This is a genomic window from Bifidobacterium olomucense, from assembly GCF_012932375.1.
Classification (GTDB): Bacteria; Actinomycetota; Actinomycetes; order Actinomycetales; family Bifidobacteriaceae; genus Bifidobacterium; species Bifidobacterium olomucense.
The window spans coordinates 1-57,671 of sequence record NZ_JAAIIG010000011.1 but is presented as its reverse complement, the minus strand read 5'-3'; the positions used below and the strand labels follow the sequence as shown (position 1 = coordinate 57,671).

45 protein-coding genes, 2 tRNA genes and 7 pseudogenes (1 of these 54 running past the window's edge) are annotated in these 57,671 nt (G+C 60.3%); 39 read left to right on the top strand and 15 right to left on the bottom strand.

Annotation, left to right across the window (positions count from 1 at the left end):
• The 4 genes from G1C97_RS10080 to G1C97_RS10065 form a co-directional block, all read left to right on the top strand.
• Window positions 1-232: the end of an ABC transporter substrate-binding protein gene (locus G1C97_RS10080; RefSeq protein ID WP_240951108.1), read on the top strand. It extends 1,118 nt beyond the left edge of the window; 232 of the gene's 1,350 nt are visible here — the last part of the coding sequence; its start codon lies off the left edge, out of view; the stop codon is at window positions 230-232.
• Window positions 233-405: 173 nt separating this feature from the next.
• On the top strand, window positions 406-1,329 hold the full coding sequence (locus G1C97_RS10075; RefSeq protein ID WP_169241639.1) for a carbohydrate ABC transporter permease: 924 nt from the start codon (window positions 406-408) through the stop codon (window positions 1,327-1,329).
• On the top strand, window positions 1,326-2,210 hold the full coding sequence (locus G1C97_RS10070; protein WP_109057947.1) for a carbohydrate ABC transporter permease: 885 nt from the start codon (window positions 1,326-1,328) through the stop codon (window positions 2,208-2,210). Before G1C97_RS10075 ends, G1C97_RS10070 begins: the two co-directional genes overlap by 4 nt.
• Before the next feature lie 281 nt (window positions 2,211-2,491).
• Window positions 2,492-3,520 (top strand): LacI family DNA-binding transcriptional regulator, encoded by a 1,029-nt coding sequence (locus tag G1C97_RS10065; protein WP_169241638.1) that lies wholly within the window; start codon window positions 2,492-2,494, stop codon window positions 3,518-3,520.
• Between the two features lie 28 nt (window positions 3,521-3,548).
• Here G1C97_RS10065 and G1C97_RS10060 read toward each other — a convergent pair whose 3' ends face one another.
• The gene (locus tag G1C97_RS10060; RefSeq protein WP_205832614.1) at window positions 3,549-4,571 is read right to left on the bottom strand and encodes a LacI family DNA-binding transcriptional regulator; all 1,023 of its coding nucleotides are present in this window, start codon (window positions 4,569-4,571) and stop codon (window positions 3,549-3,551) included.
• Between the two features lie 568 nt (window positions 4,572-5,139).
• On the opposite strand from G1C97_RS10060, the gene G1C97_RS10055 reads away from it, so the two are divergent.
• The 5 genes from G1C97_RS10055 to G1C97_RS10035 all read left to right on the top strand — a co-directional run bounded on the left by G1C97_RS10055 (window position 5,140) and on the right by G1C97_RS10035 (window position 11,820).
• On the top strand, window positions 5,140-6,465 hold the full coding sequence (locus G1C97_RS10055) for an ABC transporter substrate-binding protein (RefSeq protein WP_169241648.1): 1,326 nt from the start codon (window positions 5,140-5,142) through the stop codon (window positions 6,463-6,465).
• A 306-nt stretch (window positions 6,466-6,771) separates the two neighbouring features.
• Entirely contained in the window at window positions 6,772-7,698 is a 927-nt protein-coding gene (locus G1C97_RS10050; RefSeq protein ID WP_169241637.1) for a carbohydrate ABC transporter permease, read from the top strand.
• A gap of 20 nt (window positions 7,699-7,718) precedes the next feature.
• On the top strand, window positions 7,719-8,537 hold the full coding sequence (locus tag G1C97_RS10045; RefSeq protein ID WP_169241636.1) for a carbohydrate ABC transporter permease: 819 nt from the start codon (window positions 7,719-7,721) through the stop codon (window positions 8,535-8,537).
• Window positions 8,538-8,735: 198 nt separating this feature from the next.
• Window positions 8,736-10,715, top strand: a complete 1,980-nt coding sequence (locus tag G1C97_RS10040; RefSeq protein ID WP_169241635.1) for a glycoside hydrolase family 127 protein — start codon at window positions 8,736-8,738, stop codon at window positions 10,713-10,715.
• Between the two features lie 262 nt (window positions 10,716-10,977).
• Window positions 10,978-11,820, top strand: coding sequence for a YggS family pyridoxal phosphate-dependent enzyme (locus G1C97_RS10035; protein ID WP_169241634.1), 843 nt, complete (start codon window positions 10,978-10,980; stop codon window positions 11,818-11,820).
• A gap of 427 nt (window positions 11,821-12,247) precedes the next feature.
• On the opposite strand, the gene G1C97_RS10030 is transcribed toward G1C97_RS10035, so the two are convergent.
• Complete coding sequence (locus G1C97_RS10030; RefSeq protein WP_169241633.1) at window positions 12,248-13,261, bottom strand: ribose-phosphate diphosphokinase; 1,014 nt, start codon at window positions 13,259-13,261, stop codon at window positions 12,248-12,250.
• A gap of 171 nt (window positions 13,262-13,432) precedes the next feature.
• Window positions 13,433-16,261, bottom strand: a complete 2,829-nt coding sequence (locus G1C97_RS12130) for a zinc ribbon domain-containing protein (RefSeq protein WP_205832609.1) — start codon at window positions 16,259-16,261, stop codon at window positions 13,433-13,435.
• 286 nt (window positions 16,262-16,547) lie between these two features.
• Between G1C97_RS12130 and rpsF the strand changes: the two genes are divergently transcribed.
• The 8 genes from rpsF (at window position 16,548) to G1C97_RS09975 (ending at window position 21,539) form a co-directional block, all read left to right on the top strand.
• The gene (rpsF, locus tag G1C97_RS10010) at window positions 16,548-16,838 is read left to right on the top strand and encodes a 30S ribosomal protein S6 (RefSeq protein WP_100496500.1); all 291 of its coding nucleotides are present in this window, start codon (window positions 16,548-16,550) and stop codon (window positions 16,836-16,838) included.
• A gap of 74 nt (window positions 16,839-16,912) precedes the next feature.
• Window positions 16,913-17,569: a single-stranded DNA-binding protein gene (locus tag G1C97_RS10005; protein ID WP_169241632.1), complete on the top strand. Its 657-nt coding sequence runs from the start codon at window positions 16,913-16,915 to the stop codon at window positions 17,567-17,569.
• A gap of 97 nt (window positions 17,570-17,666) precedes the next feature.
• On the top strand, window positions 17,667-17,915 hold the full coding sequence (rpsR, locus tag G1C97_RS10000) for a 30S ribosomal protein S18 (RefSeq protein ID WP_033890661.1): 249 nt from the start codon (window positions 17,667-17,669) through the stop codon (window positions 17,913-17,915).
• A gap of 20 nt (window positions 17,916-17,935) precedes the next feature.
• Window positions 17,936-18,382 (top strand): 50S ribosomal protein L9, encoded by a 447-nt coding sequence (rplI, locus tag G1C97_RS09995; protein WP_169241631.1) that lies wholly within the window; start codon window positions 17,936-17,938, stop codon window positions 18,380-18,382.
• A 172-nt stretch (window positions 18,383-18,554) separates the two neighbouring features.
• Complete coding sequence (locus G1C97_RS09990) at window positions 18,555-18,758, top strand: hypothetical protein (RefSeq protein ID WP_169241630.1); 204 nt, start codon at window positions 18,555-18,557, stop codon at window positions 18,756-18,758.
• Window positions 18,759-18,763: 5 nt separating this feature from the next.
• Window positions 18,764-18,837: transfer RNA gene (locus G1C97_RS09985), tRNA-Lys, on the top strand.
• Between the two features lie 167 nt (window positions 18,838-19,004).
• Window positions 19,005-20,633, top strand: coding sequence for a phosphoenolpyruvate--protein phosphotransferase (gene ptsP, locus G1C97_RS09980; RefSeq protein ID WP_169241629.1), 1,629 nt, complete (start codon window positions 19,005-19,007; stop codon window positions 20,631-20,633).
• A 171-nt stretch (window positions 20,634-20,804) separates the two neighbouring features.
• Window positions 20,805-21,539 (top strand): MIP/aquaporin family protein, encoded by a 735-nt coding sequence (locus tag G1C97_RS09975; protein ID WP_100496497.1) that lies wholly within the window; start codon window positions 20,805-20,807, stop codon window positions 21,537-21,539.
• 101 nt (window positions 21,540-21,640) lie between these two features.
• Here G1C97_RS09975 and G1C97_RS12580 read toward each other — a convergent pair.
• Window positions 21,641-23,845: pseudogene (locus G1C97_RS12580) on the bottom strand (HAD-IC family P-type ATPase); the annotation flags it as partial.
• Between the two features lie 113 nt (window positions 23,846-23,958).
• Window positions 23,959-24,340: pseudogene (locus G1C97_RS12570) on the bottom strand (cupredoxin domain-containing protein); the annotation flags it as partial.
• Between the two features lie 187 nt (window positions 24,341-24,527).
• On the opposite strand from G1C97_RS12570, the gene G1C97_RS09965 reads away from it, so the two are divergent.
• The 16 genes and pseudogenes from G1C97_RS09965 (at window position 24,528) to G1C97_RS09900 (ending at window position 40,120) form a co-directional block, all read left to right on the top strand.
• Complete coding sequence (locus G1C97_RS09965; protein WP_169241627.1) at window positions 24,528-24,809, top strand: metal-sensitive transcriptional regulator; 282 nt, start codon at window positions 24,528-24,530, stop codon at window positions 24,807-24,809.
• A 69-nt stretch (window positions 24,810-24,878) separates the two neighbouring features.
• Window positions 24,879-26,282: a DNA recombination protein RmuC gene (locus tag G1C97_RS09960; protein ID WP_169241626.1), complete on the top strand. Its 1,404-nt coding sequence runs from the start codon at window positions 24,879-24,881 to the stop codon at window positions 26,280-26,282.
• 25 nt (window positions 26,283-26,307) lie between these two features.
• Window positions 26,308-26,937: a type I phosphoribosyltransferase gene (locus tag G1C97_RS09955; RefSeq protein ID WP_169241625.1), complete on the top strand. Its 630-nt coding sequence runs from the start codon at window positions 26,308-26,310 to the stop codon at window positions 26,935-26,937.
• 4 nt (window positions 26,938-26,941) lie between these two features.
• Window positions 26,942-27,458: pseudogene (locus G1C97_RS12565) on the top strand (RNA methyltransferase); the annotation flags it as partial.
• 119 nt (window positions 27,459-27,577) lie between these two features.
• A pseudogene (locus G1C97_RS12560) lies at window positions 27,578-27,853 on the top strand (TrmH family RNA methyltransferase); the annotation flags it as partial.
• Between the two features lie 172 nt (window positions 27,854-28,025).
• Window positions 28,026-28,976 (top strand): ATP-binding cassette domain-containing protein, encoded by a 951-nt coding sequence (locus G1C97_RS09945; protein ID WP_169241623.1) that lies wholly within the window; start codon window positions 28,026-28,028, stop codon window positions 28,974-28,976.
• Complete coding sequence (locus G1C97_RS09940) at window positions 28,973-29,923, top strand: permease of ABC transporter system (RefSeq protein WP_169241622.1); 951 nt, start codon at window positions 28,973-28,975, stop codon at window positions 29,921-29,923. The genes G1C97_RS09945 and G1C97_RS09940 overlap by 4 nt, the downstream gene beginning before the upstream one ends.
• Window positions 29,924-30,042: 119 nt before the next feature.
• A complete protein-coding gene (gene gatC / locus G1C97_RS09935; RefSeq protein ID WP_033890649.1) occupies window positions 30,043-30,342 on the top strand; it encodes an Asp-tRNA(Asn)/Glu-tRNA(Gln) amidotransferase subunit GatC in 300 nt (99 codons plus the stop codon).
• A 5-nt stretch (window positions 30,343-30,347) separates the two neighbouring features.
• Window positions 30,348-31,889, top strand: a complete 1,542-nt coding sequence (gene gatA / locus G1C97_RS09930; RefSeq protein ID WP_169241621.1) for an Asp-tRNA(Asn)/Glu-tRNA(Gln) amidotransferase subunit GatA — start codon at window positions 30,348-30,350, stop codon at window positions 31,887-31,889.
• Window positions 31,890-31,917: 28 nt separating this feature from the next.
• Window positions 31,918-33,417: an Asp-tRNA(Asn)/Glu-tRNA(Gln) amidotransferase subunit GatB gene (gatB, locus tag G1C97_RS09925; protein ID WP_100496489.1), complete on the top strand. Its 1,500-nt coding sequence runs from the start codon at window positions 31,918-31,920 to the stop codon at window positions 33,415-33,417.
• Window positions 33,418-33,592: 175 nt separating this feature from the next.
• A pseudogene (locus G1C97_RS09920) lies at window positions 33,593-34,397 on the top strand (GNAT family N-acetyltransferase); the annotation flags it as partial.
• Between the two features lie 146 nt (window positions 34,398-34,543).
• A pseudogene (locus G1C97_RS12555) lies at window positions 34,544-34,666 on the top strand (GNAT family N-acetyltransferase); the annotation flags it as partial.
• Between the two features lie 6 nt (window positions 34,667-34,672).
• Entirely contained in the window at window positions 34,673-34,987 is a 315-nt protein-coding gene (locus G1C97_RS09915) for a DUF2469 domain-containing protein (RefSeq protein ID WP_003828150.1), read from the top strand.
• A 127-nt stretch (window positions 34,988-35,114) separates the two neighbouring features.
• Window positions 35,115-36,728 carry an NAD(P)/FAD-dependent oxidoreductase gene (locus G1C97_RS09910; protein ID WP_169241619.1) on the top strand — a complete coding sequence of 538 codons (1,614 nt, stop codon included), beginning with the start codon at window positions 35,115-35,117 and terminating at the stop codon, window positions 36,726-36,728.
• Between the two features lie 404 nt (window positions 36,729-37,132).
• Entirely contained in the window at window positions 37,133-39,262 is a 2,130-nt protein-coding gene (gene rho / locus G1C97_RS09905; RefSeq protein ID WP_169241618.1) for a transcription termination factor Rho, read from the top strand.
• 468 nt (window positions 39,263-39,730) lie between these two features.
• Window positions 39,731-40,120 carry a chorismate mutase gene (locus tag G1C97_RS09900; protein WP_169241617.1) on the top strand — a complete coding sequence of 130 codons (390 nt, stop codon included), beginning with the start codon at window positions 39,731-39,733 and terminating at the stop codon, window positions 40,118-40,120.
• 213 nt (window positions 40,121-40,333) lie between these two features.
• Here G1C97_RS09900 and valS read toward each other — a convergent pair whose 3' ends face one another.
• From valS to G1C97_RS09870, 6 genes are all read right to left on the bottom strand, one after another.
• Window positions 40,334-43,111 (bottom strand): valine--tRNA ligase, encoded by a 2,778-nt coding sequence (gene valS / locus G1C97_RS09895; RefSeq protein ID WP_169241616.1) that lies wholly within the window; start codon window positions 43,109-43,111, stop codon window positions 40,334-40,336.
• 102 nt (window positions 43,112-43,213) lie between these two features.
• A complete protein-coding gene (locus G1C97_RS09890) occupies window positions 43,214-44,839 on the bottom strand; it encodes an ABC transporter substrate-binding protein (protein WP_169241615.1) in 1,626 nt (541 codons plus the stop codon).
• 237 nt (window positions 44,840-45,076) lie between these two features.
• Entirely contained in the window at window positions 45,077-45,745 is a 669-nt protein-coding gene (nth, locus tag G1C97_RS09885) for an endonuclease III (protein WP_169241614.1), read from the bottom strand.
• Between the two features lie 14 nt (window positions 45,746-45,759).
• Complete coding sequence (locus tag G1C97_RS09880; protein WP_169241613.1) at window positions 45,760-46,566, bottom strand: winged helix-turn-helix transcriptional regulator; 807 nt, start codon at window positions 46,564-46,566, stop codon at window positions 45,760-45,762.
• 325 nt (window positions 46,567-46,891) lie between these two features.
• Window positions 46,892-47,602, bottom strand: a complete 711-nt coding sequence (locus G1C97_RS09875; RefSeq protein ID WP_169241612.1) for a hypothetical protein — start codon at window positions 47,600-47,602, stop codon at window positions 46,892-46,894.
• Between the two features lie 113 nt (window positions 47,603-47,715).
• Window positions 47,716-48,294, bottom strand: a complete 579-nt coding sequence (locus tag G1C97_RS09870; protein WP_169241611.1) for a manganese efflux pump MntP — start codon at window positions 48,292-48,294, stop codon at window positions 47,716-47,718.
• A gap of 179 nt (window positions 48,295-48,473) precedes the next feature.
• On the opposite strand from G1C97_RS09870, the gene G1C97_RS09865 reads away from it, so the two are divergent.
• Both G1C97_RS09865 and G1C97_RS09860 read left to right on the top strand, forming a co-directional pair.
• On the top strand, window positions 48,474-49,217 hold the full coding sequence (locus G1C97_RS09865) for a ThuA domain-containing protein (RefSeq protein WP_169241610.1): 744 nt from the start codon (window positions 48,474-48,476) through the stop codon (window positions 49,215-49,217).
• A gap of 47 nt (window positions 49,218-49,264) precedes the next feature.
• Window positions 49,265-50,185, top strand: coding sequence for a sugar phosphate isomerase/epimerase family protein (locus tag G1C97_RS09860; RefSeq protein ID WP_169241609.1), 921 nt, complete (start codon window positions 49,265-49,267; stop codon window positions 50,183-50,185).
• Window positions 50,186-50,612: 427 nt separating this feature from the next.
• Here the strand turns inward: G1C97_RS09860 and G1C97_RS09855 are convergent, their stop codons facing one another.
• The gene (locus tag G1C97_RS09855; RefSeq protein ID WP_169241608.1) at window positions 50,613-51,107 is read right to left on the bottom strand and encodes an inorganic diphosphatase; all 495 of its coding nucleotides are present in this window, start codon (window positions 51,105-51,107) and stop codon (window positions 50,613-50,615) included.
• Between the two features lie 66 nt (window positions 51,108-51,173).
• Window positions 51,174-53,435, bottom strand: coding sequence for an alpha-1,4-glucan--maltose-1-phosphate maltosyltransferase (locus G1C97_RS09850; RefSeq protein WP_169241607.1), 2,262 nt, complete (start codon window positions 53,433-53,435; stop codon window positions 51,174-51,176).
• A gap of 294 nt (window positions 53,436-53,729) precedes the next feature.
• Between G1C97_RS09850 and G1C97_RS12345 the strand changes: the two genes are divergently transcribed.
• Complete coding sequence (locus G1C97_RS12345) at window positions 53,730-55,844, top strand: cell surface protein (RefSeq protein ID WP_240951107.1); 2,115 nt, start codon at window positions 53,730-53,732, stop codon at window positions 55,842-55,844.
• 274 nt (window positions 55,845-56,118) lie between these two features.
• Here the strand turns inward: G1C97_RS12345 and G1C97_RS09840 are convergent.
• Window positions 56,119-56,221 (bottom strand) — tRNA-Met (locus tag G1C97_RS09840).
• Window positions 56,180-56,551 (bottom strand): helix-turn-helix domain-containing protein, encoded by a 372-nt coding sequence (locus tag G1C97_RS09835; RefSeq protein WP_240951106.1) that lies wholly within the window; start codon window positions 56,549-56,551, stop codon window positions 56,180-56,182. The genes G1C97_RS09840 and G1C97_RS09835 overlap by 42 nt, the downstream gene beginning before the upstream one ends.
• Window positions 56,552-56,634: 83 nt before the next feature.
• On the opposite strand from G1C97_RS09835, the gene G1C97_RS09830 reads away from it, so the two are divergent.
• From G1C97_RS09830 to G1C97_RS09820, 3 genes and pseudogenes are all read left to right on the top strand, one after another.
• Complete coding sequence (locus tag G1C97_RS09830; protein ID WP_169241605.1) at window positions 56,635-56,904, top strand: helix-turn-helix domain-containing protein; 270 nt, start codon at window positions 56,635-56,637, stop codon at window positions 56,902-56,904.
• Entirely contained in the window at window positions 56,901-57,311 is a 411-nt protein-coding gene (locus G1C97_RS09825; RefSeq protein WP_169241604.1) for a hypothetical protein, read from the top strand. The genes G1C97_RS09830 and G1C97_RS09825 overlap by 4 nt, the downstream gene beginning before the upstream one ends.
• Window positions 57,312-57,408: 97 nt before the next feature.
• Window positions 57,409-57,671, top strand: a pseudogene (locus G1C97_RS09820) (prohibitin family protein); the annotation flags it as partial.

Below are 57,671 nucleotides of genomic sequence, written 5' to 3'. Positions count from 1 at the left end.
CATCATGAAGGACGTCAAGACCCCGGGCACCGTGCCGCAGGCCCAGCTGGACGCCTTCGACGCACTGAAGGACGCCGTCGGCTCCATGCAGTCCCAGGCCGTGGCCAACCCGGACCTCTACCTGAACCTCGCCAACATGGTCAACGGCACCATGACCCCGGAGCAGGTCGCCAAGACCACCCAGGACCAGTTCGCGCAGATCGCCAAGGCCCAGGGCGTCAAGGGATTCTGATCGGCTGACCGGCCGGCCCCGGCGGGGAATCTCTCCTCTTCCTCCGCACAGGGCCGGATGGCACCGAGCTTCCAATACAGGCATCCGGCCGGGCAACGCCCGGGATGCGCGCAGCCTATCGCACGCCACCCGGGCCCCGGCCGCCCAGCCATAAAACATAAGGAAACGAAACAATGACGACGACTCATGTCTCGAAGTCCGCCAAACCAGTCAAGGGCACTCGGACTCTGGAGCGCAAGAACTACCCGTTGCGCTACGTCGTTCCCGCGGGCGCAATGCTGTTGGTGTTTTTCTTCCTGCCCACGGTAATGAACTTCATCTATGCGTTCACCGACTGGTCCGCATTCAAGAAAACCATCGACTTCAACGGCCTGGAGAACCTGCAGCAGCTCTTCGAGAGCGGCACCCTGATGGCCGACATCAAGGTCACCCTCATCTACGCCGTTCTGGTGGCCTTCTTCCAAAACACTTTCGGCTTGGCGCTTGCCGTGCTCCTGGAGAAGGACACGCCGCTCAACCGCTTCGCCCGCACGATGTTCTTCATCCCCGTGATCATGTCCGCCCTCGGCGCCGGCTACATCTGGCAGGCCATCCTGAAGACCGACGGCGTGCTGAACCAGATCCTCGGCTTCTTCGTCGGCCATACCGTGGACATCCAGTGGCTCGGCTCCACCACATGGACCATCGTGATCGTCACCATCATCCACGGCTGGAAATGGATGGGCTTCGCAATGCTCACCTACCTCGCCGGATTGAAGACCATCGACTCCGAGGTGCTTGAGGCAGCCTCCATCGACGGCGCCAACGCATGGCAGACCTTCTGGCAGGTCAAGTTCCCGCTGATCGCCCCGGCCATGACCTTCAACGTGGCCACCGCCCTTCTCGGCTCGATGAACTCCTTCGACATCGTCCAAGCCACCACCAACGGCGGCCCTGGCGGTTCCACCGAAATCCTGAACCTGTTCATCTGGCGTACCTTCGGCAAGGGCCTGTACTCGCAGTCCACGACCATGAGCCTCGTGCTCTTCGTAATGGTGATGGTCATCGCCATCCCGCTTGTCATCTACCTGCGTAAGCGTGAGGAGAAGATCCTATGAGTAGCGCAACCTACAGCGAATCCGGCGTCAAGACCAACAACCTCACCGTCGTACGCAAGAAGTCCAAGGCCGGCGACATCATCCACGCCGCGATTGTCATCCTGTTGATGCTGGTGTTCCTGGCGATCCCGTTCTGGATCCTCATCGTCACCGCCGGCAAGACCCAGGCCGAGGCCGTGGTGCCGAGCATGGCGCTGCCGAGCCAGTGGCACCTCATCGACAACATCAAAGAAGTCATCGTGGAGGGCAAGGTGTTCCCCGCCCTGCTCGGCTCGCTTATCGTCACGGTCCCCTCCGTGTTCATCTGCCTGCTGTTCGGCTCGATGGCCGCGTGGATCTTCGGCCGCCGCACCTCCAAGGGCACGGCCATGCTCTACGCGCTGTTCATCTCCGGCGTGATCCTGCCGCCGTCCGTGGTGACCATCATGATGCTGCTCAAGATGATCGGCCTGTCCGGCACCGCACCCGGAATGATCTGCGTGTACGTGGGTATCTACCTGTCCGTGGTGATCTTCTTCATCACCGGCTTCATCCGCACGATTCCGCCCTCGCTTGAGGAGGCGGCCCGCATCGACGGCGCCAGCCCGATGAGGATCTTCTTCACGATCATCTTCCCGCTGCTCGCCCCGACGCTCGCGTCCTCCACGATTCTGGTGGTGCTCTACATCTGGAACGACATCTTCTACTCGCTGTTCATCCTCTCCGGCAAGATGAGCACCCTGCCGCTCAACCTCTACAACGTGGCAAGCGCAGGCCTGTACCTCAACAATTGGCACCTCATCTTCGCCTACATCATCCTGATGACCCTCCCGCTCCTGATCGTCTTCGTCATCGGCCAGCGCAAGATCATCTCGGGTATCACGGGCGGCGCCGTTAAATAAACAGCGCAGTGTGCTGTTTATAGGCGCCGCCGAGCGGCTATGCCGCGAGGTAACAAAGAAGCCATCGCGAAGCGATGTCCGCAATTGCTGCCCGGCGCGGTCAAGTGAACAGCCCCACCAAAATCCATCCATCCCATCCTCTCCTCCTCCTGAAAGACACCCCGGCTCCCATAAGGTTCCTCTCCTTCCCTATGGAGGCCGGGGCGCCCCCTTTCCCGATCATCCATCGCGTATGCCGTATGCAGTTATACTGAGCCATGATGGAAGATAGACAGGTACATATGCCAAGGCCCAAGGAAAAGCGCGCTCCGGTGATCAAAGATGTCGCCGCGCTCGCCAATGTATCGGTGTCGACGGTGTCCCGATACCTCAACGATTCGCCCCGCATCAGTGACGAAAGCCGGGAGCGCATCGCTCATGCCATCAAACTGCTGGACTATCACCCGAGTCGTGTGGCCCGTGGCTTGGTGAACGCCGCGATGAAGTCCATCGCCGTGATGACCAGTGACACCACGCTCTATGGTTCCGCCATGACGATTCAGGGTATCGAGGATGAGGCCCGCGCGAACAACTACCCGGTCAGCATTTCGAAGCTCGACGACGATTCGGCCGAGGGACTGCGGGCGTCCATCACCATGGTGATGGACCAGAACCCCAGCGGCGTGATCGTGATGAAGTACGACGAGCTCGCCGCCAAGGCCCTGCACATGCTGCCGGATACGGTCACCAAGGTGGTCATTGCCGGCGACCGCGAGCCCGATCTCGATCAAGTCGATCTGCGCGAGAACCAGTCCGGCCGTGAGATCACCGAGTACCTGCTGTCCCTCGGGCATTCGAACGTCTACCACGTGACCATTCCGGGCGGTGGCGGCGGCTACAGCCGTACCGCCGGTTGGGAGGCCGCCCTGCGTGCCAACGACAAGCCCATCCCGGATATGCGGCACTGCTCGTGGCTGCCCAGCGACGCCCGTGAGCTTGGGCACGCCATGGCCGGCATCGAGGGGCTGAGCGCGATTTTCGCCGGCAACGATGAGATTGCGATGGGCCTTATCCGCGGTCTGGAGGATGAAGGCAAAAGCGTGCCGGAAGACATCAGCGTGATTGGTTTCGACGATCACCCACTCGCCTGCGTGTGGACGCCGCCGCTGACCACTTACCGGCAGGATTTCCCCGCCGCGGGCCGCAAGGCCGTGGAACTGCTGCTGTCTCGTCTTGAGGCGCGCGAGCAGGGTGAGGAATTGCCTCCCCGTTTCGTGGAACTGCAGGGTGAACTCGTCGTGCGCAGCTCCGCCGCCGCTCCACGGGCGTGATGTCCGTCAGTCCAACATCAGTCCGTCGTCAGTCCAGCGGCAGCGTGGACTCGCGCTGGATGAGGCGGCAGGGCATGTAGTCCGTACCGTGATGGGGGTTGCCGTCGATGGCGTCCATCAGGTAGCGGGCGGCGCGGCGGCCGATGAGTTCGGTTTCGTTGTCGATCGAGGTCAGTGCAGGACGTGAGCTTTTGGTGAGTACGTCCCAGTTGTCGTGTCCGATTACGGCCACGTCGTCCGGGATACGCAGCCCATGCTGCTTGAGTACGTCAATGCAGCCGCGGGCCAACTGATCGCTCTGGCAGACTACGGCATCGAACTTGACGCCCTGATCGAGCAGCAGACGGGTGGCTGCGCGGCCCCAGCCTTCGTCCCACTTGCCGTAGCGAATTGGCCCGGCCGGCTCGATGCCCAGTTCGGACAACGCCTCAAGCGCGCCTTTGGTGCGGTCGGTGGCGGCGGTGTAGGTTTCGTCGCCGCCGATGATGGCGATATGCCGGCGGCCGCAGGAGATGAGATGGTTGACGGCCATACGCCCGGCGTCCACGTTGTCGCAGGTCACGGAACAATCGTCGGCATCGGTGGAGGGGCCGTAGACGTAGACCAGCGGCACGCCCCAGTCTCGGCCGAGCGAAGGTCGGGGGTTGGTTTCTCGCTGTACGATCAGCAGTCCGTCTACCTTCAGCGAGAGCAGCTTCTCCACATGCTGGCGTTCGAGGGCCGCATCGCCGCGGGCGTTGGCCAGCAGTACGGATGTGGATTGTGCGCGCAGCTCGTTTTCCGCGCCAATGAGAATAGGTGTGGAGAATCGGCCTTGCAGGTCGGAAGTGACCAGGCCGATGAGTCCGGATGTGCCGCGGACCAACGATTGGGCCAGTTTGTTGGGGGAGTAGTTGAGTTGACGGGCGGCGTCCAGCACGCGCTGCTTGGTCTCTTCGCTGATGCGAGGTTTGTTATGCAGTGCCTTGGAGGCGGTGGCCAGTGAAACGCCGGCCAGCGCTGCGACATCCTCAAGTCGCGCCGAACGTCCGGTAGGTGCCTGAGCCATCATCATGCCTCGATTCCTCGTTGTACTGCTGTCACTTCAGCGCGCGTGGGGTATTCGCCGTGCGCTGGTTCGGGGCATTCCAAGAATACCGGATGCGCCGTGTAAGGCCAGTCGTGCGGCGAGGTGCCGTTCAAGTACATCGCTGTGCTGCATTGCGTGCTGTATTGCATTGTAGCGCAGAGTGCGAAAACTTTTCGCAAAGTGTGTTGTTGGGGTGTTGTTTATAACGAAACGATAACAGAAATGTTTGGTTTTACAAGAAATGAATGAAAGCGTTTGGTTTCTGTAAGGTTTTGTTTGCATTGTGGGACACGCCGATAAAACGTTGGAAAGAAGCCGATTTACGACGTCAGAATCTGGAGGGCTGCTGTGTTGAACCCGTTCGATATGCGAAAGAAAGCGAAAATGCGAAAGCGTTTTTGCAAAAACGGCCAAGTTCGTTTATATTGAGAAAAGGCTTTCGCAGAGTTTCGTTCTACCGAGGAGGATGGAACGGATGAGCGAAGGACCGGAGGCGGAAACTCCGCCACCGCCTCTCAGAGATGAGCGGAACATTTTAGAGAAAGAAGCGATTATGTCCTTCAACAAGGTCACTCGTGCACTCGCCGGCATCGCTGCCGCCGCAATGCTGATCCCGCTGGCCGCCTGCGGCGGTTCCGGCAACAGTGGCACCGCATCCACCGAAGGCATCCCGGCCAAGGGTACCGACGACGGTACCGAAATCACCCTGTGGACCCGTTCCCCGCTGGAGCGCCAGGCCAAGAACGTAGTTGAGGCCTACAACAAGAGCCACAAGAACCAAGTCAAGCTGGAGATCATCCCGAACGACGATATGGAAGGCAAGGTCGGTGGCGCTTCGCAGACCGACTCCCTGCCTGACCTCCTCGCCGGCGATGTGGTTCGTATTCCGTACTGGTCCTCCGAAGGCATTTTCGCCGACCTCACCAAGCAGATCGACGGACTTGACAACCTCAAGGATCTTCAGCAGGGCCACATCGAAGCCGGCACGGTGGACGGCGTCAAGCACACGCTGCCGTTCATCACCGATGTTTCCGTGATGGTTTGGAACAAGAACCTCTACAAGGAGGCCGGCCTCGACCCGGAGCAGGGCCCGAAGTCCATTGACGAGTTCGTCGAGCAGGCCAAGAAGGTCGCCGCTCTGAACAAGACCGACGTCGCCGGCTCCTACCTTGCCGGCCAGTCCGGTGGCGCACTGGTCTTCGACCTTTTCCCGTCCGTCTGGGCCGATGGCGAGTCCGTCATGAACGATGACGGCACCGAGGCCACCCTGAACAACGACTCCATGAAGGCCGTCCTGGACGCCTACAAGGAGCTGGCCAACACCACCAACGGCCTTGGCGCAGGCTCCAAGGAAGAGACCGGTGCAACTTGGACCGCTCCGTTCGCCAACGGCAAGATCGGTGTGATGCCGTACCCGAACACCGCCACCACCGCGCTGTTCGAAGCTGAGAAGGATGGCGGCTTCGAGGTCGGCGTGGCCCCGATCCCGGGCACCAAGGAAGGCTCGTCCTCCACGTTCCTCGGTGGCGACGCCATGGGCATCTCCAAGGACTCCAAGCATGTCGCTCAGGCCTGGAACTTCCTCTACTGGCTGATGCAGGCCGACACCCAGAAGGAGGTCTTCGCCGATCAGGGCGACACCGCCTCCAACGTCGAGACCCTGAAGACCGCCTACAACGACGCCGATCCTCGCATCCAGACCATCAACTCCGTGATCATCGACGGCAACGGCAAGACCCCGAAGTCCGCAGCCTTCAACGAGGCCTTCAACGCCGCCGGCTCCCCGTGGCAGCTGCTCGTCCAGAACGCCGTCTGGGGCAGCGGTGACCTGAAGTCCGACAACCAGGCTGTGACCGACGTGCTGTCCGCCCAGTGATTCGGCTGAATCGCATCCAACAATCATCAATAAATAATCAATAAATAACTGAACAACGGTTCCTCTCGACCCGCTTCAGGCGAGATTGAGGGGAACCGTCACCCACAATCACCAGTGTTGGTTTTCTGACTGTGGTCTGCTGCCAAGGTCGATTCCGGTTTCCTGTAGTACTCTCCTTCCTTTCTCCTTCACAGGAATCGGCCTTGATAACGGATTGCATTCACCTTCCATCATGCGAATCGCATCCGAATTATCGATCAACGTCCGATCGTTTGATTCCAACCATTTCCCACAAAGGAGTGAAACATGTCGAGTGTTTCCAAGTCCGCCGCGGCCGTGCCTGAGCACAAGTCCACGGCAAAGGCCCAGGCATTCCGGCGCGGCATCCTGTACGCGCTGCCTGACTGGGTGATGATCATTGTGCTGTTCTTCGTGCCGATCGTCCTGCTCGTCGTCATGGCCTGCTCCCGCTGGAGCCTATTGGGCGGCAACAGCGGCACCAATTTCCCGGACAACTTCACCAAGGTATTCCAGCACAAGCTGTTCTGGCCGTCGATCGGGTTCACACTTGAGTACACCGTGATCGTGACGATCTTCCTGCTGGTGCTGGGCCTCGGCATGGCGCTGATCGTGCAGGAATCCACCAAGTGGAACAACGTGCTGAGGACCTGCTTCCTGCTGCCGTCCGCGACCGGCCTTGCCTCCGCGTCCCTGCTGTTCTACGCGCTCTACTCGCCGCAGGTCGGACCTGTGACCAAGATGCTGTCCGCGCTGGGATTGATGCAGGACGGCGGCTCAGTGCTCGCCACCGGACAGTCCGCGCTGTGGGCCACGATTATCGTCATCGTCTGGCGGTTCTCCGGCTATTACATGCTGCTCATGATGATCGGTCTGCAAGCCATCCCCGGCGATCTGTACGAAGCCGCCCGTATGGACGGTGCCGGCACTTGGCGCATCTTCCGCTCCATCACCCTGCCGCTGATGAAGCCCACCATCGTGATGTGCCTGGTCTACTGTGTGACCGGCTCCATCCTCGCCTTCGATCAGTTCTTCATTCTGACCAAGGGTGGCCCGAACAACTCCACCATGACCGTGGTGCAACTCATCTACAACTTCGCCTTCGATTCCAAGAAGGACCTCGGCATGGCCGCGGCGCTCTCGCTGATCGTGCTCATCGCCCTGGTGATCATCAACTCCATCCAGATGCGCGGCATGCGCGACAACACCAAGTGAGAAAGGGGAGGTAATTCATTATGACTACCCCATTGTGGAAGCGCGTCATCGCTCGTGTGCTCGAAGGCCTATTGGCCCTGATCTTCATCAGCCCGCTGATTTGGGTGGTGATCTGCTCCTTCAGCCCGCAGCCGGGTTCCGCCCAGTCCAAAGGCTGGGGCGTGGCCAACTACCTGACCTTGTTCGGCTATCAGGAAGGTCTGCCGAAGTACCTGTTCAACTCCATCGTCGTCTCGCTGGTCGCCGTGGTGTTCTCCGTGGTGGTGTGCACCTTGGCCGGTTACTCCTTCTCCCGCTTTGATTACCCGGGCCGTAACCTCGGCTTTATGGTGACCCTGTCCATCCTGATGGTGCCGTACGCATCCCTGCTGATCCCGCTGATGGTGTGGTTCAAGGACATCGGCCTGAACGATACGTTGCTTGGTGTGGGCCTGGTGATTACGCTGTTCCAGCTGCCGATGAGCACCTTCATCATGCGCAACGCGTTCGACGCCATCCCGAAGGATATGGAAGAGGCCGCCATGGTCGACGGCTGCAACTCCTTCCAGGCACTGTTCAAGATCCTTGTCCCGGTGGTGAAGCCGTCCATGGTGACCGTTGGCCTGCTGGCTTTCCTCGAGGCATGGAATAACTTCATGATTCCGCTGTACTTGAGCTCCTCCGCCAAATCCACCCTGCCGCTCGCGATGGTGAACATGCGTCAGCAGACCATGGGCGTCATCGACTACGGTGCCACCGAAGCCGGCGTCGTGGTCCTGCTCATCCCCTGCGCCATCCTCTTCCTCGCTCTGCAAAAGTACTACGTCAAGGGCTTCATGGCGGGCGCGGTCAAGGGCTGAGCTTGGCTCAGCCCTGATATGGGAAGCCCGGTGGGCTTCCCATAGCGTCCGCCTGAGCGAGGCGGTAGCCGAGCGAAGGTGATATTGAGCCTCGCCGCAGGCGAGTCCGTAATTGCAGGGCCGAAGGCGGAGCCGTGAAGGACTTGACTGCTCATACAACTCCAAACTTTCATCACAAGAACTTGTGAAAGGTTAATCATGAAAGTAACGATTACCTCCCCATTCTGGAAGCAGCGTCGCGACCAGGTTGTCGAATCGGTGATTCCGTACCAGTGGGGCGTGATGAACGACGAAATCGATACCGTCGTTCCGGACGACCCCGCCGGCAATCAGCTCTCCGATAACAAAAGTCATGCGGTCGCCAACCTGAAGGTTGCGGCCGGCGAACTTGACGACGAATTCCACGGCATGGTGTTCCAAGATTCCGATGTCTATAAGTGGCTGGAGGAGGCCGCCTACGCGCTGGCCTACCATCCGGACCCGGAACTGCGGGCCTTGTGCGACAAGACCGTGGATCTTATCGCACGCGCACAGCAGGAAGACGGTTATCTGGACACCCCGTACCAGATCAAGTCCGGCGTCTGGGCTGATCGTCCGCGCTTCAGCCTTATCCAGCAGAGCCATGAGATGTATGTGATGGGCCACTACATCGAGGCTGCCGTGGCCTACCATCAGGTCACCGGCAACGAGCAGGCTTTGGACGTGGCCCGTCGTATGGCCGACTGCCTCGACGCGAACTTCGGTCCCGAGGAAGGCAAGATTCACGGAGCCGACGGTCATCCGGAAATCGAGCTGGCTCTCGCCAAGCTGTATGAGGAGACCCATGAGGAGCGCTATCTCAAGCTCGCCCTCTACCTCATCGACGTGCGCGGCCGGGATCCCGAGTTCTACGCCAAGCAGCTCAAAGCCATGCACGGCGACAACATCTTCCCGGACCTCGGCTTCTACAAACCCACCTACTTCCAGGCTGCGCAACCCGTACGTAGCCAACAGACCGCCGACGGCCATGCCGTGCGCGTCGGCTACCTGTGCACCGGCGTGGCGCATGTCGGCCGTCTGCTTGGCGACGAGGACCTCATCGCCACGGCCAAGCGTTTCTGGAAGAACATCGTCACCAAGCGTATGTACGTGACCGGTGCCATCGGCTCCACTCACGTGGGCGAGTCGTTCACCTACGACTACGATCTGCCGAACGACACAATGTACGGCGAGACTTGCGCCGCCGTGTCCATGAGCATGTTCGCCCAGCAGATGCTCGACATCGAAGCCAAGGGCGAATACGCTGATGTGCTGGAGAAGGAGCTGTTCAACGGCTCCATCGCCGGCATCTCCTTGGACGGCAAGCAGTACTACTACGTCAACGCTTTGGAATCCACTCCGGACGGACTGGCGAATCCGGACCGTCACCATGTGCTCTCGCATCGCGTGGATTGGTTCGGCTGCGCCTGCTGTCCGGCGAATATCGCACGACTCATCGCCTCCGTGGATCGTTACATCTACACCGAGCGCGATGGCGGCGCGACCGTGCTGAGCCATCAGTTCATCGCCAACACCGCATCGTTCGATTCCGGCCTGAGCGTTGAACAACGTTCCGACTTCCCGTGGAGTGGCCATGTGGAGTACACGGTGGGGCTGCCGACTTCCGCGGCGCTGAGCTCGGTACGTTTCGGTTTGCGCATCCCCGGCTGGTCGCTGGGCTCCTACGCGCTGACCGTGAACGGCAAGCCTGCCACCGCCGAGGTCGAGGACGGATTCGTGTATCTGGTGATCAACGCCGGTGACACGTTGGAGATCGCACTTGATCTGGACATGTCCGTGAAGTTTGTGCGCGCCAACTCCCGTGTGCGTTCCGACGCCGGTCAGGTGGCCGTGATGCGCGGTCCGCTGGTCTACTGCGCTGAGCAGACGGACAATCCCGGCGACCTGTGGAACTATCGTCTGGCCGATGGCGTGCGTGCCGCTGATGCCAAGACCGAGTTCAAGGCTGATTTGCTGGGTGGCGTGGAGACGATTGCGCTGTCTGCCGTGCGCATGAGCGAAGACGCAGAGGATGCGCCGTTATATGCTCCGGCCGATGACGATGAGGTTGCCTGTGAGCCTGCAACATTGACGCTGGTGCCGTACTACTCATGGGCAAACCGCGAAGTAGGACAGATGCGCGTGTGGCTACGCCGTTAAGCGAAAAACCCGGTGGGCTTTTCGCAGGCGTAGCCTGAGCGAGGCGATAGTCCGAGTGAAGGTCGGATTGAGTCTCGCGCGTCAGCGCGAGTCGGTTGTCGCGGGGCCGGAGGAACGCCGTTAAGCGAAAAGCCCGGTGGGCTTTTCGTAGGCGTAGCCTGAGCGAGGCGATACAAACAAATAGGAGCCTTCCGTGAACGTTCACGGAAGGCCCTCGCATATCCGGGGTAAGATGGGGTCTCGATTCAGCGGGGAGAACACTATGACGGCTTATATGGACCACAAGGATCTCGCGAACGAGGTCATTGATCAGGCGCGCGCACAGGAGATTGCGGACGGCGTGCATAAGGTATTGGATCGCATCGCACAGGCAGAGGCGTCGGCTGGCCGTGAGCCCGGTTCGGTCAAACTGCTGGCGGCCACCAAAACCCGTGATGTGGGCGAGATCATGGCCGCGATCGACGCCGGCATCCATATGATCGGGGAGAATCGTCCGCAAGAGGTCACGGTGAAGGCACCGGGGTTGACGCGTCTGCTGGCCGAGCGTGGCATTGCGTTGGGTGTCGGCGGCGACGATGCAGTGGCGGCGGCCGGTCATGCGGTTGCCGAAGTGGCGGACCATATCCCGTTCCATCTCATCGGCCAGCTCCAGTCCAATAAAATCGGCAAGGTGCTGCCGGTGGTGAACACCATCGAATCCGTGGACTCGATTGAGCTGGCGGAGAAGATCGCTCGCCGAGCCACCATGCATGGCATCACCGTGGGCGTGCTGCTGGAGGTCAACGAGTCCGGCGAGGAATCCAAGTCCGGCTGCGCGCCGAGCCACGCCATCGATTTGGCCCAGCGCATTGGCGCCATGGGCGGTCTTGAATTGCAGGGTCTTATGACTATCGGTGCCCATGTGGACGATGAGCGCACTATCCGCGAAGGATTCGCCCATCTGCGCCGCACGCGCGACCAGATTCTGGCCTCGGGGGCTGAAGGTACCGCCAACTGCAAGGAGTTGTCGATGGGGATGACTCAGGACATGGCCTACGCCATCGAGGAGGGGTCCACCATTGTGCGCGTCGGTACCGCTATCTTCGGCGCGCGTGCGTTTATCTGAGGTTTGCGTGGCTTGAGTGCTGCCCGGGAACGTTGGGGCACATTGAATTGCGTTGACTCGCAGCGTACCATGCCGGATCGCGTTGGATAATGCCAGATTTGGATGTATCTCGCTTATAAGGGGTTGATTTCCGCGGTGGGGAACACCTATCTGCGTTACAAGGGGCGGTTCGTTTGCCGCGTTCCTCACTCCGTGCGTCCTATGCCAACGAGATTTGGCCCTTGTAAGGGCATATTCACTTGAGGAACAGCCCCTCGTAACGCGGATAGGTGTTTCGGTAACCGGTGTATCAACCCCTTGTAAGCGATTTAGGCGAGAGTCTGCACTCTCACAAGCGGTCTGCGGTCTTTTTGTTGTTACGACAGCAACAAAAAAATGCCGCCAAGCTGAACTCTTGGCGGCATTGTCATCACACAATTGCGTGCGATCACGCGTAGATGTTGCGCGGACGCATATCCTCCGGCAGGCCTTCCAGCAGAATGGCCACGGATCCTTCCTCGAATACGGAACGAATGCCGGCGGCCAGCAGGGGTGCCACGGACAGCACCGTCATATTCGGCAGACGCTTGGATTCAGGAATCGGGACCGTGTCCATGAAGACGATTTCATGCGCGCCGCAGCCCTTGAGCCGCTCCACGGCCGGACCGGAGAGCAGACCGTGGGTGGCCACAAGCGTCACCGACTTGGCACCGGACTCGTTCAGAGTACGCACGGCCTCGCAGATGGTGCCGGCGGTGTCGACCATATCGTCGATGACCACGCAGTCGCGTCCGTTCACGTCGCCGATAATGCCATGCGCCTCGGCATGGTTCGGTCGGGTGATGTCACGCTGCTTGTGGATGAAGGCCAGCGGCAGATTGCCGAGCTTGGCAGCCCACTGCTCGGATACTTTGATGCGGCCGGCATCCGGGGAAACGATGGTGGTGTTGCTCAGATCGAGTGCAGTGCGCACGTAATCGAGCAGCACCGGCATGGCGGTCAGATGATCGACCGGGCCGTCGAAGAAGCCCTGCTCCTGGGCGGCGTGCAAATCAACCGTCATAATGCGGTCTGCGCCCGCGGCGCGGAACAGGTCGAAGATCAGGCGGGCGGTGATGGGCTCGCGGCCGCGGTGCTTCTTGTCTTGACGGGAATAACCAAGGAACGGTGCCACCACCGTAATGGAGCGTGCAGAAGCGCGCTTCAAGGCATCGATCATGATGAGCTGTTCCATGATCCACTTGTTGATGTCCTCCGCGTGGCATTGCAGCACAAACACATCTGCACCGCGCACCGGTTCGGTGAACCGTACGTACATCTCCCCGTTGGCAAAGTCGTATGACGTGGTCTCCAGGATTTCCGTTCCCAGACATTCGGCCACTTTCTGAGCCAGCTCGGGGTAGGCACGGCCCGTGACCAGAACGAGTCGTTTATCCGGAGTGCCTTCAAGAATCGCCGACATGCGTTCGCATCCTTTTTCAGTCGCTGTGTTGATTTACGCCTTACCCAGTGTACAAGCACCCCGCCGCAGACGGTGCCGCGGCGGGGTGCTTGTGTGTTATGGACGTCGGTATGTCGAGGAGGCCGATCGTTTGGCCGTCTCAATTCCGCCGACGTTTATCGGTAAGCGGGATCAGTACGAGCTGCTGCCCAGGTCCACGGTCACCTTGCCATCCTTGATGGTGAAGTTGCCGTTTGCCGAGAAGTAGTTCCAGTCGTCCTCGGACTCCCAGCCGTCGTAGTAGTGGTACTCGTACTTCACGGTCACCTTGCCGTCGTAGTCGGTATCGTAGCTACCGTCCGAAAGCGAGATGTAGTTCACCTCAGGATAGGTGTCGATGGACCAGGAGAAGTTGCGGTACTTCTGGGAGTTGTAGGTGGAGTAGCTGAACGGGCAGCCGGACGGTTCGGCCTCGGTGGACTCGGCGCATTCGTCCAGCTTGGCGTCCACCGCATCCTGGATGGCGGAGGTCAGCTTGTCCGTGGGCTGAACGTCCAAGGTGCCGCTGTTGCCGTCATTGGTGTTGACGGACACGGTCTTGGCGCTGTAGAAGTCGGACTTCGGTACGCCGACCTTGTAGATGCCCGGGTACACCTTGAGCTGGTAGGTGCCACTGTCCTCGGCGTCGTTGTTCGTCGCGTTCTTGGCGGTCACCTTCACACCGTTGACGGTGATGCCGTCGGGAGCGTCGGAGGCGTAGACCGAAATGGTCTTGACCAGCGGCTCGGCAACGGTCCAGTTCTTGAAGATCAGGAACTTGCTGCCGTTGGCCACCATCTTGATCGAATCGGTGGAGACCTCCTTGCCGTTCAGCGTGTAGGTGAGCTGAGCGGTGACGGTGCCGTCGGAGTTGTTGGTGGTCTGGGAGATGCGCGCATTGGTGATGCGTGTGTTCTCGCCGGTGGAGGCCTTGGAGGTCAGCAGCACGCTCTGGGCGGCGTCCACATGCGGGTTGGCGATGGAGCTGGCCTTGTCGTAGTCACCCGAGGCGATGGCTGCAACATAGTTGTTGGCCACGCTCTTCGCGCTGAAGAGCGAAGAGGACAGCACGCCGTAGACGATGCCGAACACCACCAGAAGACCGGCGATCGCGCCGCCGATGATGAAGTACTTCTTCTGCTGGTCGGTCATGGCCGTGGTTCCGGCGCCGGGAGCGGCCATCGGAGCCGCGCCGGGAGCCGTGGGAGCCGCCATCGGGGCGGCGGGGGCACCGGGAACGCCGGGAGCTGCCGGCGCAGCCGGAGCGCCGGGTGCAGCCGGAGCCGCGCCGGCAGACGGCGCGTTGGTGCCGCCGGCGTATGGCTGGGCGGTCACTCCGGCGGACGGAGCGCCCCAAGTGGGCCACTTGCCGAACATGCCATCGCTGGCATGGATGTAGTCGACCACCTGCTGCGGAGTGGTGCGGACGGTTCCGCCCACGAGCACGGGCCAGAAGCCCGGCATGGAAACCACCATGGTCGGGCCGAAGGTCAGCGCCACGACTTCGACCAGGAATGCCCAAATGCCCATGACCAGGAAGTACCACAGGGCAGGTCCGATGGACATGGTGTGAGACATGGTGTAACGCTCGGAAAGCGGCTCAAACAGCAGGCTGGCGATCAGCCAGAACACCATCACGGCCACCGGGGACTTCCAGCTGTGAATCCAGCCCATGTAGGCGCGATCGTAGAGATTGCGGGCAGAGGTGCGCAGCGCCACCACGAACGTGACCAGCACGAACGCGACGAACAGCAGCCAGATCGGCCACACGGTCATGTTGAGGTTCACGCTGAACAGGCTGGCATCCTGAGGAAGCTGGCCGGACTGCGATATGGTCATGGCGCCGAACGTGGCCCACGTGAAGTAGAAGCTGCCGAGCATCATCAGCGTGACGGGGAAGGTCAGGATCATGATGCCCTCTCCGCCGGAGAAGGCGGTGACGAACAGGGCCACCAAGCCGGCAAGGAGGAACAGCGCCAGCTGGAAGGCCAGTACGGCGGTCACGGTGCGGACGAAGCCGCGCACGCGATGAGCCCACTGCCAGGCCGCGCCGAACACGGTCTTGGAATCGGGGGCGTACTGGGCCAGTGCGTAGCCGGCCAGCGCGCCGAGGGCGGAGAGCAGATAGGCCATGAAGAAGGTGCGGATCGTAGCGCCGGAGTACTTGGCCACGATGGTGGAGCCGTCGGCGATCGGTGCCGCCGCGATGGCCGCGAGCAGTGTGATCACCACTGCCGGCAGCAGTGCGGTGATGAAGCCGGAGATCAGTCCGGTGTACTTGAAGCGGGTGCTCTTGGCGCGTGCGAACATGTATGCGCCGAAGGCGGTGCCCACCAGCAGCGCCACGCCGGTCAGACCCAGCGGGAAGGAGGTCATGTTGGAGGCGTCCAGGCTGGTGTAGCTCGTGTCGATGATGCCGTAATGCAGACCGCCACCCAAGCCCATGGCCAAGGCCAGGAACAGGAAGTGGAAGAAATTGATGCCGTTGCCGGAGACGAACATGCCGTTGAGGGCCTGACCGATCGAAGAATCGGAGGTCACCGAGAACGACGACGAATTGTAGGAGTTCATCGCGATGGCCGGGAACAGCGACAAAACGAGCGCTGCGCCGAAGCCGATGGCGGCTGCGATGCCGATGGTCTGCATGTTCGACGCGCTGAACAGCTCCTTGGCCAACGGGCTGGCGGCAACAGGCTGTGCCGGGCCGGGCTGTGCCGGAGCTCCCGGAACCGGGCCGGGCTGACCTGCGGGAGCCGCGCCTGCGGCAGGCTGCACAGGAGTCGGAGCCGGGGCGGCGGGAGCGCCACCCGGCATCGGAATCGAGGCCGTGGGCGCAGGTGTTGGGGCCGCGGAAGGATTAGGAGTAGGTACGGGCTGTGCCGGGGCAGTCGTTGCCGCCGGAGCAGAGCCAATCCGACCACCGCAAGCTGCGCAGAACTGCGCACCCTCGCGGACGGTCGCACCACAGTTAGGACAGAACATAAGTCCCCCTTCTTGGTATTTTCTTCTTTCACGCTCCATCATACGAGCAAACGCATCCTAAATGTCGAGTTTGTAGTCATAAATGGGGCGGCCTGTTTGTCGCGGCTCCAACCACGCGATGCATCGTGTCCCGCCCTATATATAGGCTGTTCAAGTTGCCCGAAGAGCAGCACATGGTGTGAGGAGTGCGTTTTTTGCGCATAATTCGGCCGATTGCTGGGAGGGCACACGCATACACACTCCTGCCACGGAAGGTCCGTGGCCGATAGTCCGAAGGAGGTGGGTGATGTCTGCGCACAAGTACGAACTGATGTTCATCGCCGATCCTGAGCTGGATGAGCGCGGTCTGAAGAAGCTGACCGAGCAGTATCTGGAACTCGTCACCAAGGAAGGCGGTTCTTACGATGAGCCCGATTACTGGGGCCGTCGCAAGCTCGCCTATGAGATTGCCGGTAAGACCGAGGGCAACTACGTCGTCGTGAAGTACACCGCCGAGCCCGCTACCAGCGATGAGCTCGACCGCGTGCTCAACCTCAACGAATCCGTGATCCGTACGAAGATCCTTCGTAAGGGCTGAATTCAAAGCGTTTAGTCAGCTGAACAGCTGGTATTCAAGGCATTAGGCACAAGCAAGGTATAAGAAGGACCGTCATGGCAGGCGAAACCGTCATTACCATCGTGGGCAACCTCACCGCGGACCCCGAGCTGCGAACCATCGGCAGCGGGGCTACCGTGGCAAGCTTCACGATTGCTTCCACTCCGCGTAACTGGAACCGTCAGACCAATCAGTTCGAAGATGGTCAGGCGCTGTTCATGCGTTGCTCGGCGTGGCGAGATTTGGCCGATCACTGCGCTCAGTCCCTGAAGAAGGGCATGCGTGTGATCGCCACCGGTCGTCTGCAACAGCGTTCCTATCAGGCTCAGGACGGTTCCCAGCGAACCGTCGTTGAGCTGCAGCTCGATGAGATTGGCCCTTCCCTGCGTTATGCCACCGCACAGGTGTCCCGTACGTCGTCCGGTCAGGGCGGTTTCCAGGGGCGCAATAACGGCGGATTCCAGAGCGGTCAGGCCAATCAGGGCTATGGCAATGCTCCGGCCGCTCAGAACGGTGGATACAACGGTGGCCAGGGCGGTTACAACGGTGGGTATCAGGGTGGCGCTGGCTATTCCCAGCAGCCCGCCCAGACCACACCGTCCGCGCCTGCAGCCGATCCATGGAGCAACGCCGGCGCATCCGATGGCGGCAGCTTTGCGACGTTCGGCGCCTCCTCCGACTTTGGCGGAGACGACAACGATCCGGAATTCTGATCCATCGTGCGATCATTGTGATCGCGTGCCGATGCTGAACCTGTCTGCAACCTGCTGATCAGCAGCAATCATCATATTTACTTTTAAGGAGAACATCATGTCACGCAAGAGGCCGCAGCCGCCGGTCAAGCCGTTCAAGAAGAAGCCGAACCCGCTGAAGGCTGCCAAGATTACCGAGATCGATTACAAGGACGTTGCGCTGCTGCGCAAGTTCATCTCCGATCGCGGCAAGATCCGTTCCCGTCGTATCACCGGTGTGACCGTGCAGGAGCAGCGCGAGATCTCGAAGGCCATCAAGAACGCCCGCGAGATGGCTCTGCTGCCGTACGCCACCTCGGGCCGCTGAGTTTAGGGAGGCTTTGAACAATGGCTGAAACTAAGGTTATTCTCACCAAGACCGTGTCCAACCTGGGTCACTCCGGCGATGTGGTGAACGTGAAGGCCGGCTACGCCCGCAACTTCCTGTTCCCGCAGGGTCTGGCTTTCGCTTGGACCAAGGGCGCTGAGGCTCAGATCACCGCTATGAAGCGCGCTCGTCTGGCCAAGGCCGTCGCCACCCGTGAAGACGCCGTGGCTGCCAAGGCTGCTATCGAGGGCACCACCGTCGAGATCACCGCCAAGGTGTCCGAGTCCGGCAAGCTGTTCGGTGGCATCTCCAAGGAAGCCATCGCCATCGCTCTGTCCGACAAGGCTCCGGTTGATCCGAAGTCCATCGAGGTCGAGACCATCAAGACCACCGGCGATTTCCCCGCCAAGGTGGCCCTCCACCCGGAGATCACCGCTTCCTTCTTCGTGAAGGTCGTGGCCGAGTGAATCATTCCGGCATAATGCTGGAATCTTTCAGACTGGAAGTCTGAGCTTAAGCATTGAAAGCCCCGCGCGCGTGTCCGCACAGCGCGGGGCTTTCGTATTTCCATGAGCACTTCCATAGAGGTTTCCATAAGCGCGCAAGCGTGTAAGGACGCGAGTGTAAGGACGCGAGTGAGTGAGCCGCGCGCATGATCCGCAAGAATGTGTGTATTTTGTGAAGCTGTCGTGTCGGCGCGGTTATCTCGATCGCAAAGTCGATGTGCCGCCGCAAAATCACGATTTTCAAAACGTTGAAATTCCGGGCGACACGCCGAGGGTTGCGCGTGAGACAAATCTGAGTATATTTATCACTCGTTGCAAGGAACACTTCAACAGCTAACCAACGCCCCTGTAGCTCAGTTGGTTAGAGCAGCTGACTCTTAATCAGCGTGTCCAGGGTTCGAATCCCTGCGGGGGCACAGACAACCGGAATCGAAAGATTCCGGTTTTTTGTTTTTCGCTCGCATTATGACTAATTATTGAATCTGGCGGGGCCTGTACCAAGGATGGTGGCTTGAAGGCTCAGCGCATGGTGCAAATACTGCCCCGAAACCGAGTTCGAGCAGTTCCTCAAGGAGAACCTGTGATGAAAACAATACAAGGCATTGGGGTTTCCGCCGGCATCGCCGTCGGCGCGATCCGCGTGCCGGATACCGCCGACCGGGCTGTGGAACGTCATGTGGTCGACGACCCGAATGCTGAGGTGGAACGTTTTCGCACGGCCCGCGACACGGCCGTCGTTCAATTGAAGCAGCTGCGCGACAAGACCGCGGCCGAGTTCGGCGAAGACATGGCGGAACTGTTCGACACCCACCAGCTCATGCTCCGGGACCCGGCCTATGCGGAAAACATCGAAGACCTGATCGCGTCTCGCAAGGTGAACGCCGAATACGCGGTCAGCGATACCGCCGAACGGTTCGCCGCCATGTTCGCCGGGATGGACAACTCGTACATGCAGACGCGCGCAGCCGATGTCAAGGATGTCTCGCGCCGCGTGATCAACGTGCTCATAGACGAGCGCGGTGGCGTTGCGGCGGACGAAGGAAGCAGCGAGGGCCATATCGTCCTTGCCGAGGACTTGGCTCCCAGCGAGACCGTGCAGCTCGACCGCGCCAAGGTGCTGGGTTTCGTGACCGCCAAGGGCTCCGCGAACTCGCACACCGCGATTCTGGCCCGCACGATGGGTCTGCCCGCCATCGTCGGCATCGGCGACGCCTTCGAGCCGGCTGACGACGGCCATACTGCCGTGATTGACGGTACCAGTGGTCTGGTGTTCATCGACCCGGACGCGGCCACGCTCGCCGAATACCAAAGCAGGAAGGCCCAGTACGAGGAGCATCTGCGTCTGCTGCAGGAGCTCAAGGGCAAACCTACCGAAACCAAGTCCGGCCAAAGGGTTCGCCTGTATGCCAACATCGGTCGTCCTTCCGATGTGGCTGCGGTGCTGGCCAACGACGCCGAGGGCATCGGCCTGTTCCGCAGCGAATTCCTGTACTTGGAAAGTGAGGACTGGCCTACCGAGGAGTTCCAGTTCGAGGCATACAGGCAAGTCGCGCAGAAGATGGGCGACCGGCTCGTCGTCGTCCGCACGCTCGATATCGGCGCGGACAAGCAGGTCGGTTACTTCAATCTGGAGCATGAGGGCAATCCCGCCCTCGGCTACCGTGCCATCCGTATCTGCCTGACCCGCCCGGAGATTTTCAAGGTGCAGTTGCGTGCTCTGCTCAGGGCCTCGGTGTACGGCAACATCGCCATCATGCTGCCCATGATCACCTCGGTCGAGGAGGTACGCGACGCCAAGCGGATTCTCGAAGAGGTCAAGGAGGAGCTGCGCGGCGAGCACATCGACTTCGACGAGCGCATCCAGGTCGGTGTCATGATCGAGACGCCCGCCTCGGTGATCATGGCCGACGAGCTGGCCGCCGAAGTCGACTTCTTCTCCATCGGCACCAACGACCTGACCCAGTACACGCTGGCATGCGACCGCCAGAACCCGAAGCTCGGACGTTTCGCCGATCCGCACTCGCCAGCCGTATTGCGCATGATCAGGATGGCCGTCGAGGCCGCGCATCGCCACGGCATCTGGTGCGGCATCTGCGGCGAACTCGGCGCGGACCTGAACCTGACCGACACGTTCCTTGCAATCGGAGTCGATGAACTATCGGTCCCGCCCACCAGCGTCCTGCCCCTGCGCAACGCCATACGCAACTGCTAATCCCCGAAACAATCATCACTGATCTTGCCAAACGTACGCCGAGAGGCCGGCGGCGTACGTTTGACGAGTGTTCCACGTTCAGCCCTCGGCGTACACTTGTTCCGTTTGCGTGACTTGGCCATTCGGCCATTGCGGGTCACATCATTCACTAGAACGAGAAAAGAAGAAGCAGTGGAATACTCCCTCTTTACCAAGCTGGCTGCCGAATTCTTCGGTACCGCCATCCTGATGATCTTCGGCAACGGCTCTGTGGCCAACGTCGAGCTCAAGAACACCAAAGGCCATCACGCTGGCTGGCTGAACATCGCCATGGGCTATGGCTTCGGTGTGATGTTCCCGGTGCTGATGTTCGGTGCGGTCTCCGGCGCGCATATCAACCCGGCCATGACCCTCGCCCAGGCCGTCAACGGCCTGTTCCCGTGGAACGAAGTGCTGCCGTACATCATCGCGCAGCTGCTTGGCGCCGCTCTGGGACAGTTCATCGTCTACCTGACCTATTATCCGCACTACAAGGAGACTGAGGATCCCGAGGCCATCCTCGCCACCTTCTGCACCACCGATGCGGATAACAAGAAGCTCAATTACTTCATCAACGAGATGTTCGGCACCCTCGTGCTCGTCTTCGGTGCACTGTGCTGCCTGATGGACCCGTGGGGCGAAAAGGATCCGGCCGCTGCCGCGATCGTCGTCGGCTTCATCGTGTGGGGCTTGGTCACCTCCATGGGCGGCCCGACCGGACCGGGCCTGAACCCGGCCCGCGATCTCATGCCGCGTATTCTGCACGCCGTCCTGCCGATTCCGTCCAAGGGCACGTCCCGCTGGAATGAGGCATGGATTCCGGTCGTGGCCCCGATCGTCGGTGCCATTATCGGCTGCTGGATGTTCGTGTTCTTCTTCGGCGCCTGATTCGCTGGTTCCCGGACGAGGTTTTCGGACGAGGTTTCCGGACGCGTATGAAATGGCCTCCATCGCAATGATGGAGGCCATTGTTGTTGAGAAGGTTCGACTTACTTCTCCAAGAAGATCTGCGGGGCCTTCATGAAGTTATTGGCGCAGTGCTCGCCGCAGAAGTAGTAGGTTTTGCCATCGTGCTCGCGCGTGACGGCGTCCGCGTTCACGGCCACGGTCATGCCGCATACCGGATCGGTGGCGGTTTCACCATCGGTCGGAGCGGCGTGATGCATGTGCATGTTCATATCCATGGGATTCTCCTTGGTGTTTGGATGGTTGTTGTCCGTATCTGCGGACAAGTGCAATGAAGTGTGATCGTCGATGATGACGGTCGGTTCGCCGGCGATGGCGGTGCTTTGCGGGGCGGCGCCGGCATCGAATCTGCTGATGCTCACTCCATGCAGACGATTCGCATTGAGCACCAGACATACTGAGCTCAGCGCCATCGCAAGCCCTGCGATCATAGGGCTGAGCAGCCAGCCGGTGAACGGGAACAGCACGCCGGCTGCGATCGGAATGCCGATCACGTTGTATCCAAACGCCCAGCCGAGGTTCTCCCGAATGTTGCGCATGGTGGCCTGCGAAAGATCGATGGTTTTCAGTACGCCTCGCAGGTCGCCGCTCATCAGCGTCACGTCGGCGGATTGCATGGCCACATCCGTACCGGTGCCGATGGCGATGCCGAGATCGGCTTGGGCCAGCGCCGGAGCGTCGTTGATGCCGTCGCCCACCATCGCGATAAGGTCGGCTTTCGAGCGATTCCTGACGGTGTTTGCCGTCGCTGTATCGTGGGCGGCATCGCTGCCCTGCCGTGCTGTGGCGGATTGGGAATCACGTGGATCCTGGGTGTCGCGTTCGTGCTGAAGTCGCTGAATCCAGTACGCCTTGCCGTCGGGCTTGACCTCGCAGATCACGGTGTCGATGCCGACTTCGCGCGCGATGCGGCCTGCCACGTCGGCCTTGTCTCCGGACAGCATCACCGTACGTATGCCGCGGGCGCGCAATGCTGCAATCGCCTCGACCGACCCTTCTTTGACGGTGTCCTGTTCGTAACTCGGACGGTTCCAGTCGGCATTATCATCGACTACGCCTCGGGTGATGGTGCCGGTCTTATCGAAAACCACCGTGCCGATGCGTCTCGCCTGCTCCAGAGCTTTTGCGGATGTGACCAGTACGCCGTTGGAGGCGCCGAGGCCGAGCGCCACAGTCACGGACAGTGGCGTGGCGAGTCCCAGCGCACACGGGCATGCGATGATGAGCACGCTGACGGCCGTGACCAGAGCGTGCGCGAGCTTCGGGCTGGGACCCAGCGAGACCCAGATCGCAAAGGTCCAGATGGCGATAATCATCACTGCGGGCACAAAATAGCGCGCAATGCGATCGGCGAGTTGCTGTATGGGGGCTTTGGTGGCCTGCGCCCGTGCCACCATGGCCGTGATCTGCGCAAGTACGGTGTTTGCGCCGACTTGGGTGGCGCGCATCACGCAGTCGCCTTTCATAAGCACCGTAGCGCCGGTCAGCGATGCGCCGGTCGATTTGGACACCGGTCTGGATTCGCCGGTGATCATGGATTCGTCTACCGTGACCTCACCTGCCACGATGACGCCGTCCGTGGGGACTCGCTCGCCGTTGCGCACCACAAGGAGGTCGCCGGTGCCGATGGAGTCGACGTCGACGTCCGTGCTGTTTGCGGGGTCGCGCCATGGGAGGCTGGCCGTCGCGGTTGCCGGCAACGCAGCGTTCGTTGCGGTCGTCGGTACGCCGTTGTGCAATCGGTGCGCGGTGCGTGGGCGCAACTTGATCAACGCCTGTACGGCCTGCCCGGTGCCTTCGCGCGCCTTGTTCTCCAGCAGACGGCCGACCAGCACCAGGGTGATGACCACGCCGACCGATTCGAAATAGGGTTCACGTGAGCCTTCCGGAAATATCCAGGGGGCGACGCACGTCGCCAGACTGTAGAGATAGGCGGCCGAGGTTCCCAGCGACACCAACGAATTCATGTCCGGAGAACGGTGGGCGAGTGCCGGGAATCCGACGGTGTGGATGGGGTGGCCGCAGTAGAACATGACCGGGGTGATCAGCATGGCCTGCAGCCAGGGGTTGACCATCCAGTGCGGCACGAGTGAGGGGTCGGCCATGTGCAGCATGGTCGTGGCGAAGACCGGAATCGTCAGGATCGCGCCTATGGTTACCAGTCCAGCCAGTGACTTGATTTCCGCGCGGCGTTCCTCAGCTTCGCGGCGTTCGGCTTCGGCCGCGTTCGGTGTTGCCGGTGCGGCTGGTGTGACGGATGACGGCAGTGGTTGTGCGGCGGGCTGCGCGGCGGGCTGTGCGGCGGGCTGCACAACCGGTTGCGCAGCTGCTCCTGCTGTGTGTCCTTCGACGCGCAGCAATCCGTGCACCATGTTCATGCCGCAGGCAAACGGGTATTCGCCGGGCTGAAGAGGCGGCAGCTCCACGGCGGTTGACGTGTTTCCTGGCAGCATGACGTCCATTCCCAGATCGGCAAACACCACATGCGAGGTGCATTCGCCGGTTTCCTTGCGGTCGAAGGTCAGCGTGATGGGCATGCCGGGACGCATGGTCACCGTGGCGGGGGAGTAGCCGCCCTTGACGGTGATGGTCGCACGTTGATGGCCTCCGTCGATGATGCCTTCCTTGCCGTGTTGCGGGGCGAAGAAGAATCGAAGAACCAGCCATGTCAGTGCTGCTGCGGCCAAGAGTGCCACGGTGATGGGAAAGATGCTGAATGTCATAACCCCTCCTCCTATGCTCTCCTATTGTATCCGAGGCACAGTGTATACCCTATACCCCTAGAGGGTATATAATGATGGCGTGTTCGGCTGATGGCGTATCGAGGCGCGGATGGCCGGATTCGGGCGTGTACGTATGCTGGCATGTCGGTTGTATCTGGCGTGCCGGGGATGCAGGAAAGGTGTGCCGATGCATGGTTATGGCGGAGACAAGGCGAAGATTATTGCGCGTTTGCGTCGCATCGAGGGACAAGTGCGCGCCATCGAACAGATGGTGGAAGACGACAAGTATTGCATTGACGTGCTCACGCAGATTTCCGCGTCGAATTCAGCGTTGAAGTCGGTGGCGTTGCTGTTGCTTGACGATCACTTGCAGCATTGCGTGCGTCAGGCGTCGGTTGAAGGCGGCCTGGTTGCGGATGAGAAGCTTGCCGAGGCCTCTGCGGCCATTTCCCGTCTGGTGAAGTCCTGAAAACGGCTTGATTTCGTCGAGGACGGTAAAATTTTACCGGCTCAAGTGTCTGGTGTCATACTGGGGAACATGTCTGAACAACTGGGAACCGTGATCATCGTAGTCGTTGTGCTGGTGGTGGGGCTCATGCTGGGTCTTGCCGCCGGATTCCAACTCGGGCGGCAGAAGGGGCAGGAGATGGCCCGAGGTGCCAAGTCCGAGGAACTTGGCGAGGCGCAGGGCGCCCTGGCTTCCGCCAAGGAGGAGATTACCGAGTTGCGTGCGCAGCATGCTGCGGCTCGGGCGCAGATCGAAGGTGCCGGGCGTGAGCTTGCGTTCGTGAAATCGCAGTTGGCGCAAGCGCAGCAGGCCGAGCAGATCCGTATACAGCATGAACGGGAACGTGCGTCCGCCGAGGCCGAACGTCAGCGTGAAATCGAAGCGCGTGCCGCCGAGGCCAAGCGTCGTGAGCAGGAAGAACGCCTCAAAGAACAGAGTAAAGTGCTGGAAGCTCTGGCTCCGGTGGCCAAGAATCTGGATGCCTTGCAACATAAGGTCACGCAGATCGAAGAGGGACGCAAACAGGAGATGGGTGCGCTCGGAGCCCAGCTCAAAGGGCTGAACGATCAGCAAGCCCGGCTGGATAAGGAGACCAGCTCGCTTTCCGCTGCCTTGCGTAACAATAAGGTGCGCGGCGCATGGGGCGAGGCTCAGCTGAAGAACATTGTGGAATCCGCCGGCCTTCTGGAGCATGTTGATTTTGATACGCAGGTAGTGGTCGCCGGTGCCGATGGCCGTACGCTGCGTCCGGATATGATTGTGCATTTGCCCGGTGGCAAAACTATTCCGATCGATGCCAAGGTGCCATATGCCGATTATCAGCGGGCATGCGAGATTCCGGAGACCGCGACTCCCGAGGAATTGGCCAGACGAGATGAGTTGCTGCGCTCGCATGCCAAAGCGTTGCGCGAGCATGTGCGCGCCCTCGGGGAGAAGGCGTATTGGAATGCTTTCGACACTGCTCCCGATTTTGTGGTGGCTTTCATCCCGAATGAGGCGTTGTTGCAGGCGGCGCTTGAGGCGGATCCTACGTTGATGGATGATGCGTTCTCCCGCAAGGTGGCGCTCACTTCTCCGGTCACGCTCTGGGCCGTGCTGAAATCCGTGGCGTATGCATGGCAACAGCAGTCCCTGACCGACGATGCCAAGCAGCTGTTCGATCTGTCACGCGAACTGTATGAGCGCTTCGCCGTGCTGGGCGACTACGCCACCAAGCTCGGCGCGCAGATTTCCAAGACAGTGGGCGCATATAACAAATTCGCCGCCAGCCTGGAGAAGCGCGTACTGCCCACGGCGCGTAAACTGCAGAAGATCGAACCCACCAAGGTCATTGGGGAAGTGCCGCTGATCGAGTCGGAGAAAGGCAATATCAACGAACTTTCCGCACCCGAGGTGGTGCCGACGGACGATGATTCGTCCACTGTCCGCTCCTGACCCCCTCAGGCGATAGGCTGTGCATATGACTGAATCTGGATTCCGCCCTACTGGTACCCCGGACCTTGCCGTTGCCAAGCATGCCACCTCATTCGCCATGCTGGATCCGCGGGAACAGCTTGCTACCTTGCTCAAAGAACATGTGGTGGGCCGTCCGTTCTCCGAGTTGGCGGCGGTGACCTTTGATCACCGCGCGGCTGTGGTGATGGGCCATGTGCTGCTTGATGCCTTGGAGGATGCCGGCTATTCGGTGGACGATTTCGATGCGGTTGGTGCGCTGACGGCGGCCGCTGTGCCGATGGTGTCCGCGATGATGCAGGCTGCCGCCTCTCGTGGGGAGGATCTGGACGGATTCGTGATGGACTTCGTCTATCCCTCCATCAAGGGGCCGTCCATCGCCGGGCGTCGCGTACTGCTGCTGGACGCATGGCTGTCCGAAAAGTCGTATGTGCAGACCAGCTCGTTGGTCACCTTGCGCAATGGCAACGAGCTGAGTCTGGATTTCGGCGTGGTGGAGCAGTTGGGAGCGACCGTGGTAGCCATTGCCTCGTTGGTAGGCGGCGGTGCGAAGACTATTGATGTCATCAATCCGTCCACCGGAGACGAGCATGAATTGCCTTTCGTCCAGGTCTTTGACGAATCCGAACTGCGATAGATATATGCACGCACCCAATCCGATTTCTTTAGCGGCCAAAGCATCCGGTGAACCTGAATTCCGTGAGATCGGCTTAGGCCCATGGAGCGAGACCCACCCTGGCGAGACCCGCCCGGACGATGCCTCATCCGCCAATTATGATTCCCGTTTCGATACGGAACTCTTGAACGAGGGCGATCGACGCAACGTGCTCGACCGATATCGGTACTGGTCCGTATCGGCCATCAAGGCCGATCTGGATGCACGCGGCCGTCATGATTTTGAGGTTGCAGTAGAAAACTGGACCCACGATTTCAACATCGGTTCCATAGTTCGTACCGCCAACGCCTTCCAAGCGAAGCGCGTACACATCGTCGGCCCGCATAAGTGGAATCGCAAGGGCGCTCTGATGACTGAGCTCTACCAGCATGTGGAGCATCATCCTTCGATCGCCGAGCTGGTGGAATGCTGGCGCAACCGGATCGGCGGCGAGATCGCATACGAGCGCGCCCGCGCCGCCGCGGCCGCCATCCATATTCACGAATATGGCGCCCGTGCCGCTGCAGTTGGCGGACAGTCATTGATTCCTGATTCGTTTGACGGACGGGACACCGGTACCGCCAATGCCGTTTCCCCCATGCAGCGCGCCATGGCGGAACTGGCCGATGCAGACAGCCGCATCAAGGGACTGCAGGCTGCCCGAGTCATCGCCCTTGATATCATTCCGGGCGCAGTGCCGATGGAAACCTACCGTTTTCCCAGGCGATGCCTGCTTCTGTTCGGCGCGGAAGGCCCGGGCCTCAGCCAAAAAGCGCTTGACCTGGCCGATGACGTGGTCTACATCTCCCAGTTCGGGTCCGTGCGTTCCATCAACGCCGGTGCCGCTGCCGCCGTGGCGATGCATGCGTGGATTGCGCAGCATGCGGTTATCGCCTGAGCCGAGGGTGAGCGGCTGCGCGATTGACCAACCGCATAGCTATACGGCGATGCGCATCTGCCCGGGCAAATAGCATGGGCCATATGTAGTCAGTGGCCATACTCGGTAGCCATACGTTGACAGCGTGCCATGACTGCTGGCGGGGCGGCGCATCGCCGTCTACAGTTAAAGCATGATTGAGGTTGAGGGGCTCAGCAAACGCTTCAAATCCAAACAAGCATTGAGCAATGTGACGTTTACGGCCGAAGACGGCAAAGTTACGGGTTTTCTAGGACCTAATGGTGCCGGTAAATCCACCACTATGCGTGCGATGCTCGGTTTGATCGCTCCGGATGACGGACGTGCGCTGATCGATGGCACACCATTCGTTAAGCTCCGTGCGCCGATGCGCGCCGTCGGTGCGGTACTGGACGCCAAGTCGGCGCACCGGTCCCGTTCCGCGCGGGACCACCTGCTTGCGTTGGCCTATACCAATGGCATCCCCCAACGCCGAGTGGACGAGGTCATCGATATGACCGGGTTGACAAGCGCGGCGCGTACCCAGGCAGGGCGCTTTTCCCTCGGTATGAGCCAACGTCTGTCCATCGCCGCCGCGCTGCTCGGCGACCCGCACAATCTGGTATTGGACGAGCCGATCAACGGACTTGACCCCGAAGGCGTCAAATGGGTACGTGAACTCTGTCGTTATTACGCTGCACAAGGACGTGCCGTGCTGCTGAGCTCGCATCTGATGAGCGAAGTGGCGCTCACCGCAGACAATCTGGTGATCATTGGCCAAGGACGTATTTTGGAAACCACCACGGTTGGCAAGTTCGTAGCCGAACATTCCATGCGCTCCATCCGTGTGGTGACTCCTGAACCAGACAAGCTCCATGCGATTTTCGCTAACGCGTCACAAGTCCAAGTCGTGCCAGATCAACGGACGCCTGCAGATCCGCCCATCGGCGAGGTATTCCGCATCATCGGTGCCGACCTGGTGACGGCAGCCCGTGTATTCGCCCAAGCTGGACTCATTACATATGAACTCGTCGAGGAACATGCCTCTCTGGAGGAGGCATATATGGCTTTGACGCATAACCAAGTCGAATATCAGGCCAAGTCAGCCGCGGAGGTGACGAAATGAGCGTACCAACCACGAACGCCGAAGCCGCGAGTGCTGCCGTAAACCGATCTGCCGGCCGTCGCGCCAACCGTTGGAACCGCCGTATCCGACTGTCTTTCCTCGGTTCGCTCAAGGCCGAGCTGCTCAAACTCAAGTCGTTGAAGTCCACTTGGATATTGCTCGGACTGGCCGCCGCGCTCATGGTAGGCATGGCCGCACTGAGCGCTTGGACCATAACGTTCATGACTACCGTTGACATCACCACCGGCAAAACGCTTGATCATCCCAAGCCTCTTGCCGCAGTCGATCTATGGGCGGTGCTGGCTTCATCGGGCAGCACCGCAGCGCTGGTGATCGGCATTTTCGGCGTTATGGCCATCACCAGCGAATACACTACATCCGCTATACAATCCAGCCTGACCGCCAATCCCAGGCGCATCATGTTCTATACCAGCAAATCGCTCGCCGTGGCGCTGTATGCGCTCGCGTCGGGCATTGTGGGCATCCTTCTGGCCTCCGGCGTACTTTGGCTGTTCGTCCACGGACATGACGTCACCGCGCTGAAGGGCGACCAGTGGCGCATCATCCCCATCACCGTGGCGGGATTCCCTCTGATCATCACGCTTATCGCCCTGCTGGCGGTGGGCTTGGGTGCCTTGACACGCTCCACGGTAGGAGGGGTGAGCATCGTGGTCGTGCTGCTTATGGTGCTCTCCTCCATACTGGCCATTGTCTCCATGGCGGTCAGCCAAGTTTCATGGCTTGGCACGTTGGCATATCTCACGCCTGATATGTCTATGAACAACTTCCTTGGTGCCAGCATCAGAAGTGATGCGGTTTCGTCTGTCACCTCGCAGCAGAATTATTGGATTCCCGAATGGTGGCAGTCCGGTCTCATCCTGTGTGCGTGGGTCACCGTGGCGTGGATTGGCGGCCTGACCGTCACCGCAAAAACTGACGTCAAATAATATGCGTGATGCCGCATATGAGGCCAAGTCGGACTTTTGCCGCGCCGAGGTGTCCAATGGGCGTCGGAACGAGCCATTCCGATAACCGCGTGTCACAAACCGCTCGTATAGTAAGGCGCATGCCAACATTTTCACGCGAAGAAATCGTGCATTTGGGCGATCTTGCCCGAATCGCGCTCACCGATGAGGAAATCACCCGTCTGCAGGGCGAACTGAATGTCATCGCAGACTCCATCAACAAGGTTCAGGAAGTCGCCTCCGACGACGTCGAGCCCACCGCAAACCCGGTTCCGCTTGAGGCCTACATGCGTCCGGACGTCGCCGAAACCCCGCTCACGCAGGAGGAGGCGCTCGCCGGTGGTCCGAAGACCGAGGCCGGTATGTTCGTGGCACCGCGAATCCTGGGAAGCGAGGAGTGAACCCGATGAGCAACGAAACCGCAACTCTCGTCAAGCTGTCCGCCGCCGAGCAGGCCGCCGCCATCAAGAAGGGCGACGTCACCTCCCGCGAGCTGGTCGAAGCGCACCTCAAGGTGATCGAGGCCGCCGAGCCGTCCATCAAGGCCTTCCTCAAGGTCTCCGGCGATGTGGCTCTGGAACAGGCCGACGCCTTCGACAAGAAGTCCGCCGAAGACAAGGCCGCCCTGCCCGAGCTGGCCGGCGTGCCGATCGCCATCAAGGACATGATCGTCACTAAGGGCATCGAGACCACCGCAGCCTCGAAGATCCTCGAAGGCTGGGTGCCGCCGTACGACGCCACCGTCATCGAAAAGCTCAAGGCCGCTGGCATGCCGCTGCTCGGCAAGACCAACCTGGACGAGTTCGCACAGGGCTCCTCCACCGAGCACTCCGCCTACCAGACCACCCACAACCCGTGGGATACCGAGCGTGTGCCCGGTGGCTCCGGCGGTGGCTCCGCCTCCGCAGTGGCCGCATTCGAGGCTCCGCTCGCCCTCGGCACCGATACCGGCGGTTCCATCCGTCAGCCGGGTGCCCTGACCGGCACCGTGGGCGTCAAGCCCACCTACGGTGGCGTCTCCCGTTTTGGCGCCATCGCCATGGCCTCCTCGCTCGACCAGATCGGCCCGGTCTCCCGCACCGTGCTCGACTCCGCCCTGCTGCAGGAAGTCATCGGCGGCCATGATCGCCGCGACTCCACTTCGATTCCGGAAGGCCCGCGCCCGATGGTCGCCGCAGCCCGCGAAGGCGCCAAGCGCGATCTCAAGGGTCTGAAGGTCGGCCTCATCAAGGAGCTCGGTGGCGACGGCTTCCAGCCCGGCGTCGAAGCCCGCTTCAACGAGGCTGTCGACAAGCTCAAGGACATGGGCGCCGAGGTCGTCGAGGTCTCCGTGCCGCACATCGGCTACTCCCTGGGTGCCTACTACATCATCATGCCGTCCGAGGTGAGCTCCAACCTGGCTCGCTACGATGGCATGCGCTACGGCCTGCGCGTGATGCCGCCGGCCGGCGTGCCGCAGACCGCCGCCAACATGATGGCCTACACCCGTGAGGCCGGCTTCGGCGACGAGGTCAAGCGTCGTATCATCCTCGGCACCTACGCGCTGTCCGCCGGCTACTACGATGCTTGGTACGGCTCGGCTCAGAAGGTTCGCACCCTGATCATCCAGGACTTCAAGAAGGCTTTCGAACAGGCCGACGTGCTGGTTTCCCCGACCTCCCCGTCCACCGCCTTCAAGTTCGGCGAGAAGATGGACGACCCGCTGGCCATGTACATGAACGACATCGCCACCATTCCAGCCAACCTCGCCGGTGTGCCGGCCATGTCCATTCCGGCTGGCCTGTCCGACGACGGTCTGCCGGTCGGCTTCCAGTTCATCGCCCCACAGCAGCGTGACGAAGTCATGTACAAGCCGGCAGCTGCCCTTGAGGCTGCCCTTGAGGAGAGCTGGGGCGGCCCGATCTGGAACAATCTGAAGACCCCGTGGCTCGACGGACTTGCTGAGTAAAGCATCGGAAGGAAAGAAAAGCAACATCATGGCTGAAAAACTGATGAAGTACGCCGATGCCACCAAGAAGTACGATGTGGTCTTCGGCTTGGAAACCCACGTTGAGTTGAGCACGAACACCAAGCTGTTCTGCCCTGCTCATATCGAGTTCGGCGGCGAGCCGAACACCCAGCTGACCCCGGTCTCCCTGGGTCTGCCGGGCAGCTTGCCGGTGGTCAACAAGACCGCCGTCGACTACGCCATCAAGCTGGGCCTCGCCCTGCACTGCGAGATCGCCGAATGGAGCCAGTTCGCCCGCAAGAACTACTTCTACCCGGATATGCCGCGCGACTACCAGATCTCCCAGTACGACAAGCCCACCAACGGCAACGGCTATCTGGACGTTGAGCTGGAAGACGGCACTGTGTTCCGTGTGCCGATCGAGCGCGCCCACATCGAGGACGACGCCGGTAAGAACACGCACGTCGGTGGCGCCGATGGCCGTATCGAAGGTGCCGATCACTCCCTCGTGGATTACAACCGCGCCGGTGTGCCGCTGATCGAGATCGTGACCAAGCCGATCGAAGGCGCGGGCGACCGTGCTCCGGAAATCGCAGGCGCCTACATGCGCGCCATCCGCGACATCGTGCGTGCGCTGGGCATCTCCCACGCTCGTATGGAGCAGGGCAACATGCGTGCCGACGTGAACGTCTCCCTGCGTCCGTCCGCCGATGCCCCGTATGGCACTCGTTCCGAAACCAAGAACGTGAATTCCTTCCGCGGCATCGAGAAGACCATCCAGTACGAGATTCGCCGTCAGGCCGCTCGCCTCGACGAAGGCAAGGACATCCTGCAGGAGACCCGCCACTGGGATGAGGCCACGCAGACCACCGCCGGCGGTCGCGTGAAGTCCGATGCGGACGATTACCGTTACTTCCCGGATCCTGATCTGGTGATGCTGCACATCACCAAGGAGCACATCGCCGAGATCCAGGCCCAGATGCCGGAGATGCCGCGCGAGCGTCGCAACCGCCTCAAGAGCGAGTGGGGCCTGACCGACCTGCAGATGCGTGACATCCTCAACGCCGACGCCCTCGATCTCATCGAGGAAACCGTCAAGGCTGGTGCTTCCGCCGCCGGTGCCCGCAAGTGGTGGCTGGGCGAGCTCAGCCGCGAAGCCAACGCCAAGGGCGTCTCGCTTGAAGAGCTGCCGGTCACCCCGGCGGATGTGGCCGAGGTGGAGAAGCTCATCGCCGACGGCAAGCTCAACGACAAGCTCGCCAAGCAGACCGTCGCCGGTGTGCTGAAGGGCGAAGGCACTCCGGACGAGGTAGTCGCCAAGCACGGCTACAAGATCGTCGAGGACAACGGTGCTATCGAGGCTGCCGTGGACGCGGCGTTCGAAGCCAACCCCGACGTGGTCGAGAAGCTCAAGAGCGGCAACATGAAGCCGATGGGCGTGATCATCGGCGCTGTGATGAAGGCCACTCGCGGTCAGGCCGACGCCAAGGCCGTGACCAAGGTCGTCATGGGCAAGATCAAGAACTGATCGGGCAATACACCAGTACAGGCAACAGGCCGTAACCGCGCGACATTACCAATGGTCCGCGCGGTTACGGCCTGTTGTGCTGTATGCAGCGTTCACAGTCGCTTTTCAGCGTTCACCCAGTCGAGTAATATATGTTCGGCACTGAATCGTGAGCCGAAACAGGGGACAACTAGCAATGACTGACACCAACGAGACGCTGAGTATGGCAATGAAAGCGCAAGCGGCGCGCGATCTGCCGCGTAGCATCGTTATTCCGCCGATTGCCGGTGAAATGGTGCATCTGCGCCCGGCAACCGTTGACGATCTGCCTCGTTTGGATGAACTTGACGCCTTCTACGGTGCCTCCAAAATCACCGGCAAGGACCCGGCCACCGAACGTGCGGTGGTGCATACGTGGGTTCGTCGCTCCCAGGCATGGGAAGCCGGTCAGGCGCCGGCGGAATCCGGTGTGGGAGACCCGGAATCTCGCCGCACGATCGCATGGGCGGTGCTCACCGACGCCGATCACGACGATGACGGCAAAGTGGATGCCGCGAAAACCGACAACGTCATCGGCATGATCTTCCTGATCGATATCGATGGTTGGTCCCGCTCCGCCCGTATCCAGATCGTGCTGGGTCGGGATTATCGCGGTCGTGGCTATTCGCGTGACGCCATGCCGCGCGTTATGACCTATGGTTTCGCTCCTGAGCCGGCCGGCCTTGGCATGCACCGTATTTGGGTTGGTGTGCCGGAGAAGAACAGCCGCTCCATTTCCGTGTACCAGTCGCTCGGTTTCGTGCCGTCCGGCACCTCGCGTGATGCGCTGTGGGATGCGGAGAACGACAAGTATCAGGATTTGATCGTCATGGACACCTTGGTGGACGAATACGATCCGATTCGATCTCTTGACGCGTTCGGCATGCATTTGATCGAGGACAATCCCGGTGTCAAAGAGGCGTTGTCCGCGCGTGAGCACTCCATCGCCATTCAGGTGAATCAGGAACGGACGGGCGCATCGGATGGATCCGGCGCCGATCAGGTGGAATATACTCAACCGGGTACGGCGGGCGAGTCCGAAAACCATGAGGATGCGGCCAAGGAAAAGCGGGCTGGCGACGACAAGCAGGATGGCAAGCACGGCACCACCCGCCGCAGCTTGGAAGAGGAAAGCAACTGGCCGTACGGGCAGGGCGAGCGCAAGCCTTCGAAGGAAGCATGGTGGCGTACGCTGGGCCGCGGCCGTAAGCGTGAAACGGAAGGTGAATAATCAGGCATGAGCGCCGAGGATCTTGACAATTACGAAACCGACGCCGAACTTGCTCTGTACCGGGAATACCGCGACGTTATCAAGCTGTTCACCTATGTGGTGGAGACTGAACGTCGCTTCTATCTGGCGAACAAAGTGGATTTCAATGTACGTTCCGCCGGACAGGATGTGTATTTCGATGTGCAGCTGACTGACGCATGGGTGTGGGATGTGTACCGTTCCAGCCGTTTCGTCAAATCCGTGCGTATCGTAACGTTCAAGGACGTGAATGTAGAGGAAGTCCAGAAAACCGATATCGACATCCCGGACGATATCCATTAGGCAATCCATTAGGCACTCTGGAGCACAGGCGATTGCCGAAGAGAAATCGTGATGAAATGCACAATCAGAGCGTGCGTTTCCAAGGCTTAAGGTAAGCTATCGCTGATTTGGTTATAAGGAGATGCAAGTGAGCGAAAAGCAATCCGTGGTGATTATCGGCGGTGGTCCCGCCGGTCTGACCGCCGCATGGGAGCTCGTCAAGGACGGTGGCTCCGAAAAGTATGACGTGACCGTGTTGGAGGAGACCCGCGAATTCGGCGGCATTTCTCGCACCGTCAAACATAACGGCAACCGCATGGATATCGGCGGTCACCGTTTCTTCTCCAAGGACGATCGCATCATGGAGTGGTGGAAGACCGTGCTGCCGCTGCAGGGCGCTCCTTCCTACGATGACAAGAAGCTTGGCCGCGAACACGACATGGAACCGGGCGGCCCGGATCCTGAAGTGGAAGACAAGGTGATGCTCAAGCGCCACCGTGTGTCCCGTATCTACTGGAACCGTCGTTTCTTCGATTATCCGATTTCGCTGAGTCCCAACACGTTCAAGGCCATGGGCTTCAAGCTCACGCTGGTGGCCGGCTTCAGCTACCTGAAGTCCATGTTCCACAAGCTGCCGGAAGACAATCTGGAGAACTTCTACATCAATCGTTTCGGCCGCAAGCTCTATTCGATGTTCTTCGAGGGCTACACCGAGAAGCTGTGGGGCCGTCACCCCTCCCAGATCTCCGCTGATTGGGGCGCTCAGCGCGTCAAGGGCCTGTCCATCATGGGGGTGTTGAAGAACGCCTTCCAGAAGCTGCTGCCGAAGAAGCGCTCCAACGCCGAGGTGGAGACCTCCCTCATCGAGGAATTCTGGTACCCGAAGTATGGCCCCGGCCAGCTGTGGGAGACCGTGGAGTCCAACTGCGAGGCCGCGGGCGTTAAGGTGTTGACCGACGCCAAGGTGGTGGAGCTTCGTCAGACCAACGGTGCCGTCTCTTCCGTGGTGTACGAGGATTCCGAGGGCAACCGTACCGAGCTCGCCGGCGATCAGTTCATTTCTTCGATGCCGGTGAAGGATCTGGTCAATGCGATCGACGCCGCCGGTGCCGATCCTGAGGCCACCGACTCCAAGCCGGCCCCGACCGATATGACCGCCGTGGCCAACGGTCTGCCGTACCGCGACTTCGTGACCGTGGGCCTTCTGGTCAAGCATCTGAAGCTCAAGAACACCACCGACATCCCCACTCTCGGCAACCCGCCGATCGTGCCGGATTGCTGGATCTACGTGCAGGATCCGGGCTACAAGGTCGGCCGTCTGCAGATCTTCAATAACTGGAGCCCGTATCTGGTCAAGGATGTGGACGACACCGTGTGGGTCGGCCTGGAGTACTTCTGCGAGGAAGGTGACTCCTTCTGGAACATGAGCGACGAGGACGCCACCAAGTTCGCCATTTCCGAGCTCACCCGCATGCGTGTGATCAGCGGCCCGGACGATGTGCTCGATTCTCATCGTGAGCGCGTCAAGAAGGCCTACCCCGCCTACTTCGACACTTACGAGCACATGGACGAGCTCATCGAATACCTCGATGGTTTCGGCAACCTGTACTGCGTGGGCCGTAACGGTCAGCACCGTTACAACAACATGGATCACTCCATGGCCACCGCCATGGAAGCCGTGGACAACATCAAGACCGGCAAGACCTCCAAGAAGAACGTGTGGTCTGTCAACACTGAAAAGTCCTACCATGAGCAAAAGTAAATAATGGAGCGTCATCAGCCTTTCTCCACCTCTCGGCGTACCTTTGTGTGCCTTCGGGTTCAGACGGCTGCTGCAACGTGACAAAGCCCTCTCAAGCGGAATCCCGCCTGAGAGGGCTTTGTCTGTTATGTGCTTCTTCGCGTCTTCCGGCACGTCTGGCACGTCCGTATCTGCTGAGGCTGTGCGCCGAATCTGATTGGATTGTGCGATATATGACTGTCGATATGCGTTTGATGGGGCCGTTCCACAGTCGTTTTGCGTTGGTCTGGCTGACGTTGTAAAGTGTTCAACGTTCGTTCAGGCACCAGAGACGCAGACGGACATTCGTTGGCGGGTGAACCCGCAAATATCACTCTTAACGCCGTGGCGGCCGTGGGCTTGCGCGGTACGGAAAGGGCATACCAGTGGCAAATAGCCAAGATCTTGAGAGTATGAAACTGCCTGAGCTCAAAGAGCTCGCCAAGCAGATGGGATTGCGCGGCACGTCGACCATGCGCAAGCCCGAACTCATCGCCACTCTTCAGGCCGCGCGCAGTGGCGGTCAGGCGCCGGCTGGTGTAACCGTACGTGCGCCTAAGGGTGCCAAAGCCAGCAAGGATGCCGAAACCGCTGCCCAGATCGCCACCCAGCCGACCGAGTCCGAGCCTATCGCCGCGCCTGCAGACATTGCGGATGCTCCGATTGTTTCTGCCGAGTCTGTTGCAGATGCTTCCGTTGCCGTCTCCGACAATGCCGATACCCGCGCTCAGGATGCGGCTGACATCGTTGCCGCTGCGGTGGAAGCCGTCTCTGAATCCGCAGATGGCACCGAATCGGAAGCTCTTCGTCGTCGGACTCGTCGCAAGTCGGACGCTGCAGATTCCCGTCGTTCCGCACGACGCAAGAACGCCGATGGTGAGGCCCCGCGCCGCAAGTCCCGTAAGCAGGACGATATTGCCGATGATCTGCTTGCTTCGCTTGACTTGGGAGAAGGCGATGACGGCGATCGTGCCTCTCGTCGCACGCGCCGTGAGGAGCCTGCCGAGCCGATTATCCGTCGTGTTCGCAATGATGAGGGTGATCAGGAGCGTCGTCGTGATGAGGATCGTGACGACAATGTGCGCGATCTTGATGATATTCTGGCCACCTTGCCTACGCAGAAGCATGTGGAGCCGGCCGACGGTGAAGACAACGGCGAAGAACGTGAATTTGTGCGTCGTAACCGCAACCGTGGCGACCGTGCCGATCGCGATGCTCACAATGACCGTTCCGATCGCGCGGATCGTCGCGGTCGTCGCGTGCGTGGCCGCGACGCCAACGGCGAGGACGATCGTCGTCGTGATGATCATGAAGCACGTGCCGAACGCGCGGATCGTGACGCCCGTCGTGAAGAGCCGGCCGAGGATCTGGTCCCCGTGGCGGGCATTATCGACGTGCTTGATTCCTACGCTTTCGTGCGCACCTCCGGTTATTTGCCCGGACCGAACGATGTGTATGTTTCCATGGGACAGGTCAAGAAGTACGGCTTGCGTAAGGGCGATGCGGTACATGGCTCCATTCGCGCCCCGCGTGAAGGCGATCGCCGCAACCAGCGCCAGAAGTTCGTGCCGTTGCAGTCCATCGATTCCATCAACGGCCAGAGCGTCGAAGAATCGTTGAACCGCCCGCAGTTCTCCAAGCTCACCCCGCTCTACCCGCAGGAGCGCCTGAAGCAGGAGACCGTGCCGAACAAGCTTACCGGCCGCATCATGGATATTGTGGCCCCGATCGGCAAGGGGCAGCGTGGTCTGATCGTTTCCCCGCCGAAGGCAGGCAAGACGATTACGCTGCAGAACATCGCCAATGCCATCGCCACCAACAATCCGGAAGTGCATCTGATGGTGGTGCTCGTGGACGAGCGTCCTGAAGAGGTCACCGACATGGAGCGCACGGTGCAGGGTGAGGTCATCTCCTCCACCTTCGATCGTCCGGCCTCCGACCACACCACTGTTGCCGAGCTGGCCATCGAACGTGCCAAGCGTTTGGTGGAGCTGGGACAGGATGTAGTGGTGCTGCTTGACTCCATGACCCGACTGGCCCGCGCCTACAACATTGCGGCTCCGGCCTCCGGGCGTATCCTCTCCGGTGGTGTGGATGCTCAGGCATTGTACCCGCCGAAGAAGTTCTTCGGTGCCGCGCGCAACATCGAAAACGGCGGCTCGCTGACGATTATCTCCTCCGCACTGGTGGAAACCGGCTCCAAGATGGACGAGGTGATTTTCGAGGAGTTCAAGGGCACCGGCAACATGGAACTGCGTCTGTCCCGCGAGTTGGCGGACAAGCGTCTCTTCCCGGCCATCGACATCAATGCGTCCGGTACTCGACGCGAAGAGCTCATCACCAATCCTCAGGAATTGCCGATTATTTACCGTCTGCGTCGTCTGCTCGGCGGCATGGAGCCCGAACAGGCCTATCAGACGCTGGTGCCGCGTCTCAAGAAAACCGCCACCAACCGCGATTTCCTCGCGGCCATTGTGCAGCAGGCCAATACCGGCAATGCCACCAACGGCAACTGACGCTGTAACGTGCGCTTAGGGCTGTATTCCATGTCATGTGGAATGCAGCCCTTTTTATCGTATTGGGTATCGTATTGGGTGGTTGCTGGGCGCTGCACTGTGGACCCGGAGAGGATGCTGTTCACCGTCCAACTGTGCGATGGTTGCTCCGTGGCAGCTGAAATGCCGGATATCTGCCCTACAAGGGGCTGATTTCCGCTTCCCGCAACGCCTATCTGCCCTACAAGGGGCTGCGACGGAACGATAACACCCATATTGAGCCCTATACACCAACGCCGTTATACCGCTTTGTAGGGCCTGTCTACCTGATGGACCGCCCCTTGTAGAGCAGATAGATGTTCTGAAAAGCGGAAATCAGCCCCTTGCAAACGAGATAGCTGGCTTATTGGACCATAAAGAGCATCATGCGAAGTCGCAAGGAACACGAAGGCTCGCAAAAAACCGTGGTGGGGGAGTATTCTCGAATCTATGAGCGAAACGAGCAGTGACTGGCAGAGGACCACCATTGATTCCGCCCAGGCGGCGGCCCATCCGGAAACCGCACAGGCGGTGGCGCGTATCAAAGCGCTTCGTCAATCCATCGACAACATTGACTCCGCTGTGATCTCATTGCTTGCCGAACGGTTCAAAACCACTTCGCAGGTGGGTGTGCTGAAAGCCAATGCCGGATTTGCTCCTGAAGACATGAAGCGCGAAGATTATCAGATCGAACGTCTTCACCGCATCGCCATCGAAGCGGGCCTAGACCCGGAAATCGCGGAAAAATACCGCGAATTCGTGGTGACCGAAGCGAAGAAGCGTCATCAGCGTATCGCCGACGCCGGAGGGGATCCGGGCGTGCTCGACGTATTCGCATAATAAAGGAGGGGCTTGTCCGACTGATTCAACCAGTCGGACAAGCCCCTCCTTGTTATAACTATATAGCTTGCCGGAACAGTGGTGACGCGGCAGACGTCACTTCTTCTTAACCGGCTGAGCCGTATAGCGAGAAGCCCAGCGGGCTTCCCGCAGGCGAGGTGAGTGGCTGCACTATAAGCAGCCGCGAAGGCCGCCTGTTAAGAAGAAGTGGAATCACTTCTTCTTAACAGGCGGCTCGCCGAGCTCGCTGTCCTCAACGATCACGCTGATAGCGTTCTCGGTTTCGGCCTTGGCGTTCTTCGCGGCGTCCACAGCGGCTTCAGCGGTCTCATGCATGGCCTTCAGCGCAGCGGTGGTACCCACGAAGGAAATGCGGCCCACCACACGACCGGCCTCGGCGATATCGCCCAGAGCGCTCTCCAAGGAGGCACGCACTTCGTCATCCACACCGAGCTTGACGGAGAGGATCGGGGTCTTCATGGACACCTTGGCCTTGGACTTGATGCCGCGCAGCGCAGCCAGTGCCTCGCCGGCGTGAGCCAACAGCTCCGGATTCACCTTGAACGCGGCAGCGGCATACACATCCGGCGTAGGCCATGCAGCGCGGTGGACGGAACCGGAACCGGCGTGCATCCAGCTCCACACCTCTTCCGTGGCGTACGGCAGGTACGGGGCCAGCAGACGGGTGAAAGCATCCAGCCCCAGACCCAGAGCCGTGCGAGCGGACTTCACGGCGGCCTCAGACGGCGTGTGGCCGGTGGCGTCCGCGGTGCCGTAGGCACGGTTCTTCACGAGCTCGATGTAGTCGTCGCAGAACTGCCAGAAGTAGCTTTCGATGACCTCCAAAGCCTTCGAGTGCTCGTAGGCTTCCAGAGCCTCGGTGGCCTGACGCACCACAAGGGCCATCTTGGCCATGGCGGCGCGATCCAGCGGCTCGGTCACATCGGCCGGGTTCCAAGCAGCCACAGCAGAATCACCCACATGATGGTTCTCGTCCTCACGACCGATCGCCAGAGCGAACTTGGTGGCGTTCAGCAGCTTGATGGCCAGTCGACGGCCGATCTTCATCTGACCGACGTCATAGGTGGCATCCAGACCCAGACGGGCGGCCGCGGCCCAGTAACGCACGGCGTCGGCACCGAACTTCTCGATCGGCTCGTTCGGCACCACCACGTTGCCCTTGGACTTCGACATCTTCTTGTGGTCCGGATCGAGGATCCAGCCGGAGAGAGTGGCATGAGCCCACGGCAGGCACTTGTTCTCAAGGTGGGCGCGGTCCACGGTGGAGAACAGCCAGGTGCGGATGATGTCCTGACCCTGCGGGCGCAGATCCATCGGGAAGGTGGCCTTGAACAGCGCCTGAGAAGCCTCGTCCGGCTCGGCCCAGTGGGTCACGATCTGCGGGGTGAGCGAGGAGGTGGCCCAAGTGTCCATGATGTCCTTCTCGGCGGTGAAGCCACCGGGCACATCACGCTGGGACTCGTCGTAGCCTTCCGGCACGTCGATGGTCGGGTCGATCGGCAGACGATCCTCGGACGGGGTCAGCGGGTGATCGTAGTCCGGCTCGCCGTCGGCCTTGACCGGGTACCACAGCGGGAACGGCACGCCGAAGAAGCGCTGGCGGGAGATCAGCCAGTCGCCGTTCAGGCCATGCACCCAGTTCTCGTAACGCACGCGCATGAAGTCCGGATGGAAGTTCAGCTCCTTGCCGCGCTCGATGAGTTCGGCGTTCAGCTTGGCGTCCGTACCGCCGTTCTTCAGGTACCACTGACGGGAGGTGACGATTTCGAGCGGCTTGTCGCCCTTCTCGTAGAAGTTCGTCATACGCTTGGTGGGAGTCGGCTCGCCGTCCAGATCGCCGGCCTCGCGCAGCTTGTCCACAATCACCTTACGTGCGGAGAAGGTGGTCTTGCCGGCGGTTTCGGCGAAGATCTCACGACCGGCCGGATCGGTGATCCAGTCTGGGGTATCCATCACGATGCGGCCGTTGCGCTGAATGATCGGGCGGGTGGGCAACTTCAGGTCGCGCCACCACTGCACATCGGTCACGTCACCGAACGTACAGCACATGGCGATGCCGGCGCCCTTGTCCATTTCGGCGGCCGGGTGGGCCAGAATCGGCACCTTGACCTTGAACAGCGGGGAGTAGACTTCCTGGCCGAAGTACTTCTTGTAGCGGTCGTCATCCGGGTTGGCGATCAGCGAGGTGCAGGCGGCAAGCAGCTCCGGACGGGTGGTCTCGATGTAGATCGGGGTGCCATCCTCGAAGCGGAAGGCCACCTTGTGGTAGAAGCCCGGGTATTCGCGGGATTCCAGCTCGGCCTGAGCCACGGCGGTCTGGAAGGTCACGTCCCACAGGCCCGGGGCATCCTGCTGGTAGGCCTCGCCGCGGGCGAGGTTGCGCAGGAAGGCCTTCTGGGCCACGCGCTGCGGATGCTCGCCGATGGTGTGGTAGGTCTGGGACCAGTCGATGGACAGGCCCAGCTTGCGCCACAGCGCCTCGAACAGCTTCTCGTCCTGAGCGGTCAGCTTCTCGCACAGCTCGATGAAGTTCTTGCGGGAGATCGGAACCTGATCCTTGGCATCGATCTTCTTGCCGTCGGTGCCCTCATACGGCGGCTTGAAATCCGGATCGTACGGCAGGGAGACGTCCACACGCACGCCGTAGTAGTTCTGCACGCGGCGCTCGGTGGGCAGACCGTTGTCGTCCCAACCCATCGGGTAGAACACGTCGTAGCCGCGCATGCGCTTGTACCGTGCGATCACGTCGGTATGCGTGTAGGAGAACACGTGGCCCACGTGCAGGGAACCGGAGACGGTGGGCGGCGGCGTATCGATGGAGTACACGGCCTTGCGGTCACGGGTGTTGTTGAACTTGTAGGTGCCGTTCTCGTCCCAAACGGCGCGCCACTTATCCTCAAGACCGTCCACGCCGACCTTGTCGGGCAGCGGGGTGAGGTTGGCGTTGATGATGGAATTGCCTTCAGTCATAAGGCCAAAGTGTATGCATGTTGTATGACAAGGCCTATTATTTGGCCCCTGCCGCACTCCCCGCATGAATCTGGGCGGGGAGCTGCGGATTCACGCTCGAATTCATGCGCCCTGCACGTGGCTGAGGTCCATCCGCTGATCGGTCATCTCGGTCGGATATCCGCTGACTCCGTCCCGTGCCACCGTGAAACAGGCCCGCGTATACAGCCAGTCCGCCGCCGCATCGTCGCTGACCAGTCGGGCGTACGCTTTCATCCGTGATTCGTAGTCGGTTTCATTGGTGGCTGCCCGTGCCGCGGCCCATGCCTGCTGCGCTTCGCCGTGATCGTAATGGAACATCGAATCCGGGTCCGCGAACAGGCCGGCATCGCCTGTGCCGTTCATGCTGACCACGGTCATGGCCCATGTTCCCGCTGCGATGCGTTGCGCGTATTCGGCTTCGGGCAGGACCTCCAGTTGCACGGGCGGCAGCGAGAGCTGGCCGGCTTGCTGGGCGATTGCCTCGCCAATGGATCGATACTGTTCGCTGACCACCAGATCCACGGTGGTCAGGTACATCGGATCGAAATAGGCGAACATTTCCTGCGTTTTGGCCACATCATGCGGGAACAGACCGGTCAAGTCCTCGTAGCCTGGTTCCGTCTGACTGATCGGACCGGACAGAAGCCCGGCCGAATCCGATTGCGCGTCGGCAATAGCGCCTGCGTCGAATAGATACCTGAACGCCTTTCGCGCCTGTTCGTCCGAAAGCAGGGAATCATTGCCGTGATTGTAGGCCAGCAGCACCTTGCTGGCGGTGGTGCCTTTGCTCACCGTCACGCCGCTGCCGTTGCCGTCACCGGTGAGCGTGGCTGCCTGCTTTCCTGACAGATTGGCGGCCAGGTCCACGGTGCCGTCCGTAACTGCCTTGGCCAGGGCGGCGTCGTCAGCAAAGTTGGTGATCGCGACGGTCGCGCTCGCCGCCTTGGTGCCGTGATAGGTGTCGTTGCGGGCGAGCGTCAGGGATTTGCCGGCTTTGAAATCGACTACGGTGAAAGGCCCGGACCCCGCGGCTTGGGTGGCATAGTCGAAGCCATCGCCGAGTTCGGCGTCGAAGACTGCGCCGAGCGGACCGCCGAGGGTGCGCAGCAGTGTGGGATTCGGTTGCGTCAGCGTGATGGTTACGGTGGCGGCGTCCGGATTGGTCACCGATGCGAGACTGCCGAGGGTTTCGGAAGGATTGGTGACGGTGCCGTCCGACTTGTTTTCGGCTGACTGCGCCTGTTGCAGTGACCACACCACATCCGTGGCGTCGAGCGTATGTCCGTTGGAGAATTTGACCGCTGACGGAAGTGTGAAGGTGTAGGTCAGGCCATCGTCGGATACGGTCCACTTGGTGGCCAGCCCCGGCTGCAGCTGATTGCGCTGGTCAATGGTGACCAGTGTTTCGTAGACGTTGCCCAGCAGAAGACGATCGGCGGCCGGGGTGGCGTTGAGATCAGCGACGCTTGCCGCGTTGCCGGCGGATGCGGCTGCTGTACCGCCGGGCCGGATATCCAAGGACTGCGGCAAATCGGTAACACCGATGTTGACCTGTTGAGCGCTGGATGCATTGCCGGTCGGCAATATCGAACGATGTTCAAGTATGGCCCAGCCGGTCCAGACGAGTGCGCCGAGTGCCGCCGCGACCCCAAAGAAAATCCCCCATTGCGCCCATACGTTGGGCTGCCTGTTATGCCTGCTTCGCATGCCGCCCAGTCTAGCGGTGGAGAGCGATGAGATGCGTAAGACGGCGGCGGATGTTTGCCATACGTTGGCTATCCGACTTCGCTAATGGTGCTTCTGGTGCAGTTGTCCTGCCGACGATTGGCGGTTCGTCGTCGCTACGAGAACCCAGCGACGTCGAATGGCCAGTACTTGGCAGTTAACCGCCGCGTCAAGCACCCTCAGCGGGGGCAAACCGCCAAACGCTGGCTTTATGCATGCTTATGACTGTGCGGGGTCATAGCTGGGGCAGGAATCGGCCAGCGGACAATGAGCGCAGTCGGGTTTGCGCGCGTGGCAGGTGGCCCGTCCGAACAGAATCAATCGATGGCTCAGATCGGTCCATTCGTCCGGAGGGAAACACGCGGTGATCTCCCGCTCCACCTTGACCGGGTCTGATTTGGCGATCCGCCAATCGGTGCGCCAGCGCAGCCGTCCGGTGACGCGCATCACATGAGTGTCCACCGGGAAGCCGGGAATACCGAATGCATTGCCGAGCACCACGTTCGCGGTTTTGCGTCCCACACCCGGCAGCGAGGTGAGTTCATCCATCGTGTGCGGAACTTCGCCGTCGAACCGTTCGCTCAACGCTGTGGCCAGCCCGATGAGATGCTGTGTTTTGGACCGGAAGAAGCCCAGCGGACGGATGATCTCTTCTACCTGTGCGGGATTGGCCCCGGCCAGAGCCGCGGCGGTGGGGTAGGTGGAGAAGAGCTCGGGAGTCACGGTGTTCACGCGCCTGTCCGTAGTCTGGGCGCTGAGCACCGTTGCGATCAGCAATTGCAGCGGCGAGGAAAAGTTCAGTGCGCATCGGGGAGCGGGAATCACCTGACATAACGTGGCGTACTCGTCATGCATGCGTGCGATTCGTGCGGTTTTGGTTTCACGCATGGAATTGGCCTGAATCAGGCGTTGAGGCTATCGGCCGAGGTGCCGATGCCGGAACCAGCGGGAGCGGAAACAGAAGCAGAAGCGTTGTGGGCGGCAGACTGCGCGGCTTGCTTGGCTGCCGTCTCGCCATGATCGTTCTCCGGCGGATCGAAACGATAGCCGACATTGCGCACGGTGCCGATCAGATGCTCGTATTCTCCGCCGAGCTTGGCACGCAGACGACGGATATGCACATCCACCGTTCGGGTGCCGCCGTAATAATCGTAGCCCCATACTTCCTGCAGAAGCTGGGCGCGCGTGAACACGCGGCCGGGATGCTGCACCAGGTATTTGAGCAACTCGAATTCCTTGTATGCCAGATCGATGGGCTGACCGTGCAGGGATGCGGTGTATCCGTTGGTATCCACGATGAGATCGCCCGAACGAATCTGACCGTCTTCTACCGCAGTGCCGGAATCGGCAGGCAGACTGGAGGACGCCGTAGCGGGCGCATTGCCGCGTTCGGAGACCAGACGCAGGCGGCCCTCCACTTCGGCGGGCGATGCGGTGGCCACCACCACATCGGCGATGCCCCACTGCGAGTTGACCACGGTGAACCCGCCTTCGGTGAGAATCAGCACGATCGGCGTGGATAGTCCGGTGGCATGAATCATGCGGCACAGTGTTTTGGCAGTGGCCAAATCGTCTCGTGCGTCGAGGAACAGAATGGTGTTCTCCGGCATTTTTACCAAGCTCGCCGCATCCATGGGCAGTACGCGTACGCGATGGGACAGTAGGGCGAGGGATGGCAGCACGGTGGCGGGATCGCTGGCGAATGTCATCAACGTAAGATCCGTCACGCTGTTCCCCCTCATTCTCTTCAGTCCTCGTCAGGAGCGGAGACTGTGCTGTTGCATTGCTGATCGTAGAGTCGGCAATGGTGAACGTTGCCATGGTCGATTTTTTTCATTGTACGCGCGTGCAGTGGACACATGAATGTAACCTGCGCAGAATATGAATTCGCCAATCAGCGGTAGGCGGATCACCTATCGGCGGCATGGCGCTGCGTCGCACTCGCGTGCGCAGGAATCGATGCGTAATCGTTGCCGAAACGTTGCGAAACCATGACTGGAATCGCAACGAATCGCAACGAATATGATCGGTGATTCAGGCTCCCAGACGCGAGAGAATCAGTGTTGTCGCAGCGATGGAAACGCCCATCATCATCACGGGCATCAGACCGGTGCCGATCCAGGGGTAACGAATCGCCGGATCTGGATCGGCGTCACGTACCCACAGCACAGAGGCTACGGCAAGGGCCAGCGCAAGTACTACCAGTACCGCCACGGCAACAATGGCGATCGTGCCGCCTTTGAGCAACACAGCCCCCAGCGGCGGCAGGAAGCACCATCCGGCCACCGCGATGGCGGCTACGCCGGAGGTTACGGCATGAGACAGCGCGCGGATAAGATGCGTTCGATTCTCGCGGGCCATCTGACGTCCGAACGAGAAAATCACCAGTGCGATCAGCAGGAAGCCCACGGCCAGCGACCATGAGTACCACGGGAACGCTTCGTGATGGCTGTCCATCTGTTCGGGTGGCACGTCGCCGGACGGGAAGGGGACGACGACGAACATCAGCGATACCACGCCGAACACCACCGTGACCGCACGGTCCAACGTCGAACCGCGGAACGGCCAGAACAGTACGAATTCACCCAGAACGAGGGCCGCGACGATAAGCGGGATCGCCGGAAAAGGGCCGCGGGCGGGAATGGCCGTGGCCGCGATGAGCAGCACGTATGCCGTGAGCTGGGTCAGCAGCATGCCCAAGGTCTTATTCTTCCAGTTCGCTTGGGTTGGGGTGATTGCGCTCATGTGCTTTCCCTCTTCCGTCATGACAATATCTGGTGAATATCCTACTTCGTGTGCAGGAGCTGATGCACATCCGCTCGCAGGGGCTTCATCTACAGCGCCATCTACAGCGCCATCTACAGCGCCAGGACTCCCAGATGTTCCAGCAGCACCTTGACGCCGATGAGAATCAGCACCACGCCGCCGGCGATCTGTGCGGGCTTCTGCCAGCGAGAGCCGAATATACGACCGATGTACAAGCCGAGCGCGGAGAACAGTCCGGTGACCACGCCGATCATGGTTACGGCGAAGATGACGTTGATCCTCATGAACGCCAGACTTACGCCTACCGCAAAAGCATCGATACTGCATGCCACAGCCAACGGAAGCATGTGCTTCCAATCGAATTGCGCTGTTTCCTTGGCGTTGACCTCGTCTTCCTCGAAGGCCTCATGCACCATGTTGCCGCCGATGAACGCGAGCAGACCGAAAATGATCCAATGGTCAAAAGCGGTCATATATGAGCTGAATGTGGAGGCCGCGAAATAACCGAGAATAGGGAATAACGCCTGGAAGCCACCGAACGAGAGCGCGGTTTTGATGGCGTCCGTCGCACGTACGCGGCTTACGGTCAGGCCTTTGCCAATGGAAACGGCAAAAGCATCCATAGCGACGGAAACAGAAATCAACAGCGTTTGAATAATGATCGAAATCATGGTGTGAAGAAGGTTCATCGCCGGACATCCGCACGATGGGCCTCGACCAGCGTTCCCACACGCCGCCTACGCCTAGTTGAAAAGACAAAACGCCATTGTATCACTATCATCGGAAGCCGGGCATCTGAAGTCGGGATGATGCAAGGTCGGGGCTATGGAGCCCAAGCAAAGGAGCGATTATGACCATCAACGTCACCGTATGGAACGAATACATCGAAGAGCGCGAATACCCAAATGTGCGAGCGGTGTATCCGGACGGTATCCATGAGGTTCTCGCTGGATTCCTGAGCGAAGAAGAAGACCTTGCCATAACCACCCGGACGTTGGATATGGCCGATCACGGATTGGACGAGGCCACACTTGACGCTACGGACGTGCTGGTGTTCTGGAATCATATGGCACAGGACGCCTTCACCGATGAAGAAGTGGAACGCGTGCGCGACCATGTGCTGCGAGGCATGGGACTGGTGACCTTGCATTCGGCGCATTGGAGCCGCATCATGCAACGGCTGCTGGGCACCAGCATGACGTTGAGCTGGAAACATGACGACCGTGAGCGACTGGTCTGTGTCAACCGCGCCCATCCGATCGCGGCCGGTGTGCCGCAGTTTGTGGACATCGACCAAGAAGAGCTGTACGGCGAGCCGTTCGATATTCCCAAGCCAGACGATGTGGTGTTCGCCGGATGGTTCGCCGGAGGCAATCTGTTCCCCTCAGCCTGCACATGGACGCGCGGCTTGGGGCGTATCTTCTATTTCCAGCCCGGTCACGAGGAATATCCGACGTACTACATTCCTGAAATCCAGCGCATCATCACCAATGGAGTGCGTTGGGCGGCCCCGACGACACGTCAGCGTGAGCCGATTGATTGCGTGGCGTTGGAACGTACGCCTGAAGAAGAATATGCCGCACGTCACCAGTGACGCGGCGCCGCGAGGACGATGGCAACAGTAACCCAAGGATGTGTCTTATGAAGATTTCCGTTTTTTATGATCACGTAGCCGAAGCCGCAGCGCAGACCGGCAAGGATCTGCCTGAACTGTTCGCCGAGATTCGGGCGCTCGGCATCACCGGTCTGGAAGTCGAAGGTAAGCGACTGGCCGCCGAACGTGAGATGTTCGCCGAAGAACTACCGAAAGCCGGACTGGAAGTCAGCAATATATACGAGTTTTTTGAGTTCGGTGACGTTGCGCTCGCTCAAGGTGAGACGGCGCATGCGCAAGCCGTCATCGATCTTGCCGCGCAGTTCGGAGCTGGCCGTGTGATGCCGATTCCGGGTTTTCTTCCTGAAGATGAGGCGGCGCGACTTACGCCACTGCTGGACGCCTGTGATTGGTCGGCCGATCACGCCGCCGGTGATTCGACGCAGGCCGCATACCGTCAGGTCGCCGCCTGGCTTGGCGGCAATGCGCGTGTATCGGCCATGCGCGACGCATTGCGCCATATGGTCGCGTATGCAGCCGGGCGAAACATTACCGTGACTATTGAGGATTTCGATGCGGCGACCTCGCCGATCGCCCGCATTGCCGAGATTCGTTGGTTCCTGGAGCAGGTCCCGGGATTGGGGCATACGTTGGATACCGGAAACTACGTATTCAGCGATGAGAATTGCGATGACGCCTATCGGTTGTTCCGCGATCGCATCATGCATTTCCACGTCAAGGACAGGGGAATCGAACCGCGGGATTCGGCTTCGATGCCGTACGGCGCGGTTCGTAAGGGCATGGCCGTGGTGCCGACGGGCGGCGGATACATGCCGATCGCCCGTCTGATTCGTGCGGCGCGTATGCAGACGGGGTATGACGGCTATTTCGCCATTGAACATTTCGATGCGCCGAATCAGCTGCAGTTCATGCGCCAATCCGCCGCGTTCCTTCGCGCTTTGGCGTGAGGGAGCCGAAACTCGTGCGTTGCGGAAAATGGTACGCTGAGTGACCGTCAGCGTACCTTTTTTGCGCAAATGGAGGAATTCTCTCTGGAAGAACGTACGCTGGGCGACCGGCAGATGACACGAAAAGGGGAGCGTCCCGGGTGTGGGACGCTCCCCCTTTTCGTCAGCTTGTTGCTAGTTCAGCGAAGTGATCACTTAGACGCCTCAGAGAGACGTTCGCGCGCTTCGACGATTTCCTTTTCGGCGACGGTCCTGCAATTATGGACGGCCTGCGGCCGGCTCAATATTGGCTCGGATGCTGTCGCATCCTCGCACGTGGCCGCGGACAGTCCACTGGACTGTCCTGACGGAAATCACTTCGCCTGCGCGCTTCGCGCGCCTTCGCGGCATAGCCGCTCACTTCGGCTAGTGACAGTCCACTGGACTGTCACTTAGACGCCTCAGCCAGACGCTCGCGCGCTTCCTTGATTTCCTTCTCGGCCACGTCCGCACCGGTCCAGTAGTCGCCGGGCTTGACTTCCTTGCCGGGCTCCAGAGCCTTGTACTGCTCGAAGAAGTGCTTGATCTCAGCGAGGTGGTACTCGTTGACATCCTTGACGTCCTTGATGCCGTCGTAGCGGACATCGGCCGGCACGCACAGCACCTTGTCGTCGCCGCCCTCTTCGTCTTCCATGTGGTACAGACCAACGGCGCGGCACTCGATGACGCAGCCCGGGAACACGGAGTTCTTGACCATCACGAGGGCGTCCAGCGGATCGCCGTCCTCGCCCAGGGTGCCCTCGATGTAGCCATAGTCATCCGGGTAGCCCATGGCGGTGAACAGCTCGCGGTCCAGGAACACGCGACCGGTCTCCTGATCCACTTCGTACTTGTTCTTGGAGCCGCGCGGAATCTCGACCACGACATTGAAGGTTTCTGCCATTGTTTTTCTCCTTAGGGAATCGGCAAGTTATTCGTTACACACACTACTACCGAACGGGCGCAAAACTCACTGCACGGTGAGGATATGCGCCACGTCGGCCCATGGGGCGAGCGAGACGAAGTTGTCCCAACCCCACTGGAATTCGCGGCCAGTGAGCTCATCGCGCACGTTGAGCGGTCGGTCGGTGGGCAGGCCCAGCTTGCCAAGCTCGATGTGCACGGTGGACTGATGCGCGTTATGGCCGTCGAGGTTGACCACCACGATCAACGTGTCCGCCTGGCCGGTGCCCGTCAGTTCGGCCGGCGTGCGACGCATGAAGGCCAGAATATTCGGGTCGGAAGTGGGCAGGACCGTCAGGTTGTGATAGCTGAGGGCGGCCGGATGCTCACGACGAATCTTGTTGAGCGTGGTAAGCATCTTGGCCACGCCGTAACGCTCGGCCTTGGACCAATCGCGGACCTTGACCTCGTACTTCTCGTTGTCGATCTGCTCCTCGAAACCGGGACGCTGCTTGTTCTCGATCAGTTCGAAGCCGTTGTAGATGCCCCAGCTCGGGGAGCCCATGGCGGCGAGTACCGCACGCACGCAATGGCCGGCGATGCCGTTGTCGCGCACGTAGGCGGTGAGGATGTCCGGGGTGGTGGGCCAGAACGTGTTGTGCTGATAGTAACCGTCGTCGCCATTGGTGACAGGCAGGTATTCGGCCAGCTCCTCCTTGGTGTTGCGCCACGGGAAGTAGCAGTGCGACTGCGTGAAGCCCACGTAGCTCAGTGCGCGCATCATGCCCGGGCGGGTGAACGCTTCGGCCAGGAACAGGATCTCCGGATGCTTCTTGGTCACCGCGGCGATCACATCCTGCCAGAACCGGACCGGCTTGGTGTGGGGGTTGTCGATGCGGAAGATGGTCACGCCCGCCTCAATCCAGAGGTTCAGAATGCGTTCGACCTCCTTTTCGATGCCCGGCATATCGGCGTTGAAGTCGATCGGGTAGATGTCCTGATACTTCTTCGGCGGGTTCTCGGCGAAAGCGATGGTGCCGTCCGGCTTGTGACGGAACCATTCCGGATGCTGCTTGACCCACGGATGGTCAGGCGAGCACTGCAGGGCGAAGTCAAGAGCGATTTCCAGTCCCAGCTCGTGGGCGCGGGCGGTCAGGGCCTTGAAATCATCCATAGTGCCCAGCAGCGGATCAACAGTGTCATGACCACCCAGTTCGGAACCGATGCCGAACGGGGAGCCCGGATCGTCCGGACCGGCGATCAGCGAATTGTTGCGGCCCTTACGGTTGGTCACGCCAATCGGGAAGATCGGCGGCAAATAGACGATGTCGAAACCTTCCGCGGCGGCGCGCTCAAGGCCGGCCATCGAAGTGCGAAGTGTGCCCTGCACGATCTTGCCGGTTTCCGGATCGACAGTTGCGCCTTCGGAACGCGGGAAGAACTGATACCAGGCGGCGAAGCTGGACTTCGGACGCTCCACCTTGAAACGCTGCGGCTGGCTGGGTGAGACGCCGTCGCGCAGCGGATGGGCCACGTGCAGTGCGGCGATTTCGTCATTGTCGCCGGCGGCGAGACGATCTTCGGCGCTCAAGGATTCATCGGCCATGGTCTCAGCGGCCTTCTCCAGCGTCTTGCGGTCTTTGGCGCTCAGGCCTGCGTCTTTGGTCAGCGCCCAGCGCGCCAGCAGTTCGGCACCGGAATTCAGCGCGTTGTCCATATCATCCTTGACCTGCACCTTGATGCGTGCGTCATGCAGCCAAGAACGGTAGGTGTCTTCCCAACCTTCGACGGTCACGGTCCAGATGCCCAGCTGACGTTTGACCGCAGCATAGCCGTCCTCCCACGGCTTCAAGTCGCTGTGATCGCCGCACTTGAGCATGACCTCCCAGCGGTCCAGGCCGGGGTTGGTGCAGGTCATCGGCAGACGCAGCATCTCCTTGCCGCGCGGATTGCGCACGATGGCGGTGGCACCCACCTTGGTGCGGCCTTCGATGAACACCTGAGCGGTCACCTTGAACGGTTCGCCGAGTTCCACACGCGCAGGATAGATGCCGCGCTCCTCAGCCGGCGTGACGTCCATGACGTTGATGCGGCCGAACTGACCGGGCTCGCTCGCCTCGATGACCGGGGCCGGAGCTTCGAACGCCAGTCCTTCGAGGGCCTTGGCCGTGCGTGCGGCTTCGGCGCTGAGACGGGGACGGCGAGTGGATTTAGACGTTTTCGCGGAGGAAGTCGCCTTTGACTTCGATGCCTTGGGAGCCTTGGTGGCTGAGGAATTATTGGTATTGGTATGGCTGCGCGTAATCGCGCTTTGTTGTACTTCTTCCATACCTGCTCATTCTAGAGGGATTTGTGCCAATCAGGTGGATTGTGGATAACTTCCATGTAAACCTTCTGGAATCGGCATGAAGTGGATAACTGTCCGGCAATCGGGCGCTGAGTTATCCACAACTCGCCGATAATCGGCAAGCTCGAACCACATTGGTCGAAAACCGGGTGATGCGCGTGGGAAATCTGCCATGATCGAGCCCTACCTGAGCACATCGAAGTGCGCAGGGACGGCAAGGGCCGGATACACTCGTCGGCTTGCGTTCGCGAGCGGTCGGAATCAAGGAAAGGACCAATGATGGTAGGGGATATGAATGCAAAGCGGGCGACGGCATGGCACAGAACGGTTATGGCTGTAATCACCATGGTGATAGGTCTGGTCACGATGATCGGTGTGGTGTGTTCGTTGTCGTTCACCGCACACGCCGCAACGTTGGACCAGACGGATGCCCGGCATCGAGTGACTTTCCCTTATGACAACCGGGATTATTACCTAGGGGCGGTCGCCATGGACGATAACGGCAACAAATACTACTGCATCGAGGCCGGTAAGTTGACCGACTATCTACTTGGCCCGACCACCGTGGTGAAGAACGACGAGAACACACAGCGTATGGCGTGGATTCTTGAGCGATACCGTGAAACCGACGCGCGAACCCATGCCGCGATCGCCATCGTGGTGCAGGACCGTTTCGGCAGGGATGACGAGGACTGGGCGCGTCAGATGGAGGTGATTCGCCGTCATTATCCGACCGTCGTGACTCGTGCGGCGCAGATTTGGGATGAATCCGCCGGCAAAGTGGCCGCCGGCACGGTGGTGGAACGCATTGACGCCGAGGCGATGCGCAGCGGCAAGGTCAAGGTAAGCGTGGTGGACTATCAGGGCAAGCCGGTAGCCGGCATACCGTTCACCGCCACATTGCACGGGCCTGGCCGATTCGCCAATGGCAGCACTGAGTATTCGGGAACGTCCGCGGCCGGGCCGGTTGAATTGGCATGGAACGCGACCGGCCGGGGTGAGGTGAGCGTCACCACCACGTACAAGCGTCCGCAGATGCATGTGATGGACAGTACGCAAGACATGATCGCCTTCGATTCGATCAGTGTGGATGGCGGATCTTCGATCACATTCCGTGTGCGCAAGGATTTCGCGCCGTCCGTATCCACTACGGTGTCAAACAAGGTGCTTGACGTCGGCTCGCCGGTATTCGACGACGTGACCAGTGGCTTGGCCGATCAAGACAGCAGGTGGGTAACCGATATGGAGGTCAAGGCGCGCGGATATTACTTCGACGGGATCGCCCGTCATACGCTGGGCGGTATCGTCGCTCCGAAAACACAGGAAAGCGCCGATGATTTCCTTGCGCGGCTGGCCATGGCCGGCCATAAACCGGTGGCGTATGGTACGGCGACATTCACCGGACCAAATCAGCGCGTGCATGCGCAGGCCATGACCGCTCCCGACGGCAGCACCCCGTATCTGACACATCAGGGCAGCAGATTCGGCACATGGGTGTGGGTGATTCGCCGAGCGGACCAGAGCGATCAGACAAAAGGGTACTTGACCGGGGACTGGTCGAGTGCCTTCCTGGAGGCCGCCGAAAGCAACGTGGCGCGGGACAGGGTGACGGTCAAGTCCACGGTAACCGAGCATTCCGCTGAAGTCGGTTCGGAATTGAGTGACACCATCACCGTGACGGGCTTCCCATCCGATCACGGCGAGTTCACCGGTAACGCGGCTTATGGATTCGGTGCGGACCGCAAGTATGCGCAGGTGAGTGTGTGGTGGTCCGGAGATCCGAATGATCCCGCCAATGACGATGCGTACAAGCCCACAGGTGCCGCTGTGCCGGCCCCGGATGAGAACCATCGCAAGGTCGTCGAGTGGGATATTCCGGCCACGAACGGCACGTTTTCCATCGGTGCCGGATCGCCGGACGCGCACGGCGATCCGATGACGATCATCGCCGAAAACCATGGCTGGTACGTGTTCGTATGGGAATTCAAAGGAGATGATCGGGTTGCGCCGGCGGCGAGTCGGTACGACGATGCGTGGGAACGGACCCGAGTGACCGAGCCGTGTGAGCCATGTGAACCCGAGGAACCGTGCGAGCCGGAAGAGCCGGAGGAGCCGTGCGAACCTGAGGAGCCGTGCGAGCCTGAGGAACCTGAGGAGCCGTGCGAACCGGAGGAGCCGTGTGAGCCGGAAGAACCTGAAGAGCCTTGCGAACCCGAGCGTCCCGAGGAGCCTTGCGAACCGGAAAAACCTGAAACCCCGGTAAAGCCGGAGGAGCCTCAGTCTCCGTTGCCTCTTACCGGTGTCGATACCACCGCGGCCACCGGTCTGGCCAGTGTGGCGCTCGCCATAGGGGGAACGATGCTCGCCATAGTCAGACGCCGCAGCCGGTAGATTCGTGGTTCTGCCGCGCATGGTGCCTATGATCCGAGGCAGAACGCCTGTGGAGTACGTTCTTCCAGAGTAAATTCCGTTTTATCTGGGGAAACGTACGCTGAGTGACCGTCAGCGTACGTTTCTCCAGATAAGACAAGGCCTTCTCTGAAAGAACGTACGTTAGGGCTGATGGGGCTGATGGAACCGGTGGGGCGGCGACAGTGCCGGGTAGACGCCGGGTGGGCTGAGTAACAAAAAAAGCCGAGAACCTTGCGATTCCCGGCCTTTCGGTTGGTAGCGGGGCATGGATTTGAACCATGGACCTCTGGGTTATGATCCCGAGCGGCGAAAAGTTATGCCGCGAGAGTCATGACCGGGGCCTTCCATGCCCCGCCACCTAAGCGGAAGTCGTCAACGTTGACGACTGATAAACCTCCATTCTTTCCATCGAGGATTGCTCGAACTTTCGACGGCGTAAGGTCGTCGCGCTGCAATGTATCAAGGGAGATACCAAAGTAGTCGGCGGCGGCAAGCATATCTTCATAGAACCAGCGATTTTTCCCCTTGAGCAGGTTGGTAATCATCGCTGGGTCTTTTCCGATGTAGGCGGCAAGGTCTTTGCGTTTAGCGCCAGAGGCAGCCATGAACATATTCAGGTTGTCGTTGGCTAACGCCTGACGATCCGTTTTAGGGGCCACACTCGGCGGCGCAAATACTTGAGTCATATTCAACATTGTAAGCCATATCTGAAAAATTGCAACACGCCGAATTATGTGAATGTGCTTGAATGGGACTATTGTACTTGAACATGACTCAAGTTGATAAGCAAAACTCAATCACTGCCGAGCGAGTTGAATACCTGCGCAACATGCGCCACCTCAAGCAAAACGAGGTCGCCAAGGCCGCTGCAATGAGTGATTCCCTGTACAGCCACAAAATTCACGGCCGCACGCAATTCATGCCGGAAGAGCTTCGGGCGCTCGCCGACTTCTTCAACACCAGTGTTGACTACCTCATGGGTCGAACCCTTGACCCGTGGCCGGTGGACAACCCCCAACCGGAAGAGGCGACGGCATGAGCGAGTCCGATCGCGAACCCGTATTGCTGTCCTCTCTGGAGGCATTGCAGCACAATCTTCAGGACGCCGGAATGCTGCGCATGAAAGCGTCCCTGTATTCGGAGGCTGCCGTGCGCGAGGCGCTGGGAGACTCCGAATACAGGCGAATCTCGGAGAAGCTGGACAGGCGCGCGCTGCTGGCGCAGCTCGACGCGGTGTCCTTGTTCCTTCTACAAGTCCTTGGTCTTGTTTCGGTCGGTGAGGTCGAGGGCGATCTGCTGAGCGCCGAAACCGATGTAATGGACGGCGCGGGCGAGTTTCCTCACCTCTTCGCTTTCTGCATGATCCCGGAGCCACGCGGCGCTACTGGTTCCGACGCGGAGATTATCGAGCGCTTCGTTAAGCGCCTCTCGTTGTGTCTGCATTGAAATTCTTCCTTTCCCCGCTGTCGTGCGGATTGTTTTGGTTGGCACCTTCAAGCCTACCGACGGCAGGGAAAGGGCCTTACTCCTGAAAGGAACCCTCATGATCTGGTTTATTATCTCCATCGTCCTGCTGCTCTTCAGCGCCGTCATTACCGGCGTCGCGCTGTCCAACAACGTCAAGGGGGCCGGCATCGGCCTCATTCCGGGCCTCATCGGATTGCTGCTGCTGATCCCCTCATGCCTGTACTCCGTGGACGTGGGCGAGGTCGCGGTCATCCGCAACATGGGCGGCAGTCTGGCCGGCCATTCCGAAGACGCGGGCTTCCATTTGAAGACGCCGTGGCAGAGCGTCATCAAATACGA

Excerpts from the sequence above, each read along its gene's own strand:
- G1C97_RS10075 (WP_169241639.1), top strand. The coding sequence starts at position 406 with ATGACGACGACTCATGTCTCGAAGTCCGCCAAACCAGTCAAGGGCACT.
- G1C97_RS10070 (WP_109057947.1), top strand. The coding sequence starts at position 1,326 with ATGAGTAGCGCAACCTACAGCGAATCCGGCGTCAAGACCAACAACCTC.
- G1C97_RS10065 (WP_169241638.1), top strand. The coding sequence starts at position 2,492 with ATGCCAAGGCCCAAGGAAAAGCGCGCTCCGGTGATCAAAGATGTCGCC.
- G1C97_RS10060 (WP_205832614.1), bottom strand. The coding sequence starts at position 4,571 with ATGATGGCTCAGGCACCTACCGGACGTTCGGCGCGACTTGAGGATGTC.
- G1C97_RS10050 (WP_169241637.1), top strand. The coding sequence starts at position 6,772 with ATGTCGAGTGTTTCCAAGTCCGCCGCGGCCGTGCCTGAGCACAAGTCC.
- G1C97_RS10045 (WP_169241636.1), top strand. The coding sequence starts at position 7,719 with ATGACTACCCCATTGTGGAAGCGCGTCATCGCTCGTGTGCTCGAAGGC.
- G1C97_RS10040 (WP_169241635.1), top strand. The coding sequence starts at position 8,736 with ATGAAAGTAACGATTACCTCCCCATTCTGGAAGCAGCGTCGCGACCAG.
- G1C97_RS10035 (WP_169241634.1), top strand. The coding sequence starts at position 10,978 with ATGACGGCTTATATGGACCACAAGGATCTCGCGAACGAGGTCATTGAT.
- G1C97_RS10030 (WP_169241633.1), bottom strand. The coding sequence starts at position 13,261 with ATGTCGGCGATTCTTGAAGGCACTCCGGATAAACGACTCGTTCTGGTC.
- G1C97_RS12130 (WP_205832609.1), bottom strand. The coding sequence starts at position 16,261 with ATGTTCTGTCCTAACTGTGGTGCGACCGTCCGCGAGGGTGCGCAGTTC.
- rpsF (WP_100496500.1), top strand. The coding sequence starts at position 16,548 with ATGTCTGCGCACAAGTACGAACTGATGTTCATCGCCGATCCTGAGCTG.
- G1C97_RS10005 (WP_169241632.1), top strand. The coding sequence starts at position 16,913 with ATGGCAGGCGAAACCGTCATTACCATCGTGGGCAACCTCACCGCGGAC.
- rpsR (WP_033890661.1), top strand. The coding sequence starts at position 17,667 with ATGTCACGCAAGAGGCCGCAGCCGCCGGTCAAGCCGTTCAAGAAGAAG.
- rplI (WP_169241631.1), top strand. The coding sequence starts at position 17,936 with ATGGCTGAAACTAAGGTTATTCTCACCAAGACCGTGTCCAACCTGGGT.
- ptsP (WP_169241629.1), top strand. The coding sequence starts at position 19,005 with ATGAAAACAATACAAGGCATTGGGGTTTCCGCCGGCATCGCCGTCGGC.
- G1C97_RS09965 (WP_169241627.1), top strand. The coding sequence starts at position 24,528 with ATGCATGGTTATGGCGGAGACAAGGCGAAGATTATTGCGCGTTTGCGT.
- G1C97_RS09960 (WP_169241626.1), top strand. The coding sequence starts at position 24,879 with ATGTCTGAACAACTGGGAACCGTGATCATCGTAGTCGTTGTGCTGGTG.
- G1C97_RS09955 (WP_169241625.1), top strand. The coding sequence starts at position 26,308 with ATGACTGAATCTGGATTCCGCCCTACTGGTACCCCGGACCTTGCCGTT.
- G1C97_RS09945 (WP_169241623.1), top strand. The coding sequence starts at position 28,026 with ATGATTGAGGTTGAGGGGCTCAGCAAACGCTTCAAATCCAAACAAGCA.
- G1C97_RS09940 (WP_169241622.1), top strand. The coding sequence starts at position 28,973 with ATGAGCGTACCAACCACGAACGCCGAAGCCGCGAGTGCTGCCGTAAAC.
- gatC (WP_033890649.1), top strand. The coding sequence starts at position 30,043 with ATGCCAACATTTTCACGCGAAGAAATCGTGCATTTGGGCGATCTTGCC.
- gatA (WP_169241621.1), top strand. The coding sequence starts at position 30,348 with ATGAGCAACGAAACCGCAACTCTCGTCAAGCTGTCCGCCGCCGAGCAG.
- gatB (WP_100496489.1), top strand. The coding sequence starts at position 31,918 with ATGGCTGAAAAACTGATGAAGTACGCCGATGCCACCAAGAAGTACGAT.
- G1C97_RS09915 (WP_003828150.1), top strand. The coding sequence starts at position 34,673 with ATGAGCGCCGAGGATCTTGACAATTACGAAACCGACGCCGAACTTGCT.
- G1C97_RS09900 (WP_169241617.1), top strand. The coding sequence starts at position 39,731 with ATGAGCGAAACGAGCAGTGACTGGCAGAGGACCACCATTGATTCCGCC.
- valS (WP_169241616.1), bottom strand. The coding sequence starts at position 43,111 with ATGACTGAAGGCAATTCCATCATCAACGCCAACCTCACCCCGCTGCCC.
- G1C97_RS09890 (WP_169241615.1), bottom strand. The coding sequence starts at position 44,839 with ATGCGAAGCAGGCATAACAGGCAGCCCAACGTATGGGCGCAATGGGGG.
- nth (WP_169241614.1), bottom strand. The coding sequence starts at position 45,745 with ATGCGTGAAACCAAAACCGCACGAATCGCACGCATGCATGACGAGTAC.
- G1C97_RS09880 (WP_169241613.1), bottom strand. The coding sequence starts at position 46,566 with ATGACATTCGCCAGCGATCCCGCCACCGTGCTGCCATCCCTCGCCCTA.
- G1C97_RS09875 (WP_169241612.1), bottom strand. The coding sequence starts at position 47,602 with ATGAGCGCAATCACCCCAACCCAAGCGAACTGGAAGAATAAGACCTTG.
- G1C97_RS09870 (WP_169241611.1), bottom strand. The coding sequence starts at position 48,294 with ATGATTTCGATCATTATTCAAACGCTGTTGATTTCTGTTTCCGTCGCT.
- G1C97_RS09865 (WP_169241610.1), top strand. The coding sequence starts at position 48,474 with ATGACCATCAACGTCACCGTATGGAACGAATACATCGAAGAGCGCGAA.
- G1C97_RS09860 (WP_169241609.1), top strand. The coding sequence starts at position 49,265 with ATGAAGATTTCCGTTTTTTATGATCACGTAGCCGAAGCCGCAGCGCAG.
- G1C97_RS09855 (WP_169241608.1), bottom strand. The coding sequence starts at position 51,107 with ATGGCAGAAACCTTCAATGTCGTGGTCGAGATTCCGCGCGGCTCCAAG.
- G1C97_RS09850 (WP_169241607.1), bottom strand. The coding sequence starts at position 53,435 with ATGGAAGAAGTACAACAAAGCGCGATTACGCGCAGCCATACCAATACC.
- G1C97_RS12345 (WP_240951107.1), top strand. The coding sequence starts at position 53,730 with ATGATGGTAGGGGATATGAATGCAAAGCGGGCGACGGCATGGCACAGA.
- G1C97_RS09835 (WP_240951106.1), bottom strand. The coding sequence starts at position 56,551 with ATGACTCAAGTATTTGCGCCGCCGAGTGTGGCCCCTAAAACGGATCGT.
- G1C97_RS09830 (WP_169241605.1), top strand. The coding sequence starts at position 56,635 with ATGACTCAAGTTGATAAGCAAAACTCAATCACTGCCGAGCGAGTTGAA.
- G1C97_RS09825 (WP_169241604.1), top strand. The coding sequence starts at position 56,901 with ATGAGCGAGTCCGATCGCGAACCCGTATTGCTGTCCTCTCTGGAGGCA.